The sequence below is a fragment of the Clostridium hydrogeniformans DSM 21757 genome, assembly GCF_000686705.1.
Lineage (GTDB): Bacteria > Bacillota > Clostridia > Clostridiales > Clostridiaceae > Clostridium_Z > Clostridium_Z hydrogeniformans.
In genome coordinates, this window is record NZ_JMLJ01000018.1 from 1 (window position 1) to 57,671 (window position 57,671).

The window sequence follows — 57,671 nt, forward strand, 5'->3', positions numbered from 1 at the left end:
TTATGCGGTATTAATCCTCCTTTCGGAGGGCTATCCCCCACTACAAGGCAGGTTGCCCACGTGTTACTCACCCGTCCGCCGCTAGATTGTCTCCGAAGAGACTCTCTCGCTCGACTTGCATGTGTTAAGCACGCCGCCAGCATTCATCCTGAGCCAGGATCAAACTCTCAATTTAAAAGTTTAATCTTAGCTTTTCGCTAATTATTTACTGTAAAAGAATTGCTGGTTCTTTATCTTAATCTGTTTAATTTTCAAAGACCATGTCGCCCTCAAGCGACCTCTTAATATTATCATCTTTTCAGAATCATGTCAACACTTTTTTAAAAAAGTTTTTTAAACTTAAATATGTGTTGTTTTTGTTACTAAGTTTGCCATGCATATTAGCAACGTATTACATCTTATCATAATCTAATTCTTAAGTTGTGAATTTTCACTATATATATGAGCTTTATATTAATATATCTTTAAAATACTATTTATATCTACCTGTTTCCTATATTGACACACTTGGATAAGTATATTTGAAGATCTTAAATCTATCTATTAATTAACTATGTAATTTATATAGAAAAGCATGAGTTATACAGAAAAAAGTATAACTCATGCTTTTAAATTTAAATATTATTCTTCATTATCATCTTCATTACTAATTATAGAATCATCAGTATCTTCTTGGTTTACTTCTATTACATCGACTATATCAACTTCTTTAGAATCCTCTTGGTCTACAGCCTCTTCTTCAAGACCTTCTTCACTAATGGTTATCTTAGCTATAGCAACTATCTTTTGCTCCTCATTAGTTCTCATAAGTCTTACACCCATAGCACTTCTACTTGTTATTGATATATCCTGGACATTTATTCTTATAGCAACACCACTAGAGTTTATAAGCATTAATTCATCCTCGCCTTTACATACTCTAGCTGATACAACAAATCCTGTTTTTTCAGTAATTTTATATGTCTTTACTCCTTTTCCGCCTCTGTTTTGAATAGGATATTCCTCAACTTTCGTTCTCTTACCATATCCTTCCTCACTTACTACAAGGAGTTCTTCACCAGGTACAATTATATCCATAGCCACTGCTATATCATCTTCTCTTAAAGTTATTGCTTTAACTCCTGATGCATTTCTTCCCATAGGTCTTACATCTTTTTCATTGAACTTTATGGAATATCCATATTTAGTTACCATTATGATTTCAGCATCCCCATGGGTTACTTTTACTTTTAATAGCTCATCGCCTTCTCTTAGACCTATAGCATTTAATCCATTCTTTCTTATTGCTGCATATTCTTTTAGCCTAGTTTTCTTAATAATACCTTGCTGTGTAGTCATTATTAAGTAACCATCTTCATCCATATTTTTAATATCTATAGATAATACATCTTTAATTCTTTCATCCTGAGTTAACGGTATTAAGTTTATTACATTGGTTCCCTTAGCAGTTCTACCTGCATCTGGTATTTCATATGCCTTTAACCTATAAACCCTCCCCCTATTTGAGAAGAATAATAAATCTCTATGCGTAGATGTTATTATGACCCTTCCTACAGAATCATCTTCCTTAGTGGTCATAGCTTGAATACCCTTTCCACCTCTCTTTTGAGCAGAGTATGTATCAGCGGATATTCTCTTTATATAACCTGTATCTGTTAATGTTATAACTACATCTTCTTCTTGAATTAAGTCCTCTATATCAATATCATTTGCAACCTTCTCTATAGCAGTTCTTCTTTCATCTGAATAAGATGTCTTTATTTGCAATAACTCATCTTTTATTATATTTAATACTAACTGTTCTTTTTCTAGTATTTCTCTTAATCTATGAATTAAAGCCATTAACTCATTATATTCAGCCTCAATCTTATCTCTTTCAAGACCTGTAAGCCTTCTAAGTCTCATATCTAGAATTGCTTGTGCTTGTTTTTCACTTAATCCGAACCTAGAAATAAGTGTTTCTCTTGCAATTTCACTTGTCTTAGAGCCTCTTATTATACTTATAACTTCATCTATGTGATCTAAAGCTATTTTTAGTCCTTCTAAGATATGCGCTCTCTCTTCAGCTTTATTTAATTCAAAAGCTGTTCTTCTTCTTATAACTTCTTTTTGGAAATCTACATAATGACTTAAAACCTCTTTTAAGTTTAAAACTTGGGGTTCATTATCAACTAAAGCAAGCATTATAACTCCAAAGGTATCTTGCATCTTAGTATGTTTATATAATAAGTTTAATACAACACTTGGATTTGCATCTCTCTTAAGTTCTATAACAATTCTCATACCATCTCTATCAGATTCATCTCTAAGATCCGATATTCCGGTTATTTTCTTATCCTTAACAAGATCCGCAATATTTTCTATAAGTTTAGCCTTATTTACTTGATATGGTAACTCTGTAACTATTATTGTATGCCTACCATTTTCTTCTTCTATCTCTGCTTTAGCTCTTACAAGGATTTTACCTCTTCCAGTTTCATAAGCCGCTCTTATTCCTGATGTTCCCATGATTGTTCCAGCTGTAGGAAAATCTGGTCCCTTTATCTTAGTCATAAGTTCAGTAACAGTAATTTCTGAATTATCAATAAGCATTATAGTTCCATCTATAACCTCACCTAAGTTATGTGGAGGAATATTTGTAGCCATTCCTACAGCTATTCCTGATGATCCACTTACTAAAAGATTAGGAAACCTAGATGGTATTACTGATGGCTCTTTTTCCTCTCCATCAAAGTTAGGAATGAAATCAACAGTATCTTTGTTTATATCCCTTAGAAGCTCAATAGCAATCTTACTCATCTTTGCTTCTGTATATCTCATAGCTGCGGCTGAATCCCCATCTACAGAACCAAAGTTTCCGTGTCCATCAACCAATGGATATCTTATAGAGAAGTCTTGTGCCATTCTTACTAGTGCATCATAAACTGATGAGTCACCATGAGGATGATACTTACCCAAAACGTCCCCAACTATTCTAGCACACTTTCTATATCCCTTTTCAGGACTTAGTCCTAATTCCTGCATAGAGAATAGGATTCTTCTATGAACTGGTTTTAGACCGTCTCTAACATCTGGAAGAGCACGACCTACTATAACGCTCATAGCATAATCTATATAACACTTTTTCATTTCATTTTTTATGTCTACGGGTACAACATTTCCTTCATTGTACATGTTCTTCACCTCATTAAATCACTATATATCTAGGTTTACTACCTTCTTTGCATTCTTTTGTATGAATTCTCTTCTTGGCTCAACCTTATCTCCCATTAATATAGTGAATATTTCATCTGCAGCCATAGCATCATCAATATTCGCCCTTAAAAGTATTCTTCTTTCAGGATCCATTGTTGTTTCCCAAAGCTGCTCTGCATTCATCTCTCCAAGACCCTTATATCTTTGAATCCCTACACTACTATCTTTTCCACCAAGCTCATTTAAAATATTCTCTAACTCTTTATCAGAATAAGCATAGAATTCTTTTCTGCTCTTATCAACTTTATATAAAGGTGGTTGAGCTATATAAACGTGTCCTTGCTCTATAAGCTCTCTCATATAACGATAGAAGAAGGTTAATAAAAGAGTTCTAATATGAGCACCATCCACATCGGCATCTGTCATTATTATTATTCTATTATACCTTATCTTTTCTATATCAAATTCATCACCTATACCAGCTCCAAAGGCTGTAATCATTGATCTTATAGTATCTGAGTTTAAAATTTTATCTAGTCTCTGCTTTTCTACATTCATTATTTTACCTCTTAAAGGTAAAATCGCTTGGAATCTTCTATTTCTTCCCTGTTTTGCAGATCCACCCGCTGAATCTCCTTCGACTATGTATATTTCACACTCTGAAGGATCCTTAGATGAACAGTCTGCAAGTTTTCCAGGAAGAGATGTTCTCTCTAATACTGATTTTCTTGTAAGTTCTCTAGCTTTTCTTGCTGCCTCTCTTGCCCTAGCAGCTACAAGCGCCTTATCAATTATTATTTTACCAACGTTAGGATTCTCTTCTAGGAATGCACTTATTCCATCAGCAACTATAGTTTCAACTACACTTCTTATCTCACTAGTTCCGAGCTTTGTCTTTGTCTGTCCCTCAAACTGAGGATCAGTTAACTTAACAGATATAACAGCAGTTAATCCTTCTCTTATATCATCACCTGATAGATTTTTATCATTTTCTTTTAAGTATCCGAACTTTTTACCATAGTCATTGAATACTCTTGTTAAAGCCGTCTTAAATCCAACTAAATGAGTACCTCCTTCTATGGTTGCTATATTGTTGGCAAATGAGAAAATATTTTCTGCATAACTGTCATTATACTGAAGAGATACCTCCACAGTATGATCGTTCTTTATTCCCTCTACATATATTGGCTCCTTATGAAGAACCTCTTTATTTCTGTTTAGGTATGATACAAAGGATTTTATTCCACCTTCATAATGATATTCCTCTACCTTGTCATCTCTCTCATCAGCTAAGGTTATATTTATTCCCTTATTTAAAAATGCAAGCTCTCTTAATCTTTGTGATAAAATCTCGAAATCATATTCAGTTTCCTCAAATATCTCAGGGTCAGGTTTAAAATAAGTTTTAGTTCCCTGACCATCACTTGACCCTACTTTTTCAAGGTCACTTTTTACAATCCCCTTTTCATATCTCTGCTTCCAAACCTCTCCATCTCTTGTTACTTCAACTTCACATTCTGATGATAAAGCATTAACAACAGATGCACCAACTCCATGGAGCCCTCCAGATACTTTGTATCCTCCTCCTCCAAATTTACCTCCAGCATGAAGAATTGTCATTATTACTTCCACAGTAGGTTTTCCCATCTTAGGGTGTATACCAACTGGCATACCTCTACCGTCATCTCTAACACTTATGGAATTATCCTTGTGAATAGTAATATTTATTTTCTTACAAAATCCCGCTAGAGCTTCGTCTATACTATTATCAACTATTTCATACACTAAATGATGAAGTCCTCTTGAGCTTGTAGTACCAATGTACATTCCAGGTCTTTTTCTAACCGCTTCTAATCCTTCTAAAACCTGAATTTGACTTTCATCATAGGATTGATTATTTTGTTCCACTATAAAAAACCTCCTAGCTTAACCAATTGTTAAAGGTCATAGTTTATATCTGTTCTCTTAGTTAACGTAGCAGATGATATAGGTGAAAGATATATCTTTGATTTCTTATTAACCTCTGCAATAACAAAAGATTTTGGCTTTTCCTTAGTTATTCTTTGAACAAACCCGTCTTCTTCAGCTAATCTTAAAAATTGTGTAGTATCTGAGCTATACATACTTGTTTCTATATCAAATATTCCTATAACATCTTTTACTGGAACCACTACATTTTCTCCTAAATGCAAAAACACATTTTCTCCTCCTCTACTCTTTTATATGACCCTCTTCCACATTAAACACTTTATAATTTCCATGTAAATTTTCATTGATGTCTTCTATTCCTGTACATGTTATTATAGTTTGAATGTCATCAATTGAACTCAATATATACCTTTTTCTGTTTACATCAAGTTCTGATAATACATCATCTAATAATAATACAGGATGCTCTCCAGTTAATTCTTTTATTATTTTAAGGGAAGCAAATTTCATTGTTAAGACAGCAGTTCTCTGTTGACCTTGTGATCCAAAGCTTTTAGCATCTATATTGTTTAAATATATTCCTAAGTCATCTCTGTGAGGTCCAACAGAGGTATTACCTTTATCCATATCTTTTTTCCTATTAGCACTTAAATTACGCTTTAAATTTTCCTTTATATCCTTTGAAAGGTCAATAGAGGTAATATATCTAAATTCTATTTCTTCTTTATTGGATGTTATATCCCTATGTATATCTTTTCCATGATCATTTAATTTATTTAAGTATTCTAACCTTTTTTTTATTATATACTCACCAAAAGAACTCAGCTGTTCATCATAAATGTCAATCATTGATGAATCAGAAGTTCTTTTTTTTAATATAATATTTCTTTCGTTTAAGACTTTATTATATTGAACTAAGGAATGATAATACTTAGGATTTAACTGAGCTATCTCCATATCGATAAATTTTCTTCTAACACCTGGTGATTCTTTCACAACCCTCAGGTCTTCTGGTGAAAACATAACTACGTTAAATACCCCAATAAGCTCTGAAATTTTACTTATTTTTATTGAGTTTATAGTTATTGCCTTCTTCCCATTCTTTAGAATATTTATATTTATCTTTTTATCCAGTCTCTCTTTGGATACCTGGAGATTAATTATTGAATTTTCTTTATCCCATTTAATAAGTTCTTTATCTTTACTTGTTCTATGGGATTTTCCAAATCCACAATAGTATATGGATTCTAATATATTAGTTTTTCCTTGGGCATTGTTTCCCTTAAAAACATTGACACCTTTTACAAGGTCTATACTAAGTAACTCATAATTTCTATAATCTTTTAACTGCAAATATTTCACATACATATGAAACACCTATTTAAAATTATATCATATTTGGTTTCAAATAAATTATATAACTTTATAACTTTCTCCATTAAATTCGATAACATCGCCTTTTTTAAGCTTTTTACCCCTTTGGGTACATACTTCACCATTAAGGTATACTTCTCCTTCTTGGATAACAATTTTAGCTTCTGATCCCATGCTAACAGCACCAGACCATTTTAAAAAGGCATCTAGTTTTATTATATCCGTTTCTACACTAACTTCTATCATTTTTTCCTCCTAAAAAATTATTTAACTAATCTAACTGGAAGGACAAGGTACTCACAGTTTTGTGCATTTTTATGCTTTATAATGCATGGACTTACAGCACTTGTAAATTCTAATGTTACTTCTTCCTCTTCCATTATCTTTAAAATATCTATTAAGTACTTAGAGTTAAATGCAATTTGAAGAGGTTCCCCTTGCAATTCTATGGAAGCTTCTTCCCTAACCTTTCCCAATTGAGAATTAGAGGTTATGATTAAGGTCTCGGGTTGTATGTCTAATTTTATTAAATTGCTATTTCCATCTTTGGCCATAAGGGAAGCTCTTTCAATACAGTTTTGAAGTTCTTGTTTGTGCACAGTTATTTTAAGTTTATGTTCTTGAGGAATTATTGAGGTGTAATTTATAAATTCACCTTCTAAAAGCCTAGATATAATTTTTGTAACCCCAAGATTAAATAGTATATGGTTAGTGGTAAATGTTATATTTACTATTTCTTCACTTTCCTCTAGTATCTTAGCAACCTCATTTAAAGTTTTACCAGGAATTACAGCGCTTATAGTATTTTCAGTATCTAAAAGCTCACTTCTTAATGCAAGTCTAATACCGTCTAATGCTACTAAGTTTAGCGTCTTTTCCTTAACTTCAAATAGTATTCCTGTAAGTATAGGTCTTGTTTCATCTTGAGCAACTGCAAAGGATGTTCCTTTTATCATATTTTTTAATGTTCCCTGTGGTACAGAGAAAAATTGGTTCTCATTTATTTTTGGTAAGCTAGGAAATTCATCTGCATTCATATGAACAAGTTCGAAGTCTGACTTTTGGCAATGAATACTAAGAATGTTGTTTTCCTTTGATTCTAATGTTACTTCTGAATTAGGAAGTTTTCTTATTATTTCTCCGAATATCTTTGAATCTACAACTAATCTTCCTTCTTCTATTATTTGAACATCTATTTTTGTTTCAATACTTAAATCTATATCTGACCCTATAAGTTTAAGTTCATTTTGTCTTGCTTCTAGGTAAATACCTTCTAGTATATTCATTGGTGATTTACCAGTTACAGCTTTTTGAACTATTGATATTGCTTCTTGTAATTTGCTTTTTTCACATATTAGTTTCATTATAAAAACCTCCTAAAGTTATTCACAATAAAAAGATATATTTTTACTTAGATATTATAATATAGATAAATATATTTATAGTAATAATAGTAGTAGGGGCTGTTAATTTGTTGATAAGTGCCTCTAGCCCTTAAAAATCAATAATCTAAAGACAAAAATAAGTGTGGATAAGATTGAAATAAGTCAGGTACCTTATCCACATTGTTAACGTCCACCTATATTGTTTTTAGTTATCCACAGTAAATACATATTCTATTATATACAACTGTGAATTATTTATCTGTTAATTTTTTTGTTATATCATTTATTGCAGTCTGTAGAGTTTCATCTACTTTTAATCCTGCTGAAATTTTCTCGTATGCATGTATAACAGTTGTATGGTCACGACCACCAAACTCTTCTCCAATTTTAGGTAAGGACATATCTGTAAGCTTTCTAGATAAGTACATAGCAATCTGTCTTGGATAGGCAACATTTCTAGTTCTTCTTTGAGATTTTAACTCTTCAATTCGAAGGTTGTAATAACTAGAAACTACATCTTGAATTATATCTATTGTTATATGTTTTGTTTGTTTATTAGATATAATATCTTTTAATGCTTCAGAGGCTAGGTCAACTGTAATATCTCTATTTGTAAGAGAGGAGTAAGCAACTATTCTAATTAGTGCACCTTCAAGTTCTCTTATATTAGACTTGATTTTAGTTGCTATATAGTGCATAACCTCATTTGGAACATTTAGATTTTCAACATCAGCCTTTTTCTTTAATATTGCTATCCTAGTTTCAAAATCAGGAGCTTGTATATCAGCAATAAGTCCCCACTCAAACCTAGATCTAAGTCTATCCTCTAAGGTTGGTATTTCCTTAGGCGGTCTATCACTGGATAAAATTATTTGCTTATTAGCTTCGTGTAGAGCATTAAATGTATGGAAGAATTCCTCCTGAGTTCTTTCTTTACCTGCTATGAACTGTATATCATCTATTAAAAGTACATCTATATTTCTATATTTGTTTCTAAACTCAACGTTTTTATCATCTTTTATTGAATTTATAAGTTCATTTGTAAATTTCTCAGAGGATACATAAACAACTTTTGCTTTAGAGTTATTATTAAGTATGTAATGTCCAATTGCATGCATTAAGTGTGTTTTACCAAGTCCAACACCACCATATATAAATAGAGGGTTATAAGCTTTTGCTGGAGATTCTGCTACTGCTAGAGATGCTGCATGAGCAAACCTATTACTGTTACCTATAACAAAAGAATTAAAGGTGTATTTAGGATTTAAAGTAGCAGTCATCTCATCACTTGGACTCACATTTGATGCAGAAGGTTCTTTTTTCTGCTCTTTCTTTATCTCCTCCTCATCTGGTTCTTCTGAAAGTATTACAAATTCTAGATTGTACTTTTTAGAGCATATAAGTTTTATAGCATTTTGAAGAAGATCCTTATATCTTCCTTCTAATATATCTTTAGTAAAATTATTTGGAACCCCTAAGCGTATAGTATCATTGGTAAAAGATAAAGGAGTAGCGCTCTTTATCCAAGTATTAAAGCTCACTTCAGTAAGCTCCCCCTTTAAGATGTTTAAGGTTTTTTCCCATATTTCTTTAAGTTGGGTATCCATTTCTTATCCTCCAGTCAAAAATTCAATATTTAAAAAAAATTTTTTATATCAAAAAAATATAAACTAACAAGATTTAAACATAGTTATACACAATATCTAATCATATTGACAAATGGGCATAAAAATATTCACATGTTGATAAATTTGTATATAAAATAAAAATAATTAAGTTATCAACAATTGTGTAAAATAAAAAATAAACATAGTCAACATGTAATAAATTTAGTAAAATAGATAAAAATAATATATATAGTACTAAATTTTCTACAAGTTATATAAAGTTATGCACATAGTTATCAACAGTTGTGGATAACTATGGGTACTCAAAAAGTTATTCACAAGTCTTTTTAATAATATCACAAAGAAATAGAGGGATTCAATAACTTATCCACAAAAAGAGTTACTTGTATAGAAAATTATTAACAGTATGAAGCATTCTTGACATAATAGAAGCTAAAATATATAATTATAAAGTAAAACCTAAAATGATTATTTTAGATAGTAAGTAACTTGCTATAAATAAAAATAGCTAGAAGGGGGTGTAGACATATGTTCATGACATATCAACCAAAAAAGAGACAAAGAAAAAAAGAGCATGGCTTCAGAAAGAGAATGAAGACTAAGGCTGGAAGAAATGTTATTCAAAGAAGAAGACTAAAAGGTAGAAAGAGATTGACAGCATAAGGGCCGCATTTGTGGCCTTTTTCTGCAATTAGCAGGAAAAAGGAGATTTGGTTTTACATGAAGGGCGAAAGATTAAGAAAAAATGCAGAATTTAGATCTGTATATAGAAGAGGTAAGTCTTTTTCTAATGAATTATTAGTACTTTATGTATTTAGAAGTAATAGAAATAGAGATGAGAAAGGAATTCCTTATAATAAAGTAGGAATTTCTGTTAGTAAGAAAGTTGGAAAAAGTGTAATTAGAAGCAGAGTTAAAAGACTTATAAGTGAAAATTACAGATTAAATAGAAAAGGTTTAAAAAAGGGCTATAATTTCGTATTTGTGGCCAGATCAGCTATCAAAGAAAAAGATTATAAAGATGTAGAAACTGCTATGTTAAATTTATTTAAGAAGGCAGGAATATATAATAATGATGAGAAAAATCCTAATTAATATTATTAGATTTTATAGAAAGTATATTTCGCCATTAAAAAAACCCTGTTGCAGGTTTTACCCTAGCTGTTCCCAGTATGCTTTAGAAGCTTTAGAAAAGTATGGAGCATTAAAGGGGACATTTTTAGCAATTAAAAGAATATTAAGATGTAATCCATTCTGTGAAGGTGGATATGATCCTGTTAAATAATTTAAGAAGGAATCAGGAGGTTTTTTCATTTGGAGGCTTTAAGAAATTTTTTAAGCTCATTTTTTGAGCAAATTCATAACTTAATTGGCACAGTTGTATCCTCAGAAGGAGCAGCTTATGGTTTAGCCATAATAGTATTTACTATAATAGTAAGAATTTTATTACTTCCTTTAAATATAAAGCAAACAAGATCTCAAGTTAAAATGCAAGAGGTTCAACCTGAAGTTCAAAAGGTACAGAATAAGTATAAAAATGATCCTGCAAAGGCTCAACAAGAAGTAATGAAGCTTTATAAGGAATATGGTGTAAGTCCTTTTAGTGGATGTCTTCCATTAATAATACAAATGCCAATATTATTTGCTCTTTATTATGTATTTAATAATTTACAGGGAATAGATGGAGCAGCCTTTTTATGGATACCAGACCTAGCTAGTCCAGATCCTCTTTACATTTTACCAGTATTATCCTTTGTAACTACATATTTATCTTCAGCTTTAATATCTAGTAAAAATAAGGATAATCCACAAGCAAAGTCTATGTCTACTATGAATTTATTTATGGCTGGATTTATAGCATTTATGTCACTAAAGTTTAAATCAGCATTAGTTATATATTGGGTTACAAACAGTTTAATTCAAATAATCCAAACCTTAATAATGAAGGCTTTAGATGATAAGAAAAAGAAGGCTAATGCTTAATTTTAGAGAATGGATTTCTTGATAAAAGGTGGGTGAATAAGGGAAAATGAAGACATTAGAAATTTCAGGTAAAACAGTTGATGAAGCTTTAAAGAGTGCTTTAAAGGAATTAAATGTTACGGAAGATAAGGTAGAAGTTGAAGTCTTAGAACAAGGTTCTAAAGGTCTTTTAGGACTTATTGGAGCTAAACCTGCAAAAATTCTTGTAAAACTTAAGAATAATTATGCTGATTCAGCAAGAGAATTCTTAGGCAATGTACTGGATTCTATGGGAGTAAAGGCAGAAATACAAATTAAAGAAGAGAAGGATACTATAAAAATATCTCTTGAGGGCCCTAATATGGGGGTTGTTATAGGATATAGAGGTGAAACATTAGATTCTCTTCAATACCTAGTAAGTTTAGTTATAAACAAAGGAAATGATGAGCAATATAAGAGAGTTGTATTAGACTCAGAGAATTATAGAGCTAAGAGAGAAGAAACATTAAAAAGATTAGCAAGTAAGACTGCTTATAAGGTTAATAAAAATGGAAGATGCTTTAGACTTGAAGCAATGAATCCATATGAGAGAAGAATAATTCATGCAGCACTTCAAAATCATCCAGATGTGTACACATATAGTGAAGGTGATGAGCCGTTTAGAAGAGTTGTAGTAGAAGTTAAAAAGAAAAAGACATCCTAATAGGATGTCTTTTTCTTTTTAAAAATAACTTAATATTTACCTTTAAGTTTAAGATAAATACCTTTTAAAGAATATTAAATTATTAGTGTAAAATATATAGAAAAATTAAGGGGAAGATAATGTATTCTTTCTCTTAAGTGTATTACAAGGATTATATAAAAATCCTAAATTTATTGGAACCTAAAGGGGGAGAAGTTAATCTAATACATAGAGTTTTTTAAATGGAGGGGTATATGGACAAGTTAGTAGAAGAAGCTAAAAGAGGGGATAAAAAAGCTTTTATAGATTTAATTAGAGGGGTAAGAGGTGACTTATATAAGGTAGCTAAGGGGTTTTTATCCTGCGAAGAGGATATTAAGGATGTTATATCAGAGACCATAGTAATTGCATATGAAAAGGTAGGAACATTAAGGAATAATGAGTATTTTAAAACCTGGATTACCAGAATTTTAATTAACAAATGCAACTTAATTTTAAAAGAAAAAAAGAAGATAACCTACTTATCTGATATAAAAGAAATAAGTTATCCACAAGACTTTAGAAATATTGATTTATATAGGGCTGTGGATAATTTAAGTGAAGAGATAAAGATGGTAATTGTGCTTTATTATTTTGGAGACTACCCTGTGGATAAAATTTCAGAAGTTTTAGATATAAAAGAGGGAACAGTAAAATCAAGATTATTTAGAGGGAGAAAAAAATTATTTGAAGTTCTAAGGGAGGGGGAAGAAAAAAGCTATGTTAAATAAGGATATAGATTTTAAAATAAAAAAAGAACTTGGAGATATAAGTGTTAGTGAAGACTTTATTGATTTTACTGAGGAGGTATTAAAAAACTTACCTGAAAAGAAAAAAATAATAAACAAAAGAAATATGCTTAAGAAAGGGATTATGGTTGCTGGAATTAGCAGTATAGTCTTAATTGGAAGCTCATTTATGTATCCTGCCATGGCAAAAAGCCTCCCTGTGGTTAATAAGATATTTGAAAAATTTTATGAATATGGTTATGTTTCTAAGGAGTATGTTAACTACTTAAATACTATAAACCAAAGTGATAACAGTGAAGGCGTAACAATAAATTTTGATGACATAATCATAGAAAATGGATCTCTTATATTAAACTATAGAATTATAAGTAATAAGGAATTCGCATCTGTGGCTGGAATATGGGATTCTGTTTTAAATATAAATGGGATAAAGTTAGATGATCCTAGAACTGATGATTTTAGTAAACTTATAAAAGAGGATGAGGGAAAGTATTACTATGATCAAGTGTCAGAAATTGATATATCCAATATAAATCTAGAAGATTTTAAAGAGAATATTGAGATAGAATTTATAATTAAGAATTTAGATGGAATAGATGGAACATGGAGATTTGCTTTAAAGACTGAAAAGGAAAAAATTTATGGAAAAAGCAAGATGGTAAACTTAAATATAGATGTTAAATGTAGAGAAAACTTATATACAATAAAGAAGGTAACTTTAGGAAGTTTTAAATCTAAAATAGACTTTGAAGGTAGAGAAGAGAATGAAGATATAGGACTTCCCATAATAGGGGTATTTACTGATAAAGGAGACATACTTAAACCATTTAGAGGAGAGTCAAGTAAAGAAAGGGGAGGTAAAGAAAGAGGAAGCGTAATTACTAATTCTATTAGGGAAATACCATCAAAACTAACCTTTATTCCATATAAAATTATAGAAGGGACTACGGATAATATTAAACCTATAAAAAAAATAAGTGTAAGAGAATTTATGCAAAATAATAAACCAATAGATATTAAGGCGGGAGAAAATGTAAATATTAGAATAGGAAGAGCTAATATAGATGAGAATATGTTAACAATAGATTTTAATATAGATGGATATGGAGTATATGCTAGTTTAATAGATGTTGAAGATAGCAATGGAGAAAAAGCTCTGTGGAATTCTGGGAATAATCCATCTATAAATAGATTGGATAATGGAAGAAGACTATATTATATAGATCCTGATAAGGAATATTATATAAATATATACAATCAAGATGATTATATTACCCTAGATCTAGATAATATAAAACACGTAGAACTAGATTAAACATAAAAATTGTATTTTAAATAAGCAGATAATTTAAGTTACCTGCTTATTTTTTTATTTTATGGATATTAATTAGTAATATATGAGAAAATCCAAATGATAATAAATTTTTAATTTCTATTATTATTTGCATTAACTCAATAAATTTAATCCTTTATATTAATGGTGTATAGAGATAAGAAAATTAAGGTTCTATGGAACTTTAATCCACAATCAGGAAGACATAAAGACCCTATATAAGGAACTTTTAATACATACATATAATAGTTATGTATATAAGACAAGTATTTATATAATAATGGCATAAAATTCAGTCTGTAAAGTAAGAAAAAAATAGTTTAAAATATAAGGATGAAAATATAAATAACTAAAGAAAAAAATTTTCTTTTAATAGTATTTTAGGGTATACTATTATTTAGTGATTTTTGTTTGAAACCGTTAGAGTTTAAGGGTTTATGTGATAAAATGGAATATTATAAAAAGGAGGATATGTATGAGAGATTTTGATACAATAGCAGCCATTGCAACAGCTATTGGAGAAGGCGGAATTTCAATAATAAGGCTATCAGGAACTAAAGCCTTAGATGTTGTATCATCAATATTTAAAGGAAAGAACAATAGACCTTTAAATGATATAAAACCATATACTATGAGATACGGACATATTATAGATAAAAAAACTGGTGAGGTTTTAGATGAGGTAATAGTTTCATATATGAAGGGCCCTAGAAGTTTTACAGCAGAGGATTGCGTTGAAATAAATTGTCATGGTGGAGTATTTTCAACTAATAGGATACTTGAAGAAGTTATAAAAAATGGGGCAAGGAATGCAGATCCAGGAGAGTTCACAAAGAGAGCATTTCTTAATGGAAGAATTGACTTAACTCAAGCAGAGGCAGTAATTGATTTAATAAATGCAAAAACTGATTTATCTATGAAGTCTGCACTACTTCAAAGTGAGGGTAGGATATCAAAGGAGATAAATGAGATTAGACATAGATTATTAGGAGCTATAGCTCATATAGAGGCAACTGTAGATTTTCCGGAAGAAGATCTTGAAGAGATTACAGGAAACCAAGTATCAGAAAGCTTAAGAAGCATAATAAAAGATATACAAGGTCTCCTATCTACAGCAAATGAAGGAAAGATACTAAGAGAAGGACTGAACATGGTTATAGTAGGTAAGCCTAATGTAGGAAAATCATCTCTTATGAATAGTCTTCTAATGGAAAAGAGAGCTATAGTTACAGAGGTTGCTGGTACCACAAGAGATGTAATTGAAGAATATATAAACATAAATGGAATACCAGTTAAGATAGTAGATACAGCAGGAATAAGAGAGACGGAAGATATTGTTGAAAAAATTGGTGTAGAAAAAAGTAAAGAAAAGATAAATGAAGCAGATTTAATTGTTTTTATGTTGGATTTAAGCAGAGAGCTTCATGAAGAGGATAGAGAGATAATTGAATATATAAGGGATAAAAAACACATAATTCTTTTAAATAAGGTTGATTTAGATAAAAAACTTTACATAGAAGATTTACAGGGAATAAACAAAGAAAATATCCTTACTGTATCAGCTAAAACAGGAGAAGGTATAAGTGAGTTAAAAGATAAGATAAAGGATATGTTCTTTAGTGGAGAAATTTCAGCTACAGAGGTTATGATAACAAATAGTAGACATAAAGAAGCTTTATATAAGGCTGAGGAGAGATGTAAAGCAGCTCTTGATACATTAGATATGGGAATATCAATAGACTTAGCGTCTATCGATGTTAGAGCTGCATGGATGAATTTAGGAGAAATTACAGGAGAAACTTTAGAAGAGGATATTATAGATAAGATATTCTCAGAATTCTGTATAGGAAAGTAGGTGCATTATGAAAAAATACTTAAGAGGAGAATATGACGTAGTTGTAATAGGAGCTGGACACGCAGGGTGTGAAGCAGCTCTTGCTTCTGCGAGAATGGGTATGAAAACCCTTATAACAACTTTAAATTTAGATAGTATAGCTATGATGCCTTGTAACCCTAATATTGGGGGAACTGCTAAGGGTCATTTAGTTAGAGAAATAGATGCTCTAGGTGGGGAAATGGGAATTAATATAGATAAGACCTTTATCCAATCTAGAATGCTTAATACATCAAAGGGACCAGCAGTTCATTCATTGAGAGCTCAAGCTGATAAAAAGAGATATCAAGATACTATGAAAAGCGTTCTTGAGAATCAAGAGAACTTAGATGTAAAACAATGTGAAGTTGTAGATATAGACCTTACTGACGGAAAGGTAAGTGGAGTAGTTACCAGTACAGGAGCTAGTTATAACACAAGGGCTGTTATAGTGGCTTCAGGAACCTATTTAAGAGGTAAGATAATAATAGGTGAGTTTAGACAGGATAGTGGTCCAAATGGCCTTGCAGCTGCAACTGAGCTAACAAATACATTAAAGAGGTTTGGTATATCTTTAAGAAGATTTAAAACAGGAACTCCAGCAAGAGTTAACACAAGGTCTGTAGACTTCTCAAAGATGGTTGAACAAAAGGGAGACGATAAAATAGTACCATTCTCATTTATGAATAAAAATATAGATAGAGAACAAATATCTTGTTGGTTAACTTACACTAATGAAGAAACTCATAAAGTTATAACAGATAATATAGATAGATCACCACTTTATAATGGAGAAATAGAAAGTGTGGGACCAAGATACTGTCCTTCAATAGAGGATAAGGTAATGAGATTCCCAGATAAACTTCAACACCAAATATTTATAGAACCAGAGGGTGAAAATACATTAGAAATGTATGTTCAAGGAATGTCTAGTTCATTACCAGAAGAAGTTCAAATAAAGATGTTAAAAACAATACCAGGTCTTGAAAATGCAGAGGTAATGAGAACAGGATATGCTATAGAGTACGATTGTGTAGATCCATTAGAATTAAAGCCTTCCTTAGAGCTTAAAAAGGTAGATGGGCTGTTTGGTGCAGGTCAGCTCAATGGAACCTCAGGATATGAAGAGGCTGCATCTCAGGGGCTTATAGCAGGGATAAATGCAGCTCTAAAAGTACAGGGAAAAGCTCCATTAATACTTACTAGATCCGATGGATATATAGGTGTATTAATAGATGATTTAGTTACAAAGGGAACTAATGAGCCATATAGAATGATGACTTCAAGAGCTGAGTATAGATTACTTCTAAGACAGGATAATGCAGATTTAAGATTAACTGACATAGGAAGACAGGTAGGACTTGTATCTGATGATAGATATGAGAAATTCTTAACTAGAAAATCTCAAATAGAGAAAGAATTAGAGAGAATAAGGAATTTACAAATTACTAATAAAAAAGAGATAAATGAATTCTTAGTAAGTTTAGGTTCAGCAGAGCTTAAGAAACCTATAAGTTTATACGAATTAATAAAGAGACCAGAACTTGATTATTGGATGGTAGAAGATTTAGATAATGATAGACCAGAGTTATCTAAAGATATTGAAGAGCAAGTTGGAATAATTTCTAAGTATGAAGGATATATAGAAAAACAACTAGATCAAGTTAATCAATTTAAAAAATTTGAAAAGAAATTAATGCCAAGTGACATAGAGTATGATAATATAAAGGGTCTAAGAATAGAAGCAGTTCAAAAATTAAGTGCCATAAGACCAATTAGCATAGGCCAGGCATCAAGAATATCAGGGGTATCACCAGCGGATATATCTGTGCTTTTAATATATTTAGAACATAAATATAACAATTAACCTATTGGAGGATTTATATGATTTATTTTGATCTTATGAAAGATGCATGTGATGATGTTCATATGTCATTTAATGAGGATAAATATAATAAGTTTATTTTATATAAAGATTTACTTAAGGAATGGAATGAAAAAATAAATTTAACAGCTATAACAGAGGATGAAGCAATAATAAAAAAGCATTTTATAGATTGTATAAAGGCATTTAAATTTCAGGAATTTAAAGAAGCTAAGAGCATTATTGATGTAGGAACAGGTGCAGGTTTTCCAGGATTACCAGTAGGAATAATGAACGAAAATACCAATGTACTTCTTTTAGATTCATTAAATAAGAGAGTAAACTTTTTAAATGATGTTATAGATAAATTAGAGTTAAAGAATTTTAAAACTCTTCACGGTAGAGCAGAAGAAGTATCAAGGAAGAAAGAGTATAGAGAAAAATTCCATATAGCTACTTCAAGAGCAGTTGCTAATATGTGTGTATTAAGTGAATTATGTCTGCCTTATGTAAAGGTAGGGGGATACTTTGTTGCTTTAAAGGGTCCAGCAGTAGAAGAAGAGTTAAGTGATGCAAGAAACGCTATAGGACTCTTAGGTGGTAAACTAGAGACTATAATTCCAGTAGAGGTTGAGGGAACAGATTTAAATCATAATTTGGTTATAATAAAGAAGGTAAAAGAAACTCCAGCAGTTTACCCAAGAAAAGCAACTAGTATAACTAAGAAACCTATCAAATAACAACAAAATATGAAGCTTAGGATAATTATTTGTCTTAAACTTTTTTAAATAAAAAAGAGGAAAAATTTTATTAAATGTAGAAATGTTAATATAAGGAAGATAGCGAGGGATGGTACGGGTATGCAAAATGAAGTTTGTTATGTGGATCCAGAATTAATTTATCCTAACTTATATCAACCTAGGAAGGTTTTTGATGAAGAGGCTATAGAGGAATTATCTAAGTCAATAAAGACTTATGGAATAATACAACCTCTTTCAGTTAGGAAAAGTCATGATGATAAATATGAATTAGTGGCTGGAGAGAGAAGGCTTAGAGCTGCAAAAAAAGCTGGATTAAAACAGGTTCCAGTTATAATTGTAGAAATAAATGAAAGAGATTCTGCAGCTATAGCATTACTTGAGAATATACAGAGGGAAAATCTAAATTTTATAGAAGAAGCAGAAGCTTACTATAACCTAATTAAGATTCATTCATACACTCAAGATCAATTAGCAGAATTTATAGGTAAAAAGCAATCCACCATAGCTAATAAATTAAGAATTCTTAAATTATCTGATGAAGTAAGAAGTATATTATTAGAAAAAAAGCTAACAGAGAGACATGGAAGAGCTTTATTAAAACTTCCAGATGAAGAAATGCAATTATATGTATTAGATTTAGTAGTAAAAAGAGGACTTAATGTAAAAAAGACAGAAGAACTTATAGAGAAAGAATTATTAAAGCTTGCTAATAAAGAGATAGCTACGGATGGTAAAAAAAGAATAAAGGGAGTATTCTCTTCTAAGATATATATAAATACCATAAAACAGGTCTTTGATAAGTATGGTATAAACGCTGAATATAAGTCTAAGGATTTAGATGAATTTGTAGAGGTTACAGTTAGAATACCTAAAGGTAAATAATAAAATAAGACTTAACTAAGTTAAAGTTTCTATGCTATATAAATTATGATTTAGGTAATTAATAACATTATAATATGTATACTTAGTCTTTTAGATAAGAAATATTAGAAGTTAAGATATATAAAGAAGAATGTTTCACATGAAACATTCTTCTTTATGATGTAGATTTTTAGTAAATATAAATTATTTTAATAGAATAAAGTTATTAATAATCTAGAATTATAATATAAATATATTATAATTACAGAAGCATATAATTAAGATTTAATTAATCTATTGGTATAGTTAAATTTTAAAATAAGAGCAGTTATAGAGTTTTAATATTAATCCTCAACTTATTCTTTTAAAATATCGTTGATTCCTCTTTCTTTAGCCATATGTATAAATTAATTTTTAAACTTAAATCCCTATATAAAGCGTTTAGTAAAAACCTGATTTTATAGGATTATTAAAAATTACAAGTTAAAAGACTTAAGCCATGGATAAGTTAGAGTATCAGAGATTTTTTCATAGATTGTAGAGAAGTCTGAGCAAAAATTTTCAGATTTACATGTTTAATTTTAAAGATATATAAGGGAATAATAAAAATCTATAATAAATTTAAGGGTTAAATTTAAATAGGGTAACCAGTTATATTTAATATATATGATTAACAGCTGAATTTTATATATATTAGAATCATTATAAAATGTTTCATGTGAAACATTTATATAGAATTCTTAATTTAATGAAAAAATATTTAGTTATAGTATTTTTATATATTGAAGATAAGTAAGTATAAGTTTGATTCTGTATATGATTATTTTTAAATATAAAAAATTATATATGTTAGGTTCTTATAAAGAGTTATCTTAACTATTCCTAGAATTGTTAGTCTTTTTAAGAAAGAATAAGGAAATCATATATTTGTATAAAGATAATTTTAATATATATATTGCATAAAAGTTTGTGCATTTAAAGAATAAAAACAATGATTAGATCTTATCTTTTATTTCTATTCTTTAATTGTAATATTTAAATTGCAACATATATATATTGAACTTTTAATTTAGGTTAATTTTAATGATATTATATTAATTATTGAGTTATAAAAATTTAACAGTTTTAAAGTTATCATATGTTAACTATAATAATATAGGGTAGGAATGCAGCAGAAAAATAAATTTAGATAATATAAGAAGAATTATCTTATGATTACAGAATATATATTAGTTATTGGTAGAAATACTTAATATAATAGTTTAAGTATTTAAATAACATCTACTAAGTGTATGTTATAGTATAAGTGGGATTTTAGAGAGAAAATATTTATGTTTATAGTGGGATTTTACTAGATATTTTCATATGTTTTACTATAAAAAAATAAAATTAATAAAAAACTTAGATTGTTACAGAAATTATCTTTTATTATTAAAGTTTAAAATATATAATAATAAGTATATGTATACAGGAGGAGGTGCATTTCTCTATAGCTTTTATAGAGAAGAGAGTTTATGAAAGCAGTATGCGTTTTTAATCAAAAAGGCGGAGTTGGAAAAACAACTACTAATATAAATATTTGTGCATATTTAGCTATGCAAGGATATAGGGTATTAGCAATAGACATAGACCCACAAGGGAATACTACTAGTGGACTTGGAATAGATAAAAGAAAACTAAATAAATCTATATATAATGTTTTAACGGAAGATGAATCTTTAAAAAATGTAATAATAGAAAGCCAACTAGTAAAAAATATGTTTATAGTTCCATCAACAATGGAGTTAGCTGGAGCAGAAGTTGAACTTACAGACAAGCAAGGAAGAGAAGTAATATTAAAAAATAAAATAGAAGAGATTAAAGATGACTTTGATTTTGTATTTATTGACTGTCCACCATCTTTAGGATTCCTAACTATAAATGCATTAAGTGCGGTAAATTCAGTACTTATACCAATACAATGCGAGTTCTATGCATTAGAAGGAGTAGGACAATTGGTACAAACTATACAAATGATGAAGAAGTCATTAAATAAGGATTTAGACATAGAAGGTGTCATAATGACCATGTATGATGCTAGAACAAACCTATGCAATGAAGTTGTGAGCGAAGTGAAGAAATACTTCAAAGATAAGGTATATGGAACATATATTCCGAGAAATGTAAGATTAGCAGAATCACCAAGTTTTGGACTTCCTATAATGTTATATGATGATAAGTGTAAGGGTGCGGATTCTTATGAGAAGTTAACGAAAGAATTTTTACAAAAGCAAGGAGTGTGATGAGAGATGAGTAAGAAGTTTGGATTAGGGAAAGGCTTAGGAGCTCTCATACCAGAAGAACAGGAAGAAAAAATAATTGAAAAAAATGAGTCAAATTTAATATCAATAAATTTAATAAAACCTAATAATGAACAACCTAGAACTTATTTTGATGAGCAAAAGATTTTAGAACTTAGCGAATCTATAAAAGAATATGGTGTTATACAGCCTCTTATACTTAAAAAAGAGAAAAGTAATTACATAATAATAGCAGGAGAAAGAAGATGGAGAGCGGCTAAAAAAGCTGGAGTAAAAGAAGTACCAGCAGTAATTATGGATTTATCAGATAAGGAAGTTTTAGAGGTATCTTTAATAGAGAACATTCAAAGGCAAGATTTGAATCCTATAGAAGAGGCTATAGCTTATGAGAAATTATTAAGGGAATTTGAATTGACTCAAGAGGAATTATCTAAAAAGCTTGGTAAGTCAAGGGTAGTCATTACAAACTCTCTTAGGTTACTAAAGCTAGATGATAGAGTAAAAGATTATCTTATTGATGGGGTAATATCAGAAGGCCATGGTAGAATTTTATTATCAATTGGTGATAAAAACCTTCAATATACAATAGCTCAAAGAGTTATAGATGAAGATTTATCAGTTAGAGCTCTGGAAGGGATAATTAAAAATATAAGAGAAAATAAGAATAAAGATGATAATAATGAAAAGTCTAAAAAAATAAATCCTTATTATGTTGATGTGAAAGAAAAACTACAGCAAAAATTTGATACTAAGATAAACATTAATTCAAAAAGAAATAAGGGTAAAATAGAGATAGAATATTATTCAGAAGAAGATTTACAAAGGATATTAGACATTTTACAGGTATAATGTTTCACATGAAACATTTATTTAGGAGGTAAGGAATTTTGGAAAATATAGTGGAAATGATAAAGGACTTTTCACCTTATATAATAATAGGATTATCAGTTATCGTTATACTATTACTTATTTTAGTAATACTCATATTTAATTCTTTAGGAAAACTAGAGACTAAGTATAGAAGGTTAATGAGAGGAACAAATAATAATAACTTAGAAGAATCTATAATAGCATATTTAGATAAGGTAGATAATGCAAGTGATATAGTTAATGAATGTAACAAGAGAATTGAAGATATAAACTCAAAGGTAAAGGGATGTCTTCAGAAGGTATCCGTTGTAAGGTATAAGGCATTTGAGGATGTAGGAAGTGACTTAAGTTTCTCTATAGCATTACTTAATGGAAATAATGATGGAGTAATACTTACAGGTATATTTGGAAGAAATGAAAGTACCTGTTATGCTAAACCGATAGATAAAGGCATTTCAAGATATGACTTGTCAGATGAGGAACAGCAAGTATTAAATGAAGCCATTAACAAATAATATATAAATAAATATTCCAATTTATGAAGTTATATAATATAATAGTTATATATTAGTATAAGAAATAGAATGAACATTAATTTAGATGAATTTTAATAAAATTGAATTGTAATTAAACGAGTCTGGGATCTTACATTTTTAGTTGTATACTTAATAGGATACTTATTAGAAGTGTAGAATCATAAGATAAAAAAGGTCTTTATGCTGTCTACTTTTTTGAAGAATAAAAAGCCTCTCTAAGGGTAAATATATCCTTAGGGAGGTTTTTACTATGAAGATATATGTAGATAGTTCATTAAGTAGCTTAAAAATATATTTAAAACAAAGAGGATATTCACTACAGGATGAAATATATAGCGATACAGAAGCTATAGTATGTGATTTAAAAAATGATAATAGTTGTTCTCTAGATTATGTAAAAGCTTTAAGTAATGATAAGGGACCTCTTATAATTGATTCGGGAAGTAAAAGTGATGAAGATATAGATTATATATTAAAAACAAGACATAGTAATTATATATTTTAAGTAGCCACTAATTTTAAATTAGTGGCTACTTAACTTAGAAGAGTTATTTAATAAGGTATCTATTTCTAACTCAAAAGATCTTTTACTACCAAAAATTTTTAATATACAGTGATATATGCCTTGAGATATGATTTCTGCAAGTTGCATAACAGTATAAAGTCTAGTATTCTGTAATACCATAAATTCCATAGCACCACTTATGTTTACAATTCCAGTTATACTTAAATCACCTACAGGAGGCAAGTTTTTATTAACAGCAGAACCAGGATATATAGGCCGTTTATCTATGATTATTTTACCTACATTACTAAGAGAACCTAAACAAGCATCTATAGCTATAATATAAGGATTATTATAAGTAGTTTTTATATTATTTACAACTTCAGTTAAGTTTTTAGCATGAACAGGAGACTCTAGGTCACCATAAATAAAAACTCCTTTTTTATTTATAAATTTTAATTTATGTCCTATTAAGGGACCAAGACTATCTCCAGTTGACCTATCTGTACCTATACATAAGAATACAATTGGACGCTTATCTTTTATAAGGGGAAGTAGCTCTAGGCATAGAGTATCTCTAACCTTAAAAGATGAATTTAAGTCAAAAGAATCAAGGATAATTTTAGGCATAATATAAAACCTCCTTTTTTGTAATTATTATCAAAAAGGAAGTTTTATATACTAGTTTATTAATTTTATACCTAAACTATTTAATTATTTTATTTAAGGAATCTAATGTGTAATAAATGTCTTTTTCATCATTAAAATATCCAACACTAAACCTTAATGTTCCTATAGGATATGTACCGATAGTTTTATGGGCTAAAGGAGCACAATGAAGACCAGTTCTAGTCATTATACCATAGGTACTATCTAGCATAAAAGAAACCTCAGAAGAATCCATATTAGTAAAATTAACTGATATAGCGGAAGTTCTGTCTTTACTATTAGAAAGTCCATAAACTTTAACTTTGTCCATATTAAGCAAACCACTTAGTAGTATATGAGTTAAATATTGTTCTTTTTCTTCTATTGAACTTAAACCTACTTCTTTTATAAATTTTAAACCAGCATTAAGACCAACGATACCTGGAGTATTTAAAGTACCACTTTCAAATTTATCAGGTAAAAAATCAGGTTGAGTAGGTTCAGAAGATAGGCTTCCTGTACCCCCTAAAATTAAAGAGTTACATTTTTTATTAAACTCATCAGTTAGAAGGAAACCACCTATACCTTGAGGTCCTAAAAGTCCCTTGTGACCAGTAAAGGCTAAAGCACTACAGTTCAATCTATTAAAATCTACATTTGTAATTCCAGCAGTTTGAGCACAGTCTACAATAAAATCAATTCCTAACCTTTTACAAATGGCTCCTACTTCTTCTAATGGTTCAACAGTTCCTATTATATTAGAACTATGAGTCATAACAACTAATTTTGTATTATCTTTTATGGTATTTTTAAACTTTTCTATATCTAGAAGACCATTGCTATCACATTGAATAATATCTAAGTCTAAATTAAGTGAATCTTTAAGATCAAATAATGGTCTAAGAACAGAATTATGTTCCATGGATGTAGTTATCACATGATAACCTGGTTTAATAAAACCTTTTAATAAAATATTTAATGCATTAGTTACATTAGAAGTAAATATAACATTTTCTGCTTTATTAAAATTAAAAATATCACATAGGGATTCTCTGCATTCATAAACTAATCTACTACTTTCTAATGCACTAAAGTAAGATCCTCTTCCAGGGCTAGCACCTAAGTTTGACATATAATTACACATAGAATTAATTACAGTCTCTGGTTTAGGATATGTAGTAGCAGCATTATCCAAATAAATATTCATAGGTATCCTCCTTAAAATAATATACAATATAATTTTACAATATTATTTTAATTAATCCAAATAATACAAAGCCTGCACCTAAGGCTATTAATATGTATTTTAATATTCTTGATGTAAGCCCTTCTTTTCCAGAAGTTTTTGAAGTTAACATTTTAAAACCTTTTGAGGCTAGTAAGTTAAGGATTCCAAACCAGGTTATCATTGCTGATAATATACTGATTAGAAAAATAATGTAATAAATAACACCTACATCCCTCCAAAGAGCCACAACTGTTCCACTTAGGGCCAGCCATAGTGATAATGTCATAGGATTTATGAAGGTTATTATAAACCCCAATAAAAACGGTGGGAGAGAGAGGTTAGAAAAATTAAAAAATCTTTTCTTATGCTTTTTTGAGTCACTAGTTAATATATTTAATAATATTAATAGTATTCCAGATACTATCCAAAAAACTCCCTCAGCCTTAGGATTACTAGTAAATAATTTAGCTAATCCAAGATTTATTATAAGTAAATAGGACATATCTGCTGTAATAGCTCCTAGAGAGACTTTAAAACCATTAATAAACCCACGAGACACTGTTTGCTTAATGGACTCTATTCCTGATGGTCCTAAAGGGATACAAATTACAACCCCTGTACTTAAGCCTGATATAAAAGCCTTTAATAAAATAAACCAATCTATAGACATATATATCTCCTTTATAAATTTAATATAATCATAATTACATATTTAAAAGCATATATAACTTATTGAATTAAGCTACTATGCTAGTTAAAATTTAAAAAAATCAAAGGTTAAAAATTAAAATTTTGAGGTATTAATTCTTAATATATTATAAGTTAACACACCCTAAAGAATATCTTTTAAAGTATAAGAATAATAGTATAAATTATTATAAAATAATAATTATTTATATAATCTATACATTGATAACATATCCTATTATAATATTATTTTGAAAAATATTTAAGATAAATTACAATATTATTCTAATTAAGTTATTAAATAATGATTTTAAGTAACTAATATATAGTCTTAATCATGAAAATAAACTTAAAGAATATATAGTAAATATTCCATATTAGCTAGTGATAAGTAATTTTAGGACTATATAATTTAATCTTTTCACTTAACTTATCCGTATTTCATTCACGGCAAGTGGAGGTTTTGAGATTTGGATAAAATAAATTTTCAGTTAAAAGTACCATATAAAATTTCTATTTTTACTCTTAATTTATATATAATAGTAGAGTTATAATATCTAGAATAAATTAACTTAATAAAATTTAAGGTATATGTTTTAATTTTATGGTTAAATGTTTTATACTATCATTATAATATAAAGTACTTAATTATAAATTTTAGGAGGAACCATGAGAGAATATTGCTTACTTGTTTTTAAAAATACCCATGATGCAATTCAAGGAGAAAAATTGTTAAAGTCTGAAGGGCTAAAGGTAACGATAATGCCTACACCAACTTATATAACTAAAAGTTGTGGTATAAGTGTGAAGTTTGACACTGAGGACATAGATTTAGTTAAATCTTTAGTTCAAAGTGAAAAGTTAATAATAAAAAATATGTATCATAAAAATGAAGAAGAATTTCAAGTTATTATATAAGACTTGGGTTTACTTAAGAGGAGGGGTTTTGTGCAAAATATAAGGGAGTTATTTACACAAAAGTTAGATTGGGATACAATTCTAAATACATTAATAAACAAAACATTAGCAATTATTATCATAGTTGCTATAATGATGATCGCTATAAAGATATCAGTGAAGGCAATAAATAATTTTGTTGAGAGACAAAGTAAATTAAAAATATCTCTAGATGACAGAAAGGCTAGTACAATTGGAGAGATACTAAAAAGTGTAGTTAGATATACAGTATATTTCTTTGGAATAACATCTATGCTTACTGTTTTATTTGGACCTATAAACATTGCGTTTGCCAGCATAGGAGGAGTTGCCATAGGTTTTGGAGCTCAAAACCTTGTTAAGGATGTAATAAATGGATTTTTTATTATATTTGAAGACCAATTTGCTGTTGGAGACTATGTTAACATAGGGGATAAAGGTGGGATAGTAGAAAGTATAGGATTAAGACTTACAAAGCTTAAGGATTTCAGTGGAGATTGTCATGTTATACCAAATGGAAATATAACTGTTATAACAAATCATTCAAGGAACGATATGAGAGTTTTAGTAGAGGTAGATGTAGCCTATGAAGAGGATGTAGATAATGTTATAGAAACTTTAAATGGTGTGTGTGAAGACTTTGGTAAGAAAAATGAGAATATGGTAGAGGGTCCTAAGGTTATAGGGGTAACAAATTTGAAGGATTCAGGAGTTACAATTAGAGTTTGCGGTAAGGCTTTATCTATGACTCAATGGGAATGTGAAGTTAAGCTTAGAAAAGAAATAAAGAAAGCTTTAGATAGAGATGGGATAGAGATACCATATCCTAAGAGAATGATTTATAATACTTCTAATAATGATAAGTAGACAAATAAGGAGAGGGGTCATACTATGACTAAAGTGTTTTACTTAGGAGATATTGTTCAAATGAAAAAACAACATCCTTGTGGAAGCTATGAATGGGAAATAATAAGGCTTGGTGCAGATATAAAAATAAAGTGTGTAGGATGTAGTAGAATTGTTATGTTGCCTAGAAGTAAATTTGAAAAAGATGTGAAAAAAATAATAAAACAAAATATACCACAGGAATAATAAAAAATCAGTAGGGAAGCATTACTCTACTGATTTTTTATTATATAACAATACAATTTTTACTTAAAAGATACTATAACTTAAAAATTTATTTTATAAAAAATAAGATTAAGTAGTAATGAAAATTGTGATTGAATAAGGGGCAATATATTAAAAATACTATACAAATACTAATGATGTAAAAAATTGAAGAAAAAAACATTGCAAAAAAAATTACTTAATGATAAAATAGGTTGGTATAATCCCTGCTGTGTAAAACACAGCCTTAGGCCAAGGGGAGGAGGTGAATTAGATGAGAAAATATGAAACTATATTCATATTACACCCATCTTTAGACGAGGAGGCTGTAAAGGCTGCTCAAGATAAGTTCAAAGGTGTAATAGAAAATGGTGGAGGAGTAGTTGATAACGTAGATTTCTGGGGTAAGAGAAAGCTTGCTTACGAAATTTCTAAGATCAGCGAAGGATACTACACTCTAATAAACTTCACTGCTAATCCTGAATTACCAAAGGAGTTAGAGAGAGTTTACGGAATCACTGATGGTGTTGTAAGACATATAATCGTTAAGGAAGAAAAGTAAGGTGGTGTCATAATTGAATAAAGTCGTTCTTATTGGAAGACTAACAAAAGATCCAGAGCTAAAATATACTCCTGGAACTGGTATGGCTGTAACCACAATTACTTTGGCTGTTGACAGATACAACGCATCCACTAAGCAAAGAGAGGCTGACTTTATCCCTGTTGTTATATGGGGAAAGCAAGCTGAAGCTACTGCAAACTACATGACTAAAGGTGGTTTAATGGCTGCTAGTGGTAGAATCCAAACGAGATCATATGATGCCAAAGATGGTACAAAAAGATACGTTACTGAAATTGTTGCTCAAGAAGTTAGCTTCTTAGGAGGTAAAGCTTCTAGACAAGAGTCAACAGGTTTCGGTGGCGGCAGTGATTATGGTATGGCGGGAAATCCTTTCGCACAAGGTGCTGATAATGGAGCTCCAGAATCAAATCCTTTCGGAGGACAGTCATACGATGAGGATATAACTCCAGTTGATGATGGAGATATTCCGTTCTAAATCTAACACTTTTAAGGTAAGGAGGGAAAATAATGAGCAGAGATATGAAGAAAAACTCTAGAATGAAGAGAAAGAAAAAAGTTTGTGCATTCTGCGTAGATAAAGCTGAAAGCATAGATTATAAAGATGTAAGCAAACTTAGAAAGTATGTTACAGAAAGAGGTAAGATATTACCAAGAAGAATATCTGGAACATGTGCTAAGCACCAAAGACAGCTTACTGACTCAATAAAGAGAGCAAGAAACATAGCGTTATTACCATTCACAACTGAGTAATATAATGTTTATGATATAAAAAGCTACTGATTTTAATCAGTAGCTTTTTATATTTGAAAATAAAAGAGAGATTAACAAAATTATTTTAGGAGTATGATAATTTATTATATGTACATTAAAGTATTAAAACACTTAAATTATATAGTATAGAATAAGTTAGCCTATAAAGATTATTAATCTATATCTTTATATAAGGTTATAAATACATAAGGATTTTCTTAGAAGTTTAAAATGCAGATATTTTCATATAAAATATTATAGATAATTATTAAAGATAGTTACTTATAATTTATAAATATATTACGACATAATATCCATTAATAAAAACGCTTCCTGTTTTTTATTAATGAAATTTGTCTAGAATTTTTTCTGTATTTCCATAAAACTACATTAAACATCAAGTAATACAAAAGTTTTAGTGTAATACTATGTAATACATAAGAAAAATGTCTTTTACTACGATAAAAATACCTATTACTACAAAATCCCCCTAAGTATTATCATAACAATAATGAATAACATATAAGTTGGGTAAATTATAATATATCTTTCCTTAATATATGGGCTTATGGGTAAATAAACTTTAGTTGCATAAATATTGAAAAAAAACTACAATAAATATATAACTATGGTAATGGGGGGATACAAGGTGAAAAAGGATAGTTTCAATATAATGTCTGATATAAAGATAATAGAGGAATTAAAGGCTCAACTACTTTGTATTATAGGGGAATTTTTTAGATTACTTACTAAAGGAAGCAATGTAGCACAAGAAGCTATACTAGAATGTATTTCCGGGGCAATAATAATATTATATATCCTAGCAGAGAGATTAGGATATTCATTTACTGCTGTTGACGATAATATGAAGAAAAAGCTTAAGGTAGGAATAATCGAAGAGGATTTAGTAGAAAAAGACGGAAAAAATTTAAGCAGACTATATACTCATTTAAAAGAAAGAAACTAAGAGAAAGATTTGGAGGAAAATATGTATAACAAAAAACATAACACTCAATCTATAGTAGAAGTTGGAATAATGAGTGCACTTATAATAGTTATGTTTATGATAGTTAATTATGTTCCTGTTATTGGGGGGCTATTTTTATTTGCACTCCCATTACCTATAACGGTTCTTTTTATAAAACATAGCTATAAGGTTTCACTAGCTGCCATAGTAGTTAGTTTAATACTTACATCGGTTATAAACAATCCTATTTATGCATTAGGAAGTGCAATATTATATGGAAGTACAGGACTTACCATAGGATATTGTATAAAAAATAAAAAATCATCTACATTTACTATTGGAGTTCAAACGTTAGTTTCTTTAGTTGGTAGTATAGTAAACTATTGCTTAACTATATACTTAATTCTTGGAACAAGTTTATATAAGATTATTGAAACCCAATTAGAAGCATTTAAAGAGTCATTGAATTTAGTTAAGGGAATTTATGAATCAACCGGAGTTCCAGTTGAAGGAAATCCTCTATTTGATGTGATGAATAAACTAAGTCCCAATTTAATTTTAACACTTATACCAGGGTTTATTTTATTATTAGCATTAGTAAGTGCATACCTTAATTATGTTGTTACAAAAAGCGTATTAAAAAAATTAAGAATAGAGGTAGATGAGATTAAACATTTTACTACCTGGTATTTAGATAATAGACTAGGAGCATTATTTATTTTAGTTGTGATTTCAGGAATGATTATGGCAAGTTATGATATGACAATAGGTCATTACATATTTAATTCTTCCATTATATTGTTTCAGTTTATAATGATTATAATAGGCATGGCAGTAGTAACTTATTATTTAAGAAAAAAATTCAATTTAAATAAAGGGATAGTTATAGCTATATTAGTGTTTGCATTTATAAACCCTTCTCTTAGCCAAATTATATTTTTAATTGGTATTGGGGATCTAATATTTGATTTTAGAAAGTTAGATGAAAATAGTTTATCAAATGCTTTAGAGAAGCTTGTAAAAAAGAAATTGAAAAAGTAGGAAGGTGACTTCAATATGGATAGATTTAAAGATTTTATACCTAATACAAAAATCTATATGATTTTTATAGCTGTATTAATATCATCTCTATTTATTGTTGGTCATATGGTTTTAGGTTTTCTTTTCTTTTTTATATTTACATTATTAATAATATATAATGTAAAGACAATAAGAAAAAAACATAGTGAGCTTAAAGAGTTTATAGAAGAGTTTTCTAATAACTTAGATAGTGCTACTAGAAATACATTAGTTAATCTTCCATTTCCAATGATGATAGTTACAGATGATGGAGATATTACATGGTATAACAATAAACTAACTTCTATAATAAAGAGAGAAGAACTTTTAGGAAAAAATATTAACAGTATAGTTAATGAGTTTGACTCTAAGGATATAAAAGAAGGAATAGTAAGTTGTTATAGATATATAAAAATAGATGAAAAATACTTTGATATCTATACTAATGTTGTTAAAACAAATGATGAAACCTATAATGAAAAGTGTATAATAATACTTTATTTTTATGATGTTACTAAAATAAAACAGTATAAAGGTGAAGTTGAAAGTATAATGCTTATAGAGGTTGATAACCTAGATGAGGTTATAAAAAGTACGGAAGAGGATTATAGACCACTTTTAGCAGCAGAAATAGAGAGAAATATAAATAGCTATGCTCAAGGCATTAATGCTATGATAAGAAAATATTCTTCAAATAAATATGTACTAAGTATACAAGAGAAATATATACAAGAAGAGATAAAGAAAAAGTTTGAAATTCTTGATATAATAAGAGAGATAAGCCTTGGAAATAAGCTGGCTGTAACCCTTAGTATAGGGGTTGGAAAATCTGGAGATAATCCTCTAATAAATAGTAACTTTGCAAATAGTGCAAAAGAATTAGCTCTAGGAAGAGGGGGAGACCAGGCTGTAGTTAAGTCAGGAGAAAAGATGGATTTCTTTGGTGGAAAGACTAAGGAAGTTGAAAAAAGAACAAAGGTAAGAGCAAGAGTTGTAGCTCATGCCTTAAATGACTTAATAAAAGAAAGTTCTAAAGTGTATATAATGGGACATAAAAATCCAGACATGGATTGTTTTGGAGCATCAGTTGGTCTTAGTAGTGCTGTTAAAAAGTTAAATAAGGAATGTCATATTGTATTAAAGGAATCAGGAAACGGTATAAGATATATAGTTGATAAAATAAAAGAAGATTCTAAGTATGATGGTTTATTAATTACTCCAGAACAATGCAAGGAAATGCTTGATGACAATAGCTTATTAATATTAGCTGATGTTCACAGTATGGGATATGTCCAAGATTCAGATATAGTAAAATCAGTAAAGAATATAGTTATAATAGACCACCATAGAAGAACAGTAGATTTTATAGAAGGAGCAATCCTTACTTATATAGAAATTTATGCATCATCTACATCAGAACTAGTTACAGAGATGATTCAATACATGTTAGAGAAACCTAAACTAAGTCAATTAGAAGCAGAAGCTCTTTTAGCTGGAATATGTGTTGATACTAAAAACTTTTATTTAAAAACAGGTGTAAGAACATTTGAAGCGGCATCATTTTTAAGAAAACTAGGAGCCGACACCGTTGATGTTAAAAAAATGTTTGGAAATGATTTATCAACATATATAGAGAGATCAGAAATAATTAAAAATGCAAAGGTGGAAAATAATATTGCAATTGCTATTGCTCCACCTAATATAGAAGATACTGTAGTAGCTGCTAAGGCAGCGGATGAACTACTAAATATTACAGGTATTCAAGCCTCCTTTGTTCTTGTTACAATAGATAAGGATATAAATATAAGTGGACGTTCTCTAGGAGATATAAATGTTCAACTTGTATTAGAAACCCTTGGAGGTGGAGGTCATATGACCATAGCAGGAGCAAAGGTTAGTAATTCAACACCAGAAGAAGTGGTGAAGAAATTAAAAGATGCTATAAACAAATATTCAAGGGAAGGTGAAGTAAAATGAAGGTAATTTTATTAGGAGATATAAAGAGTGTAGGAAAGAAGGGGGATATTGTTAATGTTTCTGATGGATATGCAAGAAACTTTTTATTCCCAAGAAAGTTAGCTCAAGAAGCTAATGATGGAAATGTGCACATATTAAATGTAAAGAAAGAAAATGATAGAAGAAAGAAATTGGCAGAAATAGAAGAAGCTCAAGCTTTAGCAGATAAGTTAAAAGGAAAAGAAATAAATATTAAAGCTAAGGCAGGAGAAAATGGAAGACTATTTGGAGCAATAACAAGTAAGGATGTAGCTGAGCTTATAAAGAAGCAGTACAGTGTTTCAGTTGATAAGAAAAAGGTTGTTATGGATACTATAAAGCAACCAGGAATATTTGAAATAGAAGTCAAGGTTTATCCAGAAATATCTACTAAGATGAAGGTTGTTATTGTTTCCGAATAATAAGGAGGATTTAAATTTTGAAATCACAAGTTGACAATACAATAGAGGAGCTAAGTGTTGAAGAGTTATTAGAGAAGGGAACAACTTTAGAATCTCAAGTTAATATAATATATGAAGTAGCTAATAATGTACTAGATGAGGGAGCTATAAGAGCAAGAACCATAAAGTATAAACTACAAAAGCATGTTAAAAGTGATGATATATATAAAAGAATATATGCTATAAATAAGATTTTAAGTGATGGTAAGGGAGTAGACGTGGAAGCTACTCCTGAAAACATCAATGAATTAATAGAAGAAGCTAATAGATTATTATCTGAAAATATAGCTAGAAGATATATTCAAAATAAAATAGAACAACAGGTAGAACAGGCTTTAATGGAGAAGCAAGAAAAATATGTTGATGAGATGAGACTTGGCATAATAAGAAAGCAAAAGGGACCAGAAAATGCTAAGACTCTTAAAAAGTATGCTACCTTTGAGAAGCTTGATACTAAGAAACTTACAAAGAGTTTACAAGGGCTCTTAAGACCAGAGAGCTTTAAGGAGATTGTTGGACAAGAAAGAGCTATAAAATCTTTATTATCAAAACTAGCATCTCCATATCCACAACATATAATCCTTTATGGACCACCAGGGGTAGGTAAGACTACTGCAGCAAGACTTGCTTTAGAAGAAGCTAAAAAAATTAAGTTTACTCCTTTTGATGGAGAGGCAAAATTTATAGAAGTTGATGGGACAACCTTAAGATGGGACCCAAGGGAAATAACAAATCCTCTTTTAGGATCAGTACATGATCCTATATATCAAGGTAGTAAAAGAGATTTAGCTGAGATAGGTGTTCCAGAACCAAAGCCAGGTTTAGTTACTGATGCTCATGGTGGAGTATTATTTATAGATGAAATAGGAGAATTAGATTCTATACTACAAAATAAGTTACTAAAAGTATTAGAAGATAAAAGAGTTGAGTTTTCATCTTCATACTATGATCCAGATGATGAAAATACACCAAAATATATAAAATACTTATTTGAAAATGGTGCTCCTGCAGATTTTGTTTTAATAGGGGCTACTACAAAGGATCCTTCTGAAATAAATCCAGCATTAAGATCAAGATGCGTAGAAGTTTATTTTGAACCTTTATCATCTACTGATATAGAAAATATTGTAGAAAATGCTAGTGATAAGCTTAAGGTTACACTAGAGGATGGGGTGGCCAAGCTTATAAGTAGATATACAATAGAAGGAAGAAAAGCAATTAACATATTATCAGATGCTTATGGATATGCTCTTTATACATCTAAGGATGGAGATATAGATAACTTAATTATAAAAAAACATCATATAGAAGAAGTTTTATCTATAGGAAGATTTTCTCCTTATGAGATATTAGATACAACAGACAAAAAGGAAGTTGGACATATATATGGCTTAGGGGTTAGTGGCTTTGTTGGATCAACCTTAGAAATAGAGGCTATAGCTTTTGAAGCAAAGGAAAAAGGTACAGGTAAAGTTAGGTTTAATGATACTGCTGGTTCTATGGCTAAGGACTCAGTGTTTAATGCAGCGTCAGTTATAAGAAGAATAACTGATAAAGATATTAGAGACTATGATATACATGTAAATGTAGTTGGTGGAGGAAGAATTGATGGTCCATCAGCAGGGGCTGCTATAACTGTATGTATAATAAGTGCCTTATTAAATAAACCATTAAGACAAGATGTTGCAGTAACCGGTGAAATATCCTTAAGAGGTATGATAAAGCCAGTTGGTGGTATATTTGAAAAGGTATATGGTGCTAGAAGAAAGGGAATAAATCTTGTTATTGTTCCAAAGGATAATGAAAAAGAAGTTCCATTAGGACTTAAAGATATAGAAGTTAAATCAATAAGTACTATAGATGAACTTATTAATTTAATATTTTAGAACAAATAAGGCTGACCTAAAATATAGGCTTTTAGGTCAGCCTTATTATTTTGAATAAATAAGTAGAGGGCGAGTATTAAAAAATATATATTAATAATTACAAATTTAAAGTCTATAGTTTATAATAGATATATTGTGCAATAATTAAGAAGAAAGGGGAGGAAATATGGATACATCTGTTATGAGAAGTCTTCCGCATAATTTAGAAGCTGAACAATCAGTTCTTGGATCTATGCTCATAGATAAAAACTCTATTGCTCAGGCAGCAGAGAGTCTAAAATCAGAAGATTTTTATAGAGAAGCTCATAAGATAATCTTTAGTGTTATAATGGAGTTATTTCAAAAGGATGAACCTGTAGATATGATAACTCTAATAGAACATCTAAGGGCGACAGAGAAACTAGATAGTGCTGGTGGAATAAGCTATATCACAGAAATTAGTAATTCTGTTCCCTCCACTGCAAATTTAAAAGCATATATAAAGATTGTAGCGGAAAAATCTATGCTTAGAAGACTTATAAAGGCTTCTAATGAAATAATAGATAAGAGTTATAATGGTCAGGCTGAAGTTGAGGGAGTAGTAGATTTCGCTCAGAAGCAGGTTTTTGATATTTCTGAAAAGAGATCTTCTAATGATTTTGAACCTATAAGCGTAGTTCTTGAAAGAGGATTTCTTGAAATAGAAAGGCTTTATAATAATAAAGGTGATGTAACTGGAGTACCTTCAGGTTTTAATGACTTAGATGATATGACTTCAGGATTTCAAAGTGGAGAGATGATACTTGTAGCTGCAAGACCATCAATGGGAAAAACAACTTTTGCCTTAAACCTTTGCCAGCATGCTGCATTAAGGTCAGGTAAGAGTATAGTTGTATTTTCTCTGGAAATGTCTAAGGAACAGTTAGCATATAAGCTACTTTGTGCAGAAGCTAATGTTGACATGTTAAAACTTAGAACAGGTAATTTAGATGAGCAAGACTGGGAAAATATAGCTAGAGCATCAGGACCACTTGCAGCATCTAAAATATACATAGATGATACTGCTGGAGTATCTATAATGGAAATGAGATCTAAGTGTAGAAGACTTAAGATAGAATACGGAATAGATATGATAATGATAGACTACCTTCAGCTTATGAGTGGTAGTGGAGAGGAAAGTAGACAACAAGAAGTATCAGAAATATCAAGAGGTATCAAGGCTCTTGCTAAGGAAATGGGATGTCCAGTAATAGCACTGTCACAGCTTTCTCGTGCTCCTGAGCAAAGAGCTGACCATAGACCAATGCTTTCTGACCTTAGAGAATCAGGCTCTATAGAACAGGATGCTGACCTTGTTATGTTCTTATATAGAGATGAGTATTATAATAAGGAAACAGAAGATAAAAACATAGGTGAATGTATAATAGCTAAGCAAAGAAACGGTCCAGTTGGAACAGTTAAGCTAGCTTGGCTTGGACAGTACAGTAAGTTCGGAAATCTTGATACAATACATCAATAATAAAATCATATTTTTATACAAAGACTTTTTTACTAATTTATTTTAGTAGAAAAGTCTTTATTTTTATGTAATTTAAGTATAGATTTTAAACAATTGAGGATAGTTTTTAGTATATGTAAGGTAAGAATAAAATATATTATAGGATTTTTAAGAATATAAATTAATTATTATAAATAGTAATATAGAAAATCTTATTGCAATAAATAAATTTGTATAATTAAAATGCTTTATTAATTAGAATATTTATTTTATATAGGGCATAAGTTTATGGATAGAAATATTTCTGGGAAATACTTTTTATATAATATTAAAGGTAACTATCCTATAAGATGCAGTTGGAGTATAATCTTATTTATAATAATAATTCATATAAGGGGGATGCTTTATGGATAATAATTTAGGGTTAGTAATTAATAAAAAAGTAAAAAGAACTATGGAGGCTCTTGAAAAGAACAATATGGAAGCTTATCTTGTAAGTAATAAGGAAGAGCTTTTAGATAAGATTAAGGACATATGCAAAGAGGGGGAAGTAGTTTCAGTAGGAGGATCTATGACTCTATTTGAAACAGGAGTTATTGATTTTTTAAGAAGTGGAAGATATGAATTTCTTGATAGATATAAAGAAGGATTATCTCCTAAGGATATAAAAGATGTATTTAGAAAAAGTTTTAGTGCAGATAGCTATTTTACAAGTTCTAATGCTATAACTGAAAATGGATGGCTTTATAATGTAGATGGTAATGGTAACAGAGTAGCAGCTATGTTATATGGTCCTGATAAAGTTATAGTAGTTGCAGGAGTAAATAAAATTGTTAAAAATCTAGAATCAGCAATAGAAAGAAACAAAGAGGTAAGTGGACCTGCTAACTGTGTAAGGTTAAATAAAAGTACTCCTTGCACAAAGATAGGGTACTGTGCAGATTGTAATAGTAATGAAAGAATATGTAATGAATATACATTAATAAAAAGACAAGGATTAAAGGGAAGAATAAAAGTTATATTACTAGAAGAAAACTTTGGATATTAGCCAAAGAAGAGCATTAATTTAAAATAATTAGTAAAATGAAATCCAATTTGATAAACAGCTGAATTTAAAGGGCTTAACAGTATTTGTTAGGTCCTTTAGTAATGTATAATATATAGGGGGCAATATATAATATATAAGGGGGATATTTATGAAAAACCAAATTAAGGCTTATATTAAAATAACTTTTGGGGTATTTTTAGTAGCTATAGCAACTTATTTTTTTATTATGGCAAATAATGTAGCTGGTGGGGGAATAAATGGACTAGGTCTTGTTATAAATCACTATATACCAGGAATACCAGTAGGCGCATTAATGACTATTATGAATATTATTTTATTTATAGTAGCCTTTATACTTATAGGACCGCATTTTGGAGCTAGGACAGTTTATGCTAGCTTTCTATTATCAGGAATCATATGGGGATTAGAAAAATTATATCCTATAAGTAAACCTTTAACTAATGATATATTATTAGAATTAATGTTTGCAATAATGCTTTTAGCCTTAGGTCTTGCAACTATATTTAATGAAAATGCTTCTACGGGTGGAACAGATATAATAGCTAAAATATTAAACAAATACCTTAACATAAACTTAGGAAAAGGGGTATTATTATCAGATTTAGTTGTTACAGTACTTGCAGCTATAACCTTTGGATTTACAGGTGGGTTATATGCTTTATTTGTGGTTATACTAAATGGAGTAGTAATAGATAGATTTATTGAAGGATTCAATATATGTAAGGAAGTAAGAATTATAAGTAATAACTTAGAAGACATAAGAAAGTTTATATTAAATGAATTAGGACGGGGAGCTACTATATACTATGCAAAAGGGGCATTCAGTGATGGGGAAGTAAAGGTTCTTTGGACAATAGTAGATAGTAAGGAGTTTATAAGAATAAAAAATTATGTAAAAGAAATAGATAAGTATGCATTTTTAAGCGTTACTGATGTATGTGAAACTTTAGGAGATGGATTTAAGGCTTTTGAATAAAGCTCTCAAAAAATAATTTTTTTCAATAGCAATATTAAATAAAGTATTAGAAGTCTCTAATACTTTATTTGTTTTAGGATAAAAAAATTTGGATAAAGAAAAAATAATAGTGAATATTGTTGACTTTTGGAATATTTGAACAATAAAATATAATTGATATAAAAATATTTAAAAGGGGTGATAAAATGTCTAAGAATTTTAAGGATTATTTATTCATAGTTATAGGGGTGCTTTGTGTTGCATCTGGGTTATATTTTTTTATGATGCCTAATAACATAGCTGGGGGAGGAATAAACGGAATAGCTATGGTTTTAAATCATTATATACCTATGATACCAGTTGGGGGAGCAATGTTTATAATTGATGGAATATTATTTATTGTTGCTTTTGTAATTATAGGACCAGGCTTTGGTGCTAAAACTATTTTTTCAAGCTTGCTATTATCTAGTACCATATTTATATTAGAAAAAGTAGTGCCATTAAGTGGGAGCATAACTGGTGATATATTTCTTGAAATGTTATTTGGGATAATGTTAACCGCAATAGGTATGGCTATTATATTTAACGCCAATGCATCTACTGGAGGAACTGATATTATAGCTAAAATTTTAAATAAATACTTTCATATTAACATGGGAAAAGGGGTTCTATTTACTGACCTAGTAGTTGTTATATTAGCTATAGGAGCTTTTGGATTAAAGTCAGGATTATATGCATTATTTGCAGTAGTGTTAAATGGTATGGTTATAGATAGAGCTATAGATGGACTTAATGCAGTTAAAGAAATAAGGATAATTAGCAATAAAATACCGGAAATAGAGAAGTTTATATTAGAAGAGCTTGAAAGAGGGGCAACCATATATCATGCCACAGGTTCTTATAGTAAGTCTCAAGTTGATGTGTTAAGTGTAATAGTTGATAGGAAAGAATTTATTAGAATAAAAAATTATATAAAAGAAGTAGACCCAAAGGCTTTTGTTAGTGTAACTGATGTATATGAAGCCTTAGGAGATGGGTTTAAGAAAATAATATAAACTAAAGGATACTGCTAAGGTAAGCAGTATCCTTTAAGTTTGTTTAGCCTTATTATATAAGACTTAAGAATGAAATTTTATTTATTTTAAGAAATTTATAATGGCATAGTTAATTAAAATGATGGAAGTATGCTTCCTTTATACTTTTCCTTAATAAATTGCTTAACTTTATCAGAAGTTAAAGCTTCTGATAAGGCCTTTATTGCATCAGAATCCTTATTATCCTTTCTAACAGCAAGGATGTTTGCATAAGGTGAATCTTTATCTTCTACTAAAAGTCCATCCTTTGTAGGAGTTAAGCCAACTTCTAAAGCAAAGTTAGTATTTATGACAGCAGCATCAACATCATCTAATGATCTAGGGATTTGTGCTCCTTCAAGCTCAGATATTTTTAAGTTCTTTGGATTTTCTACTATATCACGGGCAGTAACTAAATCCCCATCTTTTACCTTAATTAAGCCAGCTTTTTCAAGTATTCTTAATGCTCTAGTCTCATTAGTTGGATCATTAGGAACAGCTATTTTAGCTCCATCCTTAAGGTCTTTAATATCCTTTATTTTTTTTGAATATAATGCTATAGGCTCAAGATGAACCTTAACAGTGTAGTCTAATTTAAAACCTCTTTCTTTAACCTCTTTTTCTAAGTAAGGTACATGTTGAAAGAAGTTTGCATCTAAATCTTTGTTATCTAAAGCGGTATTTGGAGTCTTATAGTCTGTAAATTTCTCAATTTTAAGCTCGTAACCTTTTTTAGATAAATCATCCTTTATAGTTTCTAATATTTCTGAATGAGGAGCCGGGCTAGCCCCTACAGTTATAACCTTACTGTCTTTCTTTGAATCTTTAGCACCATCTGTATTTTTTGCTCCACAAGCTGCTAGGGATAAAGCGATAGTAGCTGATAAAACTAATGTTAAAACTTTTTTCATGAATAAAACCTCCTACAATTTAACTTATTTGAATCTATAATTTTTTACTTTGTTAATGCTTTATAAATTAAAGTTCCAATAGATTGGAAAACTTGTACTACAATTATTAATACAATTACAGTATAGATAAGCACTTCTGTATCATACCTATAATATCCGTATTGAAGAGCTAAGTCTCCAAGACCTTTACCACCAACAGCTCCAGCCATAGCAGAGTAACCAACAATACTTATAACAGTTAAGGTTATGCCAAGAACTATGGAAGGTAGAGCTTCTTTAAGCATAACCCTAAGAATTATTTGAAAGGTACTACAGCCAAAGGACTTTGCGGCCTCAATTACTCCAGGATCAACTTCAAGCAATGAGTTTTCAATGACTCTAGCAGTAAAAGGTGCTGCACCAATGCTTAGGGGTACAATAGCAGCTATAGGTCCTATGGTGGTACCTACTACAAACCTTGTAAAAGGTATTATAGCCACCAGTAATATTATAAATGGGAAAGATCTTAAAATATTAATTATAAAATCTAGTACACCATATACAAACTTATTTGGTTTTAATCCATTAGGAGAAGTTATAACTAATATTATTGCTGGTATAAGACCAAGTATAATAGAGTACAATGTAGCTTGTAGAACCATATTAAGAGTGTTTAATAACTCTGGATATATAAGTTCATTAAAAGAATTAAGAAAATTACTAATCATTATATAACTACCTCCCAATCTATATTTTTATTGTTTAAATAGGTTTCTATTGATTCTTTATGAATATCATCAAAGTTAATTATTAGAGTACCTAAAATTTCATCTCTGAATTTTTCAAGTTTACCTCCTATAATAGAGAAATCTACATCTAGCTCTCTAGCCATAGAAGTTATTATTGAAGATTTACTTATAGAGCTTGGGAAAAATATTTTAATATTTACCCCATCTAAGGTTACATCTGAATCATCTCCAAGGAATTCCTTAAGGTCCTTATTTGGCTTTAAGAAAAGGTCTTGGGAATCTCCACTATATAAAACTTCCCCATGTTCTATTAGGGCAACTTTATTACAAACCTCTTTTATAACCTCCATTTGGTGAGTTACTATTACTATTGTTATTCCTAAATCTTTATTTATATCTTTTAATAGATGTAAGATATCCTTAGTAGTTTTAGGATCTAATGCTGAGGTTGCCTCATCACATAATAATATCTTAGGTTCAAGGGCAAGGGCTCTTGCAATAGCTACTCTTTGTTTCTGGCCTCCGCTTAAGCTCTTAGGTTTAACCTTAGCTTTATCTTGAAGTCCAACAATATTTAGAAGATCTTTAACTTTTTTATCTATATAACTTTTATCATAGCCCCAGACCTTAAGCGGTAGAGCAATGTTGTTATATACGGTATCTCTTGAAACTAGGTTAAAGTTTTGAAATATCATTCCAAGATCTTTTCTAAGAGATCTAATATCTTTATTGCTTAGTGTGGTTATTTCTCTATCCTCAATAAAGACTCTCCCTTTATCAAAAGATTCAAGACCATTTATACATCTTAAAAGAGTAGACTTACCAGCACCACTATGACCTATTATTCCGAATATATCTTTGTTTTCTATGGATATACTTATATCTTTTAAAACTTCTGTTTCTTTATAACTTTTATATAAACCTTGAATTTTAATCATTAAACCATCTCCTCTAAGTCTTTTAAAAGGTAAATAAAAAATCACCAGAGAATAAACTCTGGTGATGTACCATGCCTACTCTCTTATCTTCCAGGATAAACCTGCAGGATTTAGCACCGATGTATTTTAAATATACCGGTTGCCGGGTTTCATAGGGCCAGTCCCTCCACCACTCGTGATAAGATAATCCATTTATTGAATTTTAAGTAAATTATATTTCAATCTCAAATGAAAGTCAATACTATATGAGAAAATAAATTACAATATTTTAAAATCAAATTAATTGATGATATTTCTATATAAAATAAAAACACCAGAGAATAAACTCTGGTGATAATTCCAAGATTATTCTCTCATCTTTCAGGATAAACCTGCAGGATTTAGCACCGATGTATTTTAAATATACCGGTTGCTGGGTTTCATAGGGCCAGTCCCTCCACCGCTCATGATAAGAATCAATATTTAATTTAAATAGATTATAGGGCATTAAAACATAAAAGTCAATAAGGAAAATAAAAAATATATAAATAAAAAAATATAATCTAAAATAGAGTTAAGAGTAAAAAACAAATTATCATTATTTAATCTAAGGAAACATAAGCATTGTAAAAAATTAATTTGGAGCAAATCTTATATAAAATATGGAGATTATTTAAAATAGGAAGAGTTTTTAATAAAAAATCCACTAAAATGGGAGAATTTAAACTTGATTAAAACCGAGTAAAATAGTAAGATATAAATAGTAAAGTAGAGTAATTTAATCGGATATATATTGTATTAAGGAGTGAAGATTATGTCACAAGGACTTTTAAATATAGAGAATTTACATACAAAAGTTGAAGATAAAGAAATCCTTAAAGGATTAGACTTAAAAATAAATAAGGGTGAAATACACGTAATAATGGGACCAAATGGTGCTGGAAAATCAACATTAGCCAATACACTTATGAGTCATCCTAAGTATTCAATAACAGAAGGAACAATTGAATTTGAAGGTGAAGTTATAAATGAATTACAAGCTGATGAAAGAGCTAAAAAAGGTATATTTTTATCCTTCCAATATCCAGAAGAAATACCTGGAGTTACTGTTGATAACTTCATAAGAAGTGCAAAGGGAGCAGTTTCAGGAAAGCCAGCAGGAATGATGAGCTTTAAGAGATCATTAAAAGAAAAGATGGAAATGTTAAAAATGGATGAATCTTATGCTAAGAGATATTTAAATGTTGGATTCTCTGGTGGAGAAAAGAAGAAGAATGAGATATTACAAATGGCAATACTTGAGCCAAAACTTGCAATACTAGATGAAACTGATTCAGGGCTAGATGTTGATGCTATAAAGGTAGTTTCAGAGGGAGTTAAAGTTTTAGCAAATGAAGAAAGAGCTATTTTAATAATAACTCACCACAATAAAATATTAGATTATTTAAGACCAGATTATGTTCATGTTTTAGTTAACGGAAAGATAGTTAAAACAGGAGGCATGGAACTAGCTAAGGAAATAGAAGAGAAGGGATATGAAAACTTCAAAAAATAAGTTTTTCCTTATAAAGGTGGTGAATTAATATGGAACAAAGAAAAAAGACGCAATTAGATGATATCGAAAGAGGTATCTATGATATAAAAAATGAAGTTAGATATAGCTACAAAAGTAAAAATGGATTAACAGAAGAAATAATAAGAGATATATCTAAAGAAAAAAATGAACCAGAATGGATGACAAATTTTAGACTTGAATGTCTTCAAATATATAATGCAATAGATCTTCCAACATGGGGACCAGATATAACAGAATTAAATATTGATGATATAGCGACTTATGTAAAACCAGATACTGAGATGAAAGAAAGTTGGGAAGAAGTTCCGGAAGATATTAAAAAGACTTTTGATCTTTTAGGAATACCAGAAGCTGAAAAGGCATCTCTTGCAGGGGTTGGAGCACAGTATGACTCAGAAGTAGTTTATCACAGTATAAGAGAAGATTTAGTTAAGCAAGGTGTTATATACACTGATATGGAAACAGCAATAATAGAGTATGAAGATATTATAAAGGAATACTTTATGCAGTGTGTACCTCCAACAGATCATAAGTTTGCAGCATTACATGGTGCAGTGTGGTCAGGTGGATCCTTTGTTTATGTTCCAGAAGGAGTGGCTGTAGATATACCACTACAATCTTATTTTAGATTAAATGCTCCAGGAGCAGGACAATTTGAGCATACATTAATAATAGTTGAAAAGGGAGCACGACTTCACTTTATAGAAGGATGCTCAGCACCTAAGTATTCTGTTAATAACCTTCATGCAGGATGTGTTGAGTTATTTGTAAAAGAAGATGCTACATTAAGATATAGTACAATAGAAAACTGGTCTAAAAATATGTTTAACTTAAACACAAAGAGAGCAGTAGTTGAGAAGAATGGAACTATTGAATGGGTTTCAGGATCATTTGGATCTAAGGTTTCTATGCTTTACCCAATGAGTATATTAAAGGGCGAAGGAGCAAAATGTGAGTTCACTGGAGTTTCTTTTGCTGGTAACGGACAGAACTTAGATACAGGAGCACAGGTTATGCACTTAGCTCCACGTACATCATCAACAATAAATTCTAAATCTATATCTAAAGATGGAGGAACTGCTATTTACAGAGGTGTTGTAAATATATCAGAAAATGCTGTTCACTCTAAGTCAACAGTTTCCTGTGAATCTTTAATGTTAGATAATAAGTCTAAGTCAGACACAATACCAACTATAATAGTTGAGAATGATGAAGTAGACTTAGGACATGAAGCTAAGATAGGAAGAATAAGTGATGAGGCTATATTCTACTTAATGAGTAGAGGTATAAGTGAAGAAGAAGCAAAGGCTATGATAGTTAGAGGTTTCGTAGAGCCAATAGCTAAGGAGCTACCACTTGAATATGCAGTTGAAATGAATAACTTAATTAGTATAGAACTTGAAGGAACAATAGGATAGGAGGGGATAATATGGATATGAAGTTTACTAATATGAATACGGCCCCTGTTTTAACTTATAGATGGATGGGGGTTAATGATATATCTATATATGGATATTCCTGTCCTGAGATAAGAGATTTCAAAGGAACAACAGCTGAGGGAGTTTTCCAGGGAAATATAGAAATTTTAAGAGATAAAGTATTATCATGTAATGAGGATTATAAGATAGATGATAATTTAAAGTTTGGAGTATCTAAGGACTCAGTTAAGTTATCAGAGGAATATAGTAACTCATCTATGATAATAAAAACAAATAGAAATGAAAAAGATTATGAACCAATAAAGATTAAGCACATATTTAGTGATGATAACAAAACTTTAGTTGATCATAATATTATAGTAGCTGAAGAAAACAGCAAGGTAACTGTAATAATGGAGTACTTAAGTGATGGACAGGAAGAAGCCTTCCATAATGGACTTACTAAAATATTTGCTAAAAATGGGGCCGAAGTTACTGTTATAAAGGTTCAAATGATGAATAAACTAAGCTATAACTTTGATTCAAATGTAGCCTTTGTAGGTTATGGAGCTAAGGTAAATTATATAAATGTAGACCTTGGAGGAAAGTATAGTGTAACAAACTATGTTTCTAACTTAGAGGATACGGAAGCAAATGCAGATTTACGCTCAGTATACTTAGGCGATGGAGAAAGAGTTATAGATATAAACTATGTTATGAATCATATAGGCAGAAGAACTGAAAGTAACATAGAAACAAAGGGAGCTCTTAAAGATAAATGTAAGAAGATATTTAGAGGAACTATAGACTTTAAGAGAGGATCTGCAAGGTCTAAGGGAGTTGAAGAGGAATATGTAACTCTTTTAGATAAGGATGTTAAATCAGATGCAATACCACTTCTTTTATGTGAAGAGGATGATGTTGAAGGAGTTCATGCTGCTAGTGCAGGTAAAATAGATGAGAATAAATTATTCTACTTAATGAGTAGAGGTTTTGGAGAGAGAGAAGCTAAGAAACTTATAATTGAAGCATCATTTAGACCTATTATAGATTTAATAGATGATGAAGCTATAAGAGCTTCCATAGATGAAGAAATACAAAGGAGACTTGTAAATGCTTAATGTGAGTAAGATAAGAGAAGATTTTGATATTCTATCCCAAAAAGTAAATAATAAACCCTTAGCTTATTTAGATAATGCAGCTACTACTCATAAACCAAAGATAGTAACTGAAGCTATTAAAAGTTATTATGATAAGCATAATGCTAATCCTCATAGAGGAGCACATTATTTAAGTGTTATGGCAACAGAGGCTTATGAGGGAGCAAGAGAAAGGGTAAAAACTTTTATAAATGCAGATAAGGCTTTAGAAGTTATATTTACAAAGAATGCTACAGAATCATTAAATCTTCTTGCTTACTCTTATGGAATGAACTTCATAAATGAAGGGGATGAGATAGTTATATCTATACTAGAGCATCATAGTAACATCATTCCATGGCAAAATGTTGCAAGATCAAAGGGTGCTATTCTTAAATTCATGTATATTGATGAAGATGGAAGAATACCAGAGGAAGAAATAAAAAATAAAATAACAGAAAAGACAAAACTAGTATCAATAACCCATGTATCAAATGCTATTGGAACTGTAAATCCAGTAGAAGATATAGTAAAGTATGCTCATGAAAAAGGAGCTGTAGTTATTGTAGATGCTAGCCAAAGTGTACCTCATATGAAGGTGGACGTTAAAACTTTAGATGCTGACTTCTTAGTTTTTTCAGGACATAAAATGCTAGCCCCGATGGGAATAGGAGTCCTTTATGGGAAGGAAGAGCTTTTAGAAAAGATGCCACCATTCTTATATGGGGGAGATATGATAGAATATGTATGGGAGCAGAAGTCAACTTTTGCAGAGTTACCATATAAACTAGAGGCTGGTACTCAAAATGTTGAAGGAGCAGTTGGTCTTCATGCAGCTATAGATTACTTAGATAATCTAGGACTAGATAATGTAAAAGAAGCAGAAGAGGAATTAGCTTCTTATGCACTAGAGAAGATGAAGGAAATTCCATATGTTAAGATAGTAGGGCCTAAAGATATGAAGGATAGAGGAGCTGTTATATCCTTTGAAATAGAAGGAGTGCATCCTCATGATGTATCTACTATATTAGATAATTATGGTGTAGCTGTTAGAGCAGGGCATCATTGTGCTCAACCTTTAATGAAGTATTTAGGAATTAATTCAACCTCAAGAGTAAGTTTTTATTTTTATAACACAATTGAAGAGGTTGATCAATTTATAGAAGGATTAAAGAATGTAAGGAGGTGGCTTGGATATGAATCTTAATGATATATACACAGAGCTTATAATGGAGCACAATAAAAGTACTCATAATAAAAGACATTTAGAAAATCCTAACACCATAGAGCTTGGACACAATCCTAGCTGTGGAGATGAGATTTCCTTAGAAATGAAATTTAATGGAGATTTAATAGAAGATGCTTCATTTATAGGTAGTGGATGTGCTATATCACAAGCATCTACCTCTATAATGATTGATTTAATAAAGGGTAAGTCAAAGGAAGAAGCTTTAAATCTTGTAGAAACCTTTATAGGAATGATAAAAAGAGAGATAAAGAATGATGAAGATTTAGAAATCCTTGAAGATGCTATGGCATTTAAGAATATCTCTAATATGCCAGCAAGAGTTAAATGTGCAGTACTTGCATGGCATACCCTAAAGGAATCTATAAATAAGGTATAAAACCTAATATTAGTTTTTAGATATAGTTTAAGAAATTAGATAAGTATAAAGATAAGCTGGAAATATCATATTGAAAATAGTAAGTTATATTATTCATAAAAAGCTCTAAGGTTATTTAAGTTAACCCTAGGGCTTTCTTTATTATCATAGCTCATATGGTATATATTGGATGGGTGATGTATAATAATATTAATGTAAAAATGTAAATAGAATCTTTATTATGACCATTAAATTTTAGTAGAGGACTTAAAGGCTTAATATATATAATATTAGTAGGAGTATACCTTTAGGGAAGAGAATTGAATTAGAAATCTTGAAGGCTACTTCATCTACAAATTTTTTTATAAGATGTCATATAACTTATTATTTATTACTAGTAATAAATAATAGGTTATATAAATTTAAATGGGGAAGGGTGGGGTATATATGATTGATAGATTTACACTAAAAATTATTATGATTATATTTATGCTTATGGATCACATAGCTCAGTTTATACCAGGAGCACCAATATGGTTTCACTATATAGGAAGAGTAGTTGCACCTATATTCTTCTATCTATTGGTAGAAGGATTTGTATACACAAGGAGTAAAAAGGAATATTTTAAGAGGTTATTATATGCTGGATTGATAATGTTAGTTGGAAACTATATATTAACTCAATTTTTCTATAGTGGACAGAGCATAATAAATAATATATTTTTATCCATGGCATGCTCCGTAGGATTTTTAACTTATTATGAAAAGTTTAAGGAAAATAGAACCTTGGAGAATAGGCTTAAATGCATCTTATTTATTGGACTTTCTATGTTCACAGAAGCTTCTTTTATGGGAATACTTCTTAGCTTAATATTTTATAGTTATAGAAAGGATAAGAAGGCTTTATATATTGCCTATTCCTGTGTATGCATTTCCATGTTATTAGTATCATATTTAGTAACTAGAAATTTTCAATCTATAATGGATAATTATCAATGGATGATGATAGGCTCATTATTATTTATATGGCTTTATAATGGAAAAAAGGGAAGGGATTTAAGGTGGCTATTTTATGTGTTCTATCCAGCTCATGTATGGATATTATTTATAATAAGATGGTATATTTTAAAATAGATTAGTTTCTTCAAAAAACAAAAATCACTATGTTATATAGAGCCATAATGGTTTATATAACATAGTGATTTTTTTATAATATAAGGTAAGTTAGAAGGACTTTAAATTATTATATACTTATTTAAGATTTTTTCTAATAAAAGAAGGTAGCATTTTAGGAATTTTTGGAGAAAGATAATTTAAATCATTTTTAGTTATTCCTCTTAATAAAACTAAGCTATATCCATATACAGATATTCCTAAAATAATAGCTATAACTAAGAAAATCAAGTTAGAAAGTAAGCTCTCAGTTATAAAATTATTTAAAAATATTTTATTTAATAGAAGTAAGGCATATATAGTAACTGACATAAATAGAGAGGATATTATTGGTTTTAAGCTATATTTAAATAGAGAAATTTTAACATGTAAAACTTTATTTAAATATAATAGATTTAAAATCATAGGAATAAGATAACATAATATATTTCCTATGATGGCACCCTTTATATTTATGGTTGGTATGCTAACTAATATATAATTACAAATAATTCTAGTTAATATACTAATCATAGAAGATATAAACACAAATTTAAATTTATTTAAGCATTGAAGTATAATAGTTTGAATTTGAACTACCGACATAAATACTACAACTATAGCACCTAGTTTTAGGAGATCCCATCCTTGAGTTCTTCCAATAAAAACTACTTTATAAATAGGTTCACTAAGTATAAATAGTCCAACAGCAGATGGTATAGATATAATAAAGCATACCCTAAAGGTAAAACTCATCTTTGATTTGATTGACTTATTATCCTTTATTGCTATTGATCTAGAGAGGGATGGTACTACTACAGAACATAGGGAAGCTATAATTATAAGAGGAACACCAATTAGTGTTTTATATTTTCCAAGTAGAGCGAAAAGAGTATCTGAATCAAGGTCAAGTGAACCTAGTATATTTTTAACAATGGACATATCGATTATATCGCCCCAATATTGTATAGAAAGAATGAATGTTAAAGGTAGACTAAATTGTAATAGATTTTTTAATATGTATTTATTACTTAATGCTTCAGTCTTAACATTTACCTTAGGACCTTCTATGCGGTTAAATCTATGTTTTCTGTATATAAATATTACATAAATGGTAGCTACTAAGGTACTTAAGGTTGTACCTAGAGATCCACCAGCAGCGCCAGCTTTCACACCATATTTATATAATATATAGGTTAATACCACACTAAAAACCACATTTATAATTTGTTCGAATATCTGAGAAACAGCTATAGGGGTTACTAAATTTCTCCCTTGAAAATATCCTCTATATGAAACAAGTACTGATGTAATGACAAGGGATGGCATTATGGCTATTAAAGCTGGAATTGAGTCTTCAGCAGCTGTAATTTTTGATATAGGAACTATAAAAACTAATACCAGTACACAAATAATAGTAGATGAAAGTAAGAGCAAAGCTCTAGCCATTTTAAATGTTTTTAAAGCTGCCCTGTTATTTTCTAAAGCTATAAATTGTGATACTTGTCTACTTATTGCTGTTTGAATTCCTGAATTTGTAGATACATATATAGCAGTATATATAGTAGTTGCAGAAAAATACATACCATAACCATTCTCATGGATAATAAGATTAATTAAAGGTACAGAGAGTAGAGATAGTATTTTGCACATTATTCCTGAGATAGATAGTATAGCAAATCCTTTTGATGCTGATTGCGATTTCATAAGAATATCCCCCTAAACAAAGTAATTTGCTCTTAAATAAAAAAATACCATAAATGGTAAATTAATAACTAGATTATACCATGGATTTCTATTTATAGAAGTAAACTAATTATAAATTAAGAAGAGTATTGGGTAGTTAAATGAATTTAGGTAACTGCATCATATATTAAGGAAAAGTATTACAATGTGTTCTTCATTGAATAAAAATTAATATATATGAGAAATATAAATTGAAGGCTAATAGATGTGAATAGATAAATACAATTAAGAGATTTAGTCATAGTTAAATATTAAATAGAAGGAGATGGGTATTATGTCAAAGAACAAATTTTCTCAAAATGCAAAAAATCAAAGCATGATAGATAATTCAAATGATAGTGCAAACTCAAAAAATGGATTTAAGAGTAGTGGAAATAGTGCATTATCAGAAAATGCTAGAAATACAAAAGGTAAAAAATAAAGGCTCTTTATGAGCCTTTATTTTATGGAATATAGAAGGAATCTAACCTTCAGATGGTGTTCTTTCCGTCATCTGAAGGTTAGATGAATTAATCTAGGGTTGTTGCAACTGTTATCCCACACCTTTTAGAGGATGGGTAGTAAAGCTTATAGCCCATCAGATAAAATTACAATCCTTATAGTAACTTTCTATTTACTATTTCAGTTACTGCAAAGGTAGCCACATCATCAGCATATTTTCCAGGACCAAAGCCTGCATCATAGCCTAATTCTTTTGATAATTCATGGCTTATTCTAGGGCCACCACAGATTAATATAATCTTATCTCTTAAACCTTCAGCTTCTAAGAGCTCTACTAGCTCTGTTAAGTTTTGAATATGAACATTCTTTTGAGTAACGGTTTGAGATACTAATAATACATCAGCCTTAAGTTCTAGGGCCTTCTTAATAAATTCATCATTAGGAACTTGACTACCAAGGTTGTATGCATCAATCATATCATATCTCTCAAGACCATAATGCCCAGCATAACCCTTCATATTCATTATGGCATCTATTCCAACAGTATGAGCATCAGTACCTGTACTTGCTCCTACAATAACTATATTACGCTTTATATTATCTTTAATATATTCATTAACTTCTTCCATGGACATGGTATCCACATCTACAGTTTCAACATGAATTGATTCATAGTCTACAGTATAGTTTATGCTTCCATAAACAACATAAAAGGTGAAATTTTTATCCAATGCTTCATGATGAGCAACGTTTGGTTCTTGTAGTCCCATCTTCTTAGCTAATTGCTTTGCAGCTTCAGCTCCTTTATCATCATCAGTTATAGGAAGCGTAAAGCTTAGTTGAACTTTACCATCGTTTATAGTGTCACCATAAGGCATAAGTTTAGTAAGATCAAGGGTTTTATCAAAATCTTTTTTAGAAGTAGAATATAATCCTCCACTCATTATTCAGCCCCTCCTAACATTAAATCAATAAAGGGATTAAAATAATCACGAGACTTTTCAGTAACACCAGAAAGCCCTTTACCTCCATCTAATGGTCTTTTAACTCCACCAAAAATACCTTTTTCTAGAGTCTTAAATAATCCTTCTTTTTCTATTTCTTTTAATAGAGCTGTGGCATTATTAAGAACTTCATTGGCTCTTTCCTCCATAATACCACCATTTTTAAAGGTTATTTCAGAGCCTAAGTCTGCCATAGTATTTGCAATATATTTAGCATTCTCTATGGATAAAAACCTATCAGACATAAATGGGGTATGGATAGCTTCAGTAAGCATTCCAAGTAAATGAATCCTCTGATTTGTAAGAACTGTGATTATATTAAATAAAGCATCTTGAACTTGACCTCTAAATATATTACCTGTCATAAATTTAGTTGGAGGCATATATTTAAGTGGAGCATTAGGGAAGATTTCTCTAGCCATTTGTGCCTGGGCAAATTCATATAAGAAGCCATTCTTAACTTCAGGATTTATTTCAAAAGCATGTCCAAGACCTTGCTGTTCTGATGGAAGTCCAGCAAGAAGCGCAAATTGCTCATTCATAAGCTGTGATGCAAGAACTGTATGAGCTTCCTCAATGGCATCTGCAGTAGTTAAATAGTTATCTTCACCAGTATTTATTATAACTCCAGCAAATCCATTTATAACTCTTGAGAAAAATTGATCTACTATAGTTCTTTTCATATTTATATCCCTAAATAATATTCCATAGAGAGCATCATTAAGCATAACATCAAGTCTTTCAATAGCTCCCATGGCAGCTATTTCAGGCATACATAATCCAGAGCAGTAGTTACAAAGTCTTATATACCTTCCAAGTTCTTCTCCTACTTCATCAAGAGCCTCTCTCATAAGTCTAAAGTTTTCTTGAGTGGCAAAGGTTCCACCAAAGCCTTCAGTGGTTTCCCCATAAGGTACATAGTCTAAAAGACTTTGACCAGTAGTTCTTATAACAGCTATTACATCAGCACCTTGTTTTGCAGCTGCTATAGCTTGAGTAATATCTTCATAGATATTACCAGTAGCAACTATAACATATAATAAAGGACCAGTCTTATCTCCATAAGTTTTTAAAAGGTCATCTCTTTTAATTCTATTCTTTTTAATATCTTTAACAGTAGCCTTAGCTATAGGCATTATAGCCATTTTTATTTCAAATAAGTCAGAAGAATCTAAAGTAGTTAAATTTAGCTCATTTTTACTTACCCTTTCTGCTATTTCTTGAGGAGAAAGTCCTGTTTTAACCATAGCATTCCCTATAAAATAAGCAGCTCCTAAGGATAGAGCATTGTTTTTAACTAAGTTATCTACAACTACATTGGGTAGAGGAACCCCCACTTCATCTACACCATCTATTCCAAGTAATCTACAAACTGTTCTTTCAACAGCAACTGTTGTATGCATGTCAATAAATTTTTGCGTATCTAAAGCTATGTTTTTTGCAGATTGCCTAGCTTCTTCCACCACCTTAAAATTAAGGTTTAGTTTACTTTCCATATTTAATCCCCCTTTTTTAAGCTTTCATCATAAAACTTTTTAGAAATAGATATAATTTCATTATTAAGTCCAAGTAAAACACAAATGTTTAAAGCATCTTTAGGTACACTATTTTTATTTGAAACTAGCTCTAATCTATAATCCATATGCTCTTGTATAATTTCAACAGATCTGGCTTTGTTTAAATCTATCTTTCTTTTTAAGGAAGTAAAATCAAGATTTTTAAGCCCAATAACTTGATAATGAACCATTGAATTTTCTACTATATTGTCATAATGAGTAGAGATAATGCTTATAGATTTAAGAGAATTTAGATATATACAAAGAGATTTTACAAGAAACCCTCCCTCTTTAGGGTTAGTTCCTCTAGCAAATTCATCTAAAGCTATAAGACCATTTTTATCTTTTGCATGGGCTAGAACTTGTTTTAATTTAATTATCTCAGCACCAAAGGTAGAAAGACCTTGATGAACTGATTGAAGATCATCAGATATAAAATATATAAAATCTAAAATAGGTATTATGGCCTTATCACAGAATAAGAAAAATCCCATTTGAAATAAAAGAACATTTAATACTAATGTTTTAAGAGAAATACTTTTTCCACCCATATTAGCTCCAGTTATTATGGTAGTACCACTTTTAACTTCTATGGTTATTGGAACAAAAGCTTTTCCCTTCCCCTTTAATATAGAATCAACCTCTGGGTTTATGGCATTTTTAAGGTGTATATTTAAGTCCTCAGAGATAATAGGACGTGAACAATTAAAATTTATTGCAAGCTTTGATTTTGCAAGGGTTAAGTCTAATTTTCCTAATGACTTTATATTGATTTTAAAGTCAACAATATATTTTTTTATTTCAGAACATAGATATTTACGAACATTAAGTTCTTCTTCTTCCTCAAGTAGTACATACTTAAGTCTTTCTTCTTTTAATGAGAGTATTTCCTTCTCATCACAAGAAGAAAGAATCCTATTTTCAAGGGTTCTTTTGATTTTACGTATTTCTTTTAAGTTAGGTGAATATTTATCATAAATGTGGAAGGTAGGTAGTCTTCTTCCTTCAGGATCTAATAGTTCTAAGGTGTCATCTAAAGATATAAATCTAATGTGTTCTAAATTAAGTTTTGAATTTAATAAAGAAAATGATTCTATAAGTTCATTTATTATTAATGTGAAGTTTTTAATTTCAAATAACTCAACATCATCTAATATAGAATTGTTCTCACACCTTTTAAGAGAGTTACTTATATCCTTAAGCCTGCAGAACAATATTTCTATATTATCTATAAGAGTAGTCTCAAGGGTATAATTTTTAACTACCTTTTCTATATTATTTAGCTCTACCATTAAGCTTGTCTTAGACTTATTTGAAAATGGCTTTAAATTTCTTTTTAGTATCTCTCCAAAGGGTGTCATAACTTGAAGTTTATCTAGGATATAAGTAAAACCTATTTGATCTCTTTGAGATTTATCTAAAAACTGAATTTTAATCACCTCCTAATACATCAAAGACTGGTAGAGAAGTATTTTCCTTTAAGGCTTTAAGAAAGTCTATTCTATTAAAATTATAACCATAAGGTGATGTTGGATTGCAGGTAATACAAAGCAATGTTATAGGCTCTAATACTCTTAGAACACCACCTTTTATTGTTAATTTACTCAAGGTTTCTCGTTTTATAAATAGCTTAGTCCCATCATCAGCTATAATGGTTACATTTCTCACATTACATTCTTTTATCAAGTCATTTAGGAGCATATCTGATATTACACCTTTTACATAAATATAGGATATGGAAGAGTCAAAGTTATCTATTATTTTTTTAGAGGCATCTAATGATGTTCTTACATCTAAGTGCTTAAAGTCTTTGTTTTTATAGATTAAAGTTACTCTATGACAAGAGTTAAAGGATTTACAAAGGGTGAATATATTTTCATCTTCCACTTTACTTATGGATAGAAGTTCTGCCCCAAAAATTGTTCTATTAACAACTTTGTTCATGTCTCTATCTAAGGAAGCACCTGTAGATAAAATTGTGGCCTCAGTTATTGTTGGAGAGGCAAAGGTTTTTCTATTTAGAGCACCATCTACAATAGTTAAAGAGGCACCAATATCTCTTAGTCTTAGGCATATTTCATTCATTTGACTATTTAATGAAGGACCACCAAGATCTACATAGCCGTCGCTTAATGCTCTAAGTATTATTACTTCTCCCATTGAGGTATGAATACCGGTTGTTAATAAAATTTCCCTTGTAATATCACCATAATTTAAGCACTGTCTTGATGTTGCAATAAGACTACCACAGGGTACATAAATTCTAGGTTTTGAGGTGTTTGTTACTACATCAACATCCTCACCATCACGGCCAATTGAAGTAAGACCAAGAGGAAGTTTGTCTTTTCCTAGATTATTTATAATATAATTAAGCACTGTAGTCTTACCAACATTTTTATCCATACCTATTATTGATAAAAGAGAATATTCTTTTATAAGATTAATAAGAGGTTTATTTTTCATTTAAATTCTCCTAAATAAAACTAAACTTAATTCAGTAGCCTTTTAATTCTAGCTGAATTATCACTAAATTAATCCTAGGATTTTACAATCCTCATATCTAGTAAGGATATTAGGATTGTAAAACCTTTGGACTTATAATTAATAAGTTAAAAAATATTTATAATACAAACTTAGCATCCACTATTAAATATATAACTTTAATTCCCCACAAATTAAAATCAAAAATTATTAGTGTTGATTTCTTTCTTTTCTAGCTAGTCCCTCAGGCTCTAAGGACATCCTATCC

The 57,671-nt window shown here is 29.9% G+C and carries 56 protein-coding genes, 1 rRNA gene and 2 riboswitches (1 of these 59 running past the window's edge); of the genes, 37 read left to right on the top strand and 20 right to left on the bottom strand.

Annotated elements, in window-relative coordinates:
• The 8 genes from BR69_RS0111165 to dnaA form a co-directional block, all read right to left on the bottom strand.
• A 16S ribosomal RNA gene (locus tag BR69_RS0111165) occupies positions 1-175 on the bottom strand; the annotation flags it as partial.
• Between the two features lie 446 nt (positions 176-621).
• On the bottom strand, positions 622-3,174 hold the full coding sequence (gyrA, locus tag BR69_RS0111170; protein ID WP_034849805.1) for a DNA gyrase subunit A: 2,553 nt from the start codon (positions 3,172-3,174) through the stop codon (positions 622-624).
• Between the two features lie 21 nt (positions 3,175-3,195).
• Positions 3,196-5,103 carry a DNA topoisomerase (ATP-hydrolyzing) subunit B gene (gene gyrB / locus BR69_RS0111175; RefSeq protein ID WP_027633274.1) on the bottom strand — a complete coding sequence of 636 codons (1,908 nt, stop codon included), beginning with the start codon at positions 5,101-5,103 and terminating at the stop codon, positions 3,196-3,198.
• 29 nt (positions 5,104-5,132) lie between these two features.
• Positions 5,133-5,393: an extracellular matrix regulator RemB gene (gene remB / locus BR69_RS0111180; protein ID WP_027633275.1), complete on the bottom strand. Its 261-nt coding sequence runs from the start codon at positions 5,391-5,393 to the stop codon at positions 5,133-5,135.
• 13 nt (positions 5,394-5,406) lie between these two features.
• Positions 5,407-6,492, bottom strand: a complete 1,086-nt coding sequence (gene recF, locus BR69_RS0111185) for a DNA replication/repair protein RecF (protein ID WP_027633276.1) — start codon at positions 6,490-6,492, stop codon at positions 5,407-5,409.
• 45 nt (positions 6,493-6,537) lie between these two features.
• Entirely contained in the window at positions 6,538-6,744 is a 207-nt protein-coding gene (locus BR69_RS0111190; RefSeq protein WP_027633277.1) for an RNA-binding S4 domain-containing protein, read from the bottom strand.
• A 17-nt stretch (positions 6,745-6,761) separates the two neighbouring features.
• Complete coding sequence (gene dnaN / locus BR69_RS0111195) at positions 6,762-7,862, bottom strand: DNA polymerase III subunit beta (RefSeq protein ID WP_027633278.1); 1,101 nt, start codon at positions 7,860-7,862, stop codon at positions 6,762-6,764.
• Positions 7,863-8,134: 272 nt separating this feature from the next.
• Positions 8,135-9,490 (bottom strand): chromosomal replication initiator protein DnaA, encoded by a 1,356-nt coding sequence (dnaA, locus tag BR69_RS0111200; protein WP_027633279.1) that lies wholly within the window; start codon positions 9,488-9,490, stop codon positions 8,135-8,137.
• A 549-nt stretch (positions 9,491-10,039) separates the two neighbouring features.
• Here dnaA and rpmH point away from each other — a divergent pair.
• The 15 genes from rpmH (at position 10,040) to BR69_RS0111280 (ending at position 23,846) form a co-directional block, all read left to right on the top strand.
• Entirely contained in the window at positions 10,040-10,174 is a 135-nt protein-coding gene (gene rpmH / locus BR69_RS0111205; RefSeq protein WP_027633280.1) for a 50S ribosomal protein L34, read from the top strand.
• A gap of 57 nt (positions 10,175-10,231) precedes the next feature.
• The gene (gene rnpA, locus BR69_RS0111210) at positions 10,232-10,606 is read left to right on the top strand and encodes a ribonuclease P protein component (protein ID WP_027633281.1); all 375 of its coding nucleotides are present in this window, start codon (positions 10,232-10,234) and stop codon (positions 10,604-10,606) included.
• Positions 10,587-10,796 (top strand): membrane protein insertion efficiency factor YidD, encoded by a 210-nt coding sequence (gene yidD, locus BR69_RS0111215; RefSeq protein WP_027633282.1) that lies wholly within the window; start codon positions 10,587-10,589, stop codon positions 10,794-10,796. Before rnpA ends, yidD begins: the two co-directional genes overlap by 20 nt.
• Before the next feature lie 29 nt (positions 10,797-10,825).
• Positions 10,826-11,494 carry a membrane protein insertase YidC gene (locus BR69_RS0111220; RefSeq protein ID WP_027633283.1) on the top strand — a complete coding sequence of 223 codons (669 nt, stop codon included), beginning with the start codon at positions 10,826-10,828 and terminating at the stop codon, positions 11,492-11,494.
• Positions 11,495-11,540: 46 nt separating this feature from the next.
• A complete protein-coding gene (gene jag / locus BR69_RS0111225) occupies positions 11,541-12,176 on the top strand; it encodes an RNA-binding cell elongation regulator Jag/EloR (protein ID WP_027633284.1) in 636 nt (211 codons plus the stop codon).
• A 233-nt stretch (positions 12,177-12,409) separates the two neighbouring features.
• Entirely contained in the window at positions 12,410-12,925 is a 516-nt protein-coding gene (locus tag BR69_RS0111230) for a sigma-70 family RNA polymerase sigma factor (protein ID WP_242840689.1), read from the top strand.
• Positions 12,915-14,258, top strand: coding sequence for a DUF4179 domain-containing protein (locus BR69_RS0111235; RefSeq protein ID WP_027633286.1), 1,344 nt, complete (start codon positions 12,915-12,917; stop codon positions 14,256-14,258). The genes BR69_RS0111230 and BR69_RS0111235 overlap by 11 nt, the downstream gene beginning before the upstream one ends.
• 493 nt (positions 14,259-14,751) lie before the next feature.
• Entirely contained in the window at positions 14,752-16,131 is a 1,380-nt protein-coding gene (gene mnmE / locus BR69_RS0111240; RefSeq protein ID WP_027633287.1) for a tRNA uridine-5-carboxymethylaminomethyl(34) synthesis GTPase MnmE, read from the top strand.
• Between the two features lie 7 nt (positions 16,132-16,138).
• A complete protein-coding gene (gene mnmG / locus BR69_RS0111245; RefSeq protein WP_027633288.1) occupies positions 16,139-18,016 on the top strand; it encodes a tRNA uridine-5-carboxymethylaminomethyl(34) synthesis enzyme MnmG in 1,878 nt (625 codons plus the stop codon).
• A 17-nt stretch (positions 18,017-18,033) separates the two neighbouring features.
• Positions 18,034-18,753, top strand: coding sequence for a 16S rRNA (guanine(527)-N(7))-methyltransferase RsmG (rsmG, locus tag BR69_RS0111250; RefSeq protein ID WP_027633289.1), 720 nt, complete (start codon positions 18,034-18,036; stop codon positions 18,751-18,753).
• Positions 18,754-18,873: 120 nt separating this feature from the next.
• Positions 18,874-19,656 carry a nucleoid occlusion protein gene (gene noc, locus BR69_RS0111255; protein ID WP_027633290.1) on the top strand — a complete coding sequence of 261 codons (783 nt, stop codon included), beginning with the start codon at positions 18,874-18,876 and terminating at the stop codon, positions 19,654-19,656.
• Positions 19,657-21,149: 1,493 nt separating this feature from the next.
• Positions 21,150-21,917: a ParA family protein gene (locus tag BR69_RS0111265; RefSeq protein ID WP_027633291.1), complete on the top strand. Its 768-nt coding sequence runs from the start codon at positions 21,150-21,152 to the stop codon at positions 21,915-21,917.
• A 6-nt stretch (positions 21,918-21,923) separates the two neighbouring features.
• On the top strand, positions 21,924-22,784 hold the full coding sequence (locus BR69_RS0111270) for a ParB/RepB/Spo0J family partition protein (RefSeq protein WP_027633292.1): 861 nt from the start codon (positions 21,924-21,926) through the stop codon (positions 22,782-22,784).
• 38 nt (positions 22,785-22,822) lie between these two features.
• The gene (locus BR69_RS0111275; protein ID WP_027633293.1) at positions 22,823-23,320 is read left to right on the top strand and encodes a DUF4446 family protein; all 498 of its coding nucleotides are present in this window, start codon (positions 22,823-22,825) and stop codon (positions 23,318-23,320) included.
• Positions 23,321-23,591: 271 nt separating this feature from the next.
• Complete coding sequence (locus BR69_RS0111280) at positions 23,592-23,846, top strand: YkuS family protein (RefSeq protein WP_027633294.1); 255 nt, start codon at positions 23,592-23,594, stop codon at positions 23,844-23,846.
• 18 nt (positions 23,847-23,864) lie between these two features.
• Here BR69_RS0111280 and yyaC read toward each other — a convergent pair whose 3' ends face one another.
• From yyaC to BR69_RS0111295, 3 genes are all read right to left on the bottom strand, one after another.
• The gene (gene yyaC / locus BR69_RS0111285) at positions 23,865-24,479 is read right to left on the bottom strand and encodes a spore protease YyaC (RefSeq protein WP_027633295.1); all 615 of its coding nucleotides are present in this window, start codon (positions 24,477-24,479) and stop codon (positions 23,865-23,867) included.
• Positions 24,480-24,552: 73 nt separating this feature from the next.
• Positions 24,553-25,701 (bottom strand): aminotransferase class V-fold PLP-dependent enzyme, encoded by a 1,149-nt coding sequence (locus BR69_RS0111290; protein WP_027633296.1) that lies wholly within the window; start codon positions 25,699-25,701, stop codon positions 24,553-24,555.
• Positions 25,702-25,735: 34 nt separating this feature from the next.
• Positions 25,736-26,392 (bottom strand): LysE family translocator, encoded by a 657-nt coding sequence (locus tag BR69_RS0111295; RefSeq protein ID WP_027633297.1) that lies wholly within the window; start codon positions 26,390-26,392, stop codon positions 25,736-25,738.
• A 686-nt stretch (positions 26,393-27,078) separates the two neighbouring features.
• Between BR69_RS0111295 and BR69_RS0111305 the strand changes: the two genes are divergently transcribed.
• From BR69_RS0111305 to BR69_RS0111385, 15 genes are all read left to right on the top strand, one after another.
• Positions 27,079-27,327, top strand: a complete 249-nt coding sequence (locus tag BR69_RS0111305) for a putative Se/S carrier protein (RefSeq protein ID WP_027633298.1) — start codon at positions 27,079-27,081, stop codon at positions 27,325-27,327.
• 30 nt (positions 27,328-27,357) lie between these two features.
• Positions 27,358-28,212, top strand: coding sequence for a mechanosensitive ion channel family protein (locus BR69_RS20445; protein ID WP_150112268.1), 855 nt, complete (start codon positions 27,358-27,360; stop codon positions 28,210-28,212).
• A gap of 24 nt (positions 28,213-28,236) precedes the next feature.
• Positions 28,237-28,437, top strand: a complete 201-nt coding sequence (locus tag BR69_RS0111315) for a DUF951 domain-containing protein (RefSeq protein WP_027633299.1) — start codon at positions 28,237-28,239, stop codon at positions 28,435-28,437.
• Positions 28,438-28,729: 292 nt separating this feature from the next.
• The gene (gene rpsF / locus BR69_RS0111325) at positions 28,730-29,017 is read left to right on the top strand and encodes a 30S ribosomal protein S6 (protein ID WP_027633300.1); all 288 of its coding nucleotides are present in this window, start codon (positions 28,730-28,732) and stop codon (positions 29,015-29,017) included.
• 13 nt (positions 29,018-29,030) lie between these two features.
• On the top strand, positions 29,031-29,513 hold the full coding sequence (locus BR69_RS0111330) for a single-stranded DNA-binding protein (protein WP_027633301.1): 483 nt from the start codon (positions 29,031-29,033) through the stop codon (positions 29,511-29,513).
• A 44-nt stretch (positions 29,514-29,557) separates the two neighbouring features.
• The gene (gene rpsR, locus BR69_RS0111335) at positions 29,558-29,788 is read left to right on the top strand and encodes a 30S ribosomal protein S18 (protein WP_423219679.1); all 231 of its coding nucleotides are present in this window, start codon (positions 29,558-29,560) and stop codon (positions 29,786-29,788) included.
• Between the two features lie 649 nt (positions 29,789-30,437).
• Complete coding sequence (locus BR69_RS0111340) at positions 30,438-30,755, top strand: MazG-like family protein (RefSeq protein WP_027633303.1); 318 nt, start codon at positions 30,438-30,440, stop codon at positions 30,753-30,755.
• A gap of 21 nt (positions 30,756-30,776) precedes the next feature.
• Positions 30,777-31,796 (top strand): YybS family protein, encoded by a 1,020-nt coding sequence (locus tag BR69_RS0111345; RefSeq protein ID WP_027633304.1) that lies wholly within the window; start codon positions 30,777-30,779, stop codon positions 31,794-31,796.
• 15 nt (positions 31,797-31,811) lie between these two features.
• Positions 31,812-33,791: a DHH family phosphoesterase gene (locus tag BR69_RS0111350; RefSeq protein WP_027633305.1), complete on the top strand. Its 1,980-nt coding sequence runs from the start codon at positions 31,812-31,814 to the stop codon at positions 33,789-33,791.
• The gene (gene rplI / locus BR69_RS0111355) at positions 33,788-34,231 is read left to right on the top strand and encodes a 50S ribosomal protein L9 (RefSeq protein ID WP_027633306.1); all 444 of its coding nucleotides are present in this window, start codon (positions 33,788-33,790) and stop codon (positions 34,229-34,231) included. Before BR69_RS0111350 ends, rplI begins: the two co-directional genes overlap by 4 nt.
• Positions 34,232-34,248: 17 nt before the next feature.
• A complete protein-coding gene (gene lonC, locus BR69_RS0111360) occupies positions 34,249-36,156 on the top strand; it encodes a Lon family ATP-dependent protease (RefSeq protein WP_027633307.1) in 1,908 nt (635 codons plus the stop codon).
• A 166-nt stretch (positions 36,157-36,322) separates the two neighbouring features.
• On the top strand, positions 36,323-37,654 hold the full coding sequence (locus BR69_RS0111365) for a replicative DNA helicase (protein WP_027633308.1): 1,332 nt from the start codon (positions 36,323-36,325) through the stop codon (positions 37,652-37,654).
• A 385-nt stretch (positions 37,655-38,039) separates the two neighbouring features.
• Positions 38,040-38,681: a lactate utilization protein gene (locus BR69_RS0111375; RefSeq protein WP_027633309.1), complete on the top strand. Its 642-nt coding sequence runs from the start codon at positions 38,040-38,042 to the stop codon at positions 38,679-38,681.
• 148 nt (positions 38,682-38,829) lie between these two features.
• On the top strand, positions 38,830-39,678 hold the full coding sequence (locus BR69_RS0111380; protein WP_034849809.1) for a YitT family protein: 849 nt from the start codon (positions 38,830-38,832) through the stop codon (positions 39,676-39,678).
• A gap of 185 nt (positions 39,679-39,863) precedes the next feature.
• On the top strand, positions 39,864-40,712 hold the full coding sequence (locus tag BR69_RS0111385; protein ID WP_051623591.1) for a YitT family protein: 849 nt from the start codon (positions 39,864-39,866) through the stop codon (positions 40,710-40,712).
• 113 nt (positions 40,713-40,825) lie between these two features.
• Here BR69_RS0111385 and BR69_RS0111390 read toward each other — a convergent pair whose 3' ends face one another.
• Genes BR69_RS0111390 through BR69_RS0111400 form a run of 3 tightly spaced genes read right to left on the bottom strand, consistent with a single transcriptional unit; the run spans position 40,826 to position 43,307 of the window.
• Positions 40,826-41,641, bottom strand: a complete 816-nt coding sequence (locus tag BR69_RS0111390) for a MetQ/NlpA family ABC transporter substrate-binding protein (protein WP_027633312.1) — start codon at positions 41,639-41,641, stop codon at positions 40,826-40,828.
• A gap of 44 nt (positions 41,642-41,685) precedes the next feature.
• Positions 41,686-42,348, bottom strand: coding sequence for a methionine ABC transporter permease (locus tag BR69_RS0111395; RefSeq protein WP_034849811.1), 663 nt, complete (start codon positions 42,346-42,348; stop codon positions 41,686-41,688).
• Positions 42,348-43,307 carry a methionine ABC transporter ATP-binding protein gene (locus BR69_RS0111400; RefSeq protein WP_027633314.1) on the bottom strand — a complete coding sequence of 320 codons (960 nt, stop codon included), beginning with the start codon at positions 43,305-43,307 and terminating at the stop codon, positions 42,348-42,350. Before BR69_RS0111400 ends, BR69_RS0111395 begins: the two co-directional genes overlap by 1 nt.
• 80 nt (positions 43,308-43,387) lie before the next feature.
• A riboswitch (SAM riboswitch) is annotated at positions 43,388-43,492 on the bottom strand.
• A gap of 165 nt (positions 43,493-43,657) precedes the next feature.
• Positions 43,658-43,762, bottom strand: a riboswitch (SAM riboswitch).
• A gap of 338 nt (positions 43,763-44,100) precedes the next feature.
• On the opposite strand from BR69_RS0111400, the gene sufC reads away from it, so the two are divergent.
• The 6 genes from sufC to BR69_RS0111430 all read left to right on the top strand — a co-directional run bounded on the left by sufC (position 44,101) and on the right by BR69_RS0111430 (position 50,157).
• A complete protein-coding gene (gene sufC, locus BR69_RS0111405) occupies positions 44,101-44,841 on the top strand; it encodes a Fe-S cluster assembly ATPase SufC (protein WP_027633315.1) in 741 nt (246 codons plus the stop codon).
• Between the two features lie 29 nt (positions 44,842-44,870).
• Positions 44,871-46,280: a Fe-S cluster assembly protein SufB gene (gene sufB / locus BR69_RS0111410; protein WP_027633316.1), complete on the top strand. Its 1,410-nt coding sequence runs from the start codon at positions 44,871-44,873 to the stop codon at positions 46,278-46,280.
• Between the two features lie 11 nt (positions 46,281-46,291).
• On the top strand, positions 46,292-47,401 hold the full coding sequence (gene sufD, locus BR69_RS0111415; protein WP_027633317.1) for a Fe-S cluster assembly protein SufD: 1,110 nt from the start codon (positions 46,292-46,294) through the stop codon (positions 47,399-47,401).
• Entirely contained in the window at positions 47,394-48,626 is a 1,233-nt protein-coding gene (locus tag BR69_RS0111420) for a cysteine desulfurase (protein ID WP_027633318.1), read from the top strand. Before sufD ends, BR69_RS0111420 begins: the two co-directional genes overlap by 8 nt.
• On the top strand, positions 48,616-49,044 hold the full coding sequence (gene sufU / locus BR69_RS0111425) for a Fe-S cluster assembly sulfur transfer protein SufU (RefSeq protein WP_027633319.1): 429 nt from the start codon (positions 48,616-48,618) through the stop codon (positions 49,042-49,044). Before BR69_RS0111420 ends, sufU begins: the two co-directional genes overlap by 11 nt.
• Positions 49,045-49,470: 426 nt before the next feature.
• Positions 49,471-50,157 carry a TraX family protein gene (locus BR69_RS0111430; protein ID WP_027633320.1) on the top strand — a complete coding sequence of 229 codons (687 nt, stop codon included), beginning with the start codon at positions 49,471-49,473 and terminating at the stop codon, positions 50,155-50,157.
• A gap of 117 nt (positions 50,158-50,274) precedes the next feature.
• Here BR69_RS0111430 and BR69_RS0111435 read toward each other — a convergent pair whose 3' ends face one another.
• Complete coding sequence (locus tag BR69_RS0111435; RefSeq protein WP_027633321.1) at positions 50,275-51,882, bottom strand: putative polysaccharide biosynthesis protein; 1,608 nt, start codon at positions 51,880-51,882, stop codon at positions 50,275-50,277.
• Between the two features lie 313 nt (positions 51,883-52,195).
• Here BR69_RS0111435 and BR69_RS21835 point away from each other — a divergent pair, with 313 nt between their 5' ends.
• The gene (locus BR69_RS21835; protein WP_160169950.1) at positions 52,196-52,342 is read left to right on the top strand and encodes a hypothetical protein; all 147 of its coding nucleotides are present in this window, start codon (positions 52,196-52,198) and stop codon (positions 52,340-52,342) included.
• A 175-nt stretch (positions 52,343-52,517) separates the two neighbouring features.
• On the opposite strand, the gene kamE is transcribed toward BR69_RS21835, so the two are convergent.
• The 5 genes from kamE to kamA all read right to left on the bottom strand — a co-directional run.
• On the bottom strand, positions 52,518-53,306 hold the full coding sequence (gene kamE / locus BR69_RS0111445) for a lysine 5,6-aminomutase subunit beta (protein ID WP_027633322.1): 789 nt from the start codon (positions 53,304-53,306) through the stop codon (positions 52,518-52,520).
• Entirely contained in the window at positions 53,306-54,862 is a 1,557-nt protein-coding gene (kamD, locus tag BR69_RS0111450; protein WP_027633323.1) for a lysine 5,6-aminomutase subunit alpha, read from the bottom strand. The genes kamE and kamD overlap by 1 nt, the downstream gene beginning before the upstream one ends.
• Before the next feature lie 2 nt (positions 54,863-54,864).
• The gene (kamC, locus tag BR69_RS0111455; RefSeq protein WP_242840690.1) at positions 54,865-56,361 is read right to left on the bottom strand and encodes a lysine 5,6-aminomutase reactivase ATPase KamC; all 1,497 of its coding nucleotides are present in this window, start codon (positions 56,359-56,361) and stop codon (positions 54,865-54,867) included.
• Positions 56,354-57,385, bottom strand: a complete 1,032-nt coding sequence (kamB, locus tag BR69_RS0111460) for a lysine 5,6-aminomutase reactivase subunit KamB (protein ID WP_034849814.1) — start codon at positions 57,383-57,385, stop codon at positions 56,354-56,356. Before kamB ends, kamC begins: the two co-directional genes overlap by 8 nt.
• A gap of 228 nt (positions 57,386-57,613) precedes the next feature.
• Positions 57,614-57,671, bottom strand: the 3' end of a protein-coding gene (kamA, locus tag BR69_RS0111465) for a lysine 2,3-aminomutase (RefSeq protein WP_027633326.1). 1,193 nt of this gene lie beyond the right edge of the window; the window shows 58 of its 1,251 coding nt (coding positions 1,194-1,251); its start codon lies beyond the right edge, outside the window — the gene reads right to left on this strand; its stop codon occupies positions 57,614-57,616.

What these genes read in the sequence shown, in the direction of transcription:
- gyrA (WP_034849805.1), bottom strand. Translation starts at nt 3,174, where the DNA reads ATGTACAATGAAGGAAATGTTGTACCCGTAGACATAAAAAATGAAATG.
- recF (WP_027633276.1), bottom strand. Translation starts at nt 6,492, where the DNA reads ATGTATGTGAAATATTTGCAGTTAAAAGATTATAGAAATTATGAGTTA.
- BR69_RS0111190 (WP_027633277.1), bottom strand. Translation starts at nt 6,744, where the DNA reads ATGATAGAAGTTAGTGTAGAAACGGATATAATAAAACTAGATGCCTTT.
- dnaN (WP_027633278.1), bottom strand. Translation starts at nt 7,862, where the DNA reads ATGAAACTAATATGTGAAAAAAGCAAATTACAAGAAGCAATATCAATA.
- dnaA (WP_027633279.1), bottom strand. Translation starts at nt 9,490, where the DNA reads ATGGATACCCAACTTAAAGAAATATGGGAAAAAACCTTAAACATCTTA.
- rpmH (WP_027633280.1), top strand. Translation starts at nt 10,040, where the DNA reads ATGTTCATGACATATCAACCAAAAAAGAGACAAAGAAAAAAAGAGCAT.
- rnpA (WP_027633281.1), top strand. Translation starts at nt 10,232, where the DNA reads ATGAAGGGCGAAAGATTAAGAAAAAATGCAGAATTTAGATCTGTATAT.
- yidD (WP_027633282.1), top strand. Translation starts at nt 10,587, where the DNA reads ATGAGAAAAATCCTAATTAATATTATTAGATTTTATAGAAAGTATATT.
- jag (WP_027633284.1), top strand. Translation starts at nt 11,541, where the DNA reads ATGAAGACATTAGAAATTTCAGGTAAAACAGTTGATGAAGCTTTAAAG.
- BR69_RS0111230 (WP_242840689.1), top strand. Translation starts at nt 12,410, where the DNA reads ATGGACAAGTTAGTAGAAGAAGCTAAAAGAGGGGATAAAAAAGCTTTT.
- BR69_RS0111235 (WP_027633286.1), top strand. Translation starts at nt 12,915, where the DNA reads ATGTTAAATAAGGATATAGATTTTAAAATAAAAAAAGAACTTGGAGAT.
- mnmE (WP_027633287.1), top strand. Translation starts at nt 14,752, where the DNA reads ATGAGAGATTTTGATACAATAGCAGCCATTGCAACAGCTATTGGAGAA.
- mnmG (WP_027633288.1), top strand. Translation starts at nt 16,139, where the DNA reads ATGAAAAAATACTTAAGAGGAGAATATGACGTAGTTGTAATAGGAGCT.
- rsmG (WP_027633289.1), top strand. Translation starts at nt 18,034, where the DNA reads ATGATTTATTTTGATCTTATGAAAGATGCATGTGATGATGTTCATATG.
- noc (WP_027633290.1), top strand. Translation starts at nt 18,874, where the DNA reads ATGCAAAATGAAGTTTGTTATGTGGATCCAGAATTAATTTATCCTAAC.
- BR69_RS0111265 (WP_027633291.1), top strand. Translation starts at nt 21,150, where the DNA reads ATGAAAGCAGTATGCGTTTTTAATCAAAAAGGCGGAGTTGGAAAAACA.
- BR69_RS0111270 (WP_027633292.1), top strand. Translation starts at nt 21,924, where the DNA reads ATGAGTAAGAAGTTTGGATTAGGGAAAGGCTTAGGAGCTCTCATACCA.
- BR69_RS0111280 (WP_027633294.1), top strand. Translation starts at nt 23,592, where the DNA reads ATGAAGATATATGTAGATAGTTCATTAAGTAGCTTAAAAATATATTTA.
- BR69_RS0111290 (WP_027633296.1), bottom strand. Translation starts at nt 25,701, where the DNA reads ATGAATATTTATTTGGATAATGCTGCTACTACATATCCTAAACCAGAG.
- BR69_RS0111295 (WP_027633297.1), bottom strand. Translation starts at nt 26,392, where the DNA reads ATGTCTATAGATTGGTTTATTTTATTAAAGGCTTTTATATCAGGCTTA.
- BR69_RS0111305 (WP_027633298.1), top strand. Translation starts at nt 27,079, where the DNA reads ATGAGAGAATATTGCTTACTTGTTTTTAAAAATACCCATGATGCAATT.
- BR69_RS0111315 (WP_027633299.1), top strand. Translation starts at nt 28,237, where the DNA reads ATGACTAAAGTGTTTTACTTAGGAGATATTGTTCAAATGAAAAAACAA.
- rpsF (WP_027633300.1), top strand. Translation starts at nt 28,730, where the DNA reads ATGAGAAAATATGAAACTATATTCATATTACACCCATCTTTAGACGAG.
- rpsR (WP_423219679.1), top strand. Translation starts at nt 29,558, where the DNA reads ATGAAGAAAAACTCTAGAATGAAGAGAAAGAAAAAAGTTTGTGCATTC.
- BR69_RS0111345 (WP_027633304.1), top strand. Translation starts at nt 30,777, where the DNA reads ATGTATAACAAAAAACATAACACTCAATCTATAGTAGAAGTTGGAATA.
- BR69_RS0111350 (WP_027633305.1), top strand. Translation starts at nt 31,812, where the DNA reads ATGGATAGATTTAAAGATTTTATACCTAATACAAAAATCTATATGATT.
- rplI (WP_027633306.1), top strand. Translation starts at nt 33,788, where the DNA reads ATGAAGGTAATTTTATTAGGAGATATAAAGAGTGTAGGAAAGAAGGGG.
- BR69_RS0111365 (WP_027633308.1), top strand. Translation starts at nt 36,323, where the DNA reads ATGGATACATCTGTTATGAGAAGTCTTCCGCATAATTTAGAAGCTGAA.
- BR69_RS0111375 (WP_027633309.1), top strand. Translation starts at nt 38,040, where the DNA reads ATGGATAATAATTTAGGGTTAGTAATTAATAAAAAAGTAAAAAGAACT.
- BR69_RS0111380 (WP_034849809.1), top strand. Translation starts at nt 38,830, where the DNA reads ATGAAAAACCAAATTAAGGCTTATATTAAAATAACTTTTGGGGTATTT.
- BR69_RS0111385 (WP_051623591.1), top strand. Translation starts at nt 39,864, where the DNA reads ATGTCTAAGAATTTTAAGGATTATTTATTCATAGTTATAGGGGTGCTT.
- BR69_RS0111390 (WP_027633312.1), bottom strand. Translation starts at nt 41,641, where the DNA reads ATGAAAAAAGTTTTAACATTAGTTTTATCAGCTACTATCGCTTTATCC.
- BR69_RS0111395 (WP_034849811.1), bottom strand. Translation starts at nt 42,348, where the DNA reads ATGATTAGTAATTTTCTTAATTCTTTTAATGAACTTATATATCCAGAG.
- BR69_RS0111400 (WP_027633314.1), bottom strand. Translation starts at nt 43,307, where the DNA reads ATGATTAAAATTCAAGGTTTATATAAAAGTTATAAAGAAACAGAAGTT.
- sufC (WP_027633315.1), top strand. Translation starts at nt 44,101, where the DNA reads ATGTCACAAGGACTTTTAAATATAGAGAATTTACATACAAAAGTTGAA.
- sufB (WP_027633316.1), top strand. Translation starts at nt 44,871, where the DNA reads ATGGAACAAAGAAAAAAGACGCAATTAGATGATATCGAAAGAGGTATC.
- sufD (WP_027633317.1), top strand. Translation starts at nt 46,292, where the DNA reads ATGGATATGAAGTTTACTAATATGAATACGGCCCCTGTTTTAACTTAT.
- BR69_RS0111420 (WP_027633318.1), top strand. Translation starts at nt 47,394, where the DNA reads ATGCTTAATGTGAGTAAGATAAGAGAAGATTTTGATATTCTATCCCAA.
- sufU (WP_027633319.1), top strand. Translation starts at nt 48,616, where the DNA reads ATGAATCTTAATGATATATACACAGAGCTTATAATGGAGCACAATAAA.
- BR69_RS0111430 (WP_027633320.1), top strand. Translation starts at nt 49,471, where the DNA reads ATGATTGATAGATTTACACTAAAAATTATTATGATTATATTTATGCTT.
- BR69_RS0111435 (WP_027633321.1), bottom strand. Translation starts at nt 51,882, where the DNA reads ATGAAATCGCAATCAGCATCAAAAGGATTTGCTATACTATCTATCTCA.
- BR69_RS21835 (WP_160169950.1), top strand. Translation starts at nt 52,196, where the DNA reads ATGTCAAAGAACAAATTTTCTCAAAATGCAAAAAATCAAAGCATGATA.
- kamE (WP_027633322.1), bottom strand. Translation starts at nt 53,306, where the DNA reads ATGAGTGGAGGATTATATTCTACTTCTAAAAAAGATTTTGATAAAACC.
- kamD (WP_027633323.1), bottom strand. Translation starts at nt 54,862, where the DNA reads ATGGAAAGTAAACTAAACCTTAATTTTAAGGTGGTGGAAGAAGCTAGG.
- kamB (WP_034849814.1), bottom strand. Translation starts at nt 57,385, where the DNA reads ATGAAAAATAAACCTCTTATTAATCTTATAAAAGAATATTCTCTTTTA.